This is a genomic window from Serratia symbiotica (genome assembly GCF_000821185.2).
Lineage (GTDB): Bacteria > Pseudomonadota > Gammaproteobacteria > Enterobacterales > Enterobacteriaceae > Serratia > Serratia symbiotica.
In genome coordinates this window covers 3,215,256-3,272,926 of record NZ_CP050855.1, presented here as the reverse complement: position 1 = coordinate 3,272,926, position 57,671 = coordinate 3,215,256, and the positions used below count along the sequence as shown (strand labels likewise).

42 protein-coding genes, 2 tRNA genes, 2 rRNA genes, 5 pseudogenes and 1 other annotated feature (2 of these 52 cut by a window edge) are annotated in these 57,671 nt (G+C 53.4%); of the genes and pseudogenes, 23 read left to right on the top strand and 28 right to left on the bottom strand.

The window, feature by feature from the left end:
- The 5 genes from SYMBAF_RS16150 to murI form a co-directional block, all read right to left on the bottom strand.
- Nucleotides 1-235 (bottom strand): 23S ribosomal RNA (locus SYMBAF_RS16150); it reaches 2,677 nt to the left of the window's first position.
- A 210-nt stretch (nucleotides 236-445) separates the two neighbouring features.
- A tRNA-Ala gene (locus SYMBAF_RS16145) sits at nucleotides 446-521 on the bottom strand.
- Between the two features lie 114 nt (nucleotides 522-635).
- Nucleotides 636-712: transfer RNA gene (locus SYMBAF_RS16140), tRNA-Ile, on the bottom strand.
- Between the two features lie 73 nt (nucleotides 713-785).
- A 16S ribosomal RNA gene (locus tag SYMBAF_RS16135) occupies nucleotides 786-2,327 on the bottom strand.
- Together the 16S and 23S rRNA genes with 2 tRNA genes alongside form the textbook arrangement of a ribosomal RNA operon.
- A gap of 383 nt (nucleotides 2,328-2,710) precedes the next feature.
- Nucleotides 2,711-3,574 carry a glutamate racemase gene (gene murI, locus SYMBAF_RS16130; RefSeq protein ID WP_040263957.1) on the bottom strand — a complete coding sequence of 288 codons (864 nt, stop codon included), beginning with the start codon at nucleotides 3,572-3,574 and terminating at the stop codon, nucleotides 2,711-2,713.
- Between the two features lie 277 nt (nucleotides 3,575-3,851).
- Between murI and trmA the strand changes: the two genes are divergently transcribed.
- Entirely contained in the window at nucleotides 3,852-4,955 is a 1,104-nt protein-coding gene (gene trmA, locus SYMBAF_RS16125; protein WP_040263958.1) for a tRNA (uridine(54)-C5)-methyltransferase TrmA, read from the top strand.
- Nucleotides 4,956-4,990: 35 nt separating this feature from the next.
- Here the strand turns inward: trmA and SYMBAF_RS16120 are convergent, their stop codons facing one another.
- Together SYMBAF_RS16120 and fabR are read right to left on the bottom strand one after the other, a co-directional pair.
- A complete protein-coding gene (locus tag SYMBAF_RS16120; RefSeq protein WP_040263960.1) occupies nucleotides 4,991-5,359 on the bottom strand; it encodes a YijD family membrane protein in 369 nt (122 codons plus the stop codon).
- 17 nt (nucleotides 5,360-5,376) lie between these two features.
- Nucleotides 5,377-6,009 carry an HTH-type transcriptional repressor FabR gene (fabR, locus tag SYMBAF_RS16115; RefSeq protein WP_040263962.1) on the bottom strand — a complete coding sequence of 211 codons (633 nt, stop codon included), beginning with the start codon at nucleotides 6,007-6,009 and terminating at the stop codon, nucleotides 5,377-5,379.
- Between the two features lie 217 nt (nucleotides 6,010-6,226).
- Here fabR and sthA point away from each other — a divergent pair, with 217 nt between their 5' ends.
- On the top strand, nucleotides 6,227-7,624 hold the full coding sequence (gene sthA, locus SYMBAF_RS16110) for a Si-specific NAD(P)(+) transhydrogenase (RefSeq protein ID WP_040263964.1): 1,398 nt from the start codon (nucleotides 6,227-6,229) through the stop codon (nucleotides 7,622-7,624).
- On the opposite strand, the gene oxyR is transcribed toward sthA, so the two are convergent.
- From oxyR to argC, 6 genes and pseudogenes are all read right to left on the bottom strand, one after another.
- Nucleotides 7,607-8,524, bottom strand: coding sequence for a DNA-binding transcriptional regulator OxyR (oxyR, locus tag SYMBAF_RS16105; RefSeq protein ID WP_006708269.1), 918 nt, complete (start codon nucleotides 8,522-8,524; stop codon nucleotides 7,607-7,609). The genes sthA and oxyR overlap by 18 nt on opposite strands.
- Before the next feature lie 301 nt (nucleotides 8,525-8,825).
- A pseudogene (locus SYMBAF_RS18570) lies at nucleotides 8,826-8,968 on the bottom strand (hypothetical protein); the annotation flags it as partial.
- A 531-nt stretch (nucleotides 8,969-9,499) separates the two neighbouring features.
- Nucleotides 9,500-10,873, bottom strand: coding sequence for an argininosuccinate lyase (gene argH / locus SYMBAF_RS16100; RefSeq protein ID WP_040263967.1), 1,374 nt, complete (start codon nucleotides 10,871-10,873; stop codon nucleotides 9,500-9,502).
- 160 nt (nucleotides 10,874-11,033) lie between these two features.
- A complete protein-coding gene (locus SYMBAF_RS16095) occupies nucleotides 11,034-12,254 on the bottom strand; it encodes an argininosuccinate synthase (RefSeq protein WP_006708271.1) in 1,221 nt (406 codons plus the stop codon).
- Nucleotides 12,255-12,279: 25 nt separating this feature from the next.
- Nucleotides 12,280-13,053: an acetylglutamate kinase gene (gene argB / locus SYMBAF_RS16090; RefSeq protein ID WP_040264069.1), complete on the bottom strand. Its 774-nt coding sequence runs from the start codon at nucleotides 13,051-13,053 to the stop codon at nucleotides 12,280-12,282.
- 18 nt (nucleotides 13,054-13,071) lie between these two features.
- Entirely contained in the window at nucleotides 13,072-14,076 is a 1,005-nt protein-coding gene (argC, locus tag SYMBAF_RS16085; RefSeq protein ID WP_040263969.1) for an N-acetyl-gamma-glutamyl-phosphate reductase, read from the bottom strand.
- A 208-nt stretch (nucleotides 14,077-14,284) separates the two neighbouring features.
- Here argC and argE point away from each other — a divergent pair, with 208 nt between their 5' ends.
- Together argE and ppc are read left to right on the top strand one after the other, a co-directional pair.
- Nucleotides 14,285-15,430: an acetylornithine deacetylase gene (gene argE, locus SYMBAF_RS16080; protein WP_040263971.1), complete on the top strand. Its 1,146-nt coding sequence runs from the start codon at nucleotides 14,285-14,287 to the stop codon at nucleotides 15,428-15,430.
- Nucleotides 15,431-15,896: 466 nt separating this feature from the next.
- Entirely contained in the window at nucleotides 15,897-18,533 is a 2,637-nt protein-coding gene (gene ppc, locus SYMBAF_RS16075) for a phosphoenolpyruvate carboxylase (protein ID WP_040263975.1), read from the top strand.
- Nucleotides 18,534-18,632: 99 nt separating this feature from the next.
- Here the strand turns inward: ppc and metF are convergent, their stop codons facing one another.
- From metF to metB, 3 genes are all read right to left on the bottom strand, one after another.
- Nucleotides 18,633-19,532, bottom strand: coding sequence for a methylenetetrahydrofolate reductase (gene metF, locus SYMBAF_RS16070; RefSeq protein WP_040263977.1), 900 nt, complete (start codon nucleotides 19,530-19,532; stop codon nucleotides 18,633-18,635).
- Nucleotides 19,533-19,754: 222 nt separating this feature from the next.
- Nucleotides 19,755-22,190 carry a bifunctional aspartate kinase/homoserine dehydrogenase II gene (locus tag SYMBAF_RS16065; protein ID WP_040263979.1) on the bottom strand — a complete coding sequence of 812 codons (2,436 nt, stop codon included), beginning with the start codon at nucleotides 22,188-22,190 and terminating at the stop codon, nucleotides 19,755-19,757.
- 2 nt (nucleotides 22,191-22,192) lie between these two features.
- A complete protein-coding gene (gene metB / locus SYMBAF_RS16060) occupies nucleotides 22,193-23,353 on the bottom strand; it encodes a cystathionine gamma-synthase (RefSeq protein WP_040263981.1) in 1,161 nt (386 codons plus the stop codon).
- Nucleotides 23,354-23,663: 310 nt separating this feature from the next.
- On the opposite strand from metB, the gene metJ reads away from it, so the two are divergent.
- Nucleotides 23,664-23,981 carry a met regulon transcriptional regulator MetJ gene (metJ, locus tag SYMBAF_RS16055; protein WP_006708712.1) on the top strand — a complete coding sequence of 106 codons (318 nt, stop codon included), beginning with the start codon at nucleotides 23,664-23,666 and terminating at the stop codon, nucleotides 23,979-23,981.
- Nucleotides 23,982-24,010: 29 nt separating this feature from the next.
- Here the strand turns inward: metJ and SYMBAF_RS16050 are convergent, their stop codons facing one another.
- Nucleotides 24,011-25,330 (bottom strand): IS4 family transposase, encoded by a 1,320-nt coding sequence (locus SYMBAF_RS16050; RefSeq protein ID WP_040263633.1) that lies wholly within the window; start codon nucleotides 25,328-25,330, stop codon nucleotides 24,011-24,013.
- A gap of 121 nt (nucleotides 25,331-25,451) precedes the next feature.
- Nucleotides 25,452-25,667, bottom strand: a complete 216-nt coding sequence (gene rpmE / locus SYMBAF_RS16045; protein ID WP_006708713.1) for a 50S ribosomal protein L31 — start codon at nucleotides 25,665-25,667, stop codon at nucleotides 25,452-25,454.
- Between the two features lie 199 nt (nucleotides 25,668-25,866).
- On the opposite strand from rpmE, the gene priA reads away from it, so the two are divergent.
- The 8 genes from priA to SYMBAF_RS16005 all read left to right on the top strand — a co-directional run bounded on the left by priA (nucleotide 25,867) and on the right by SYMBAF_RS16005 (nucleotide 35,202).
- Complete coding sequence (priA, locus tag SYMBAF_RS16040; protein ID WP_040263983.1) at nucleotides 25,867-28,062, top strand: primosomal protein N'; 2,196 nt, start codon at nucleotides 25,867-25,869, stop codon at nucleotides 28,060-28,062.
- 251 nt (nucleotides 28,063-28,313) lie between these two features.
- Nucleotides 28,314-29,342, top strand: a complete 1,029-nt coding sequence (gene cytR, locus SYMBAF_RS16035) for a DNA-binding transcriptional regulator CytR (protein WP_040263985.1) — start codon at nucleotides 28,314-28,316, stop codon at nucleotides 29,340-29,342.
- Nucleotides 29,343-29,407: 65 nt separating this feature from the next.
- The gene (ftsN, locus tag SYMBAF_RS16030) at nucleotides 29,408-30,226 is read left to right on the top strand and encodes a cell division protein FtsN (RefSeq protein ID WP_040263987.1); all 819 of its coding nucleotides are present in this window, start codon (nucleotides 29,408-29,410) and stop codon (nucleotides 30,224-30,226) included.
- A gap of 103 nt (nucleotides 30,227-30,329) precedes the next feature.
- Entirely contained in the window at nucleotides 30,330-30,860 is a 531-nt protein-coding gene (hslV, locus tag SYMBAF_RS16025) for an ATP-dependent protease subunit HslV (RefSeq protein ID WP_040263989.1), read from the top strand.
- Nucleotides 30,861-30,872: 12 nt separating this feature from the next.
- On the top strand, nucleotides 30,873-32,207 hold the full coding sequence (hslU, locus tag SYMBAF_RS16020; protein WP_040263991.1) for an HslU--HslV peptidase ATPase subunit: 1,335 nt from the start codon (nucleotides 30,873-30,875) through the stop codon (nucleotides 32,205-32,207).
- Between the two features lie 95 nt (nucleotides 32,208-32,302).
- Entirely contained in the window at nucleotides 32,303-33,208 is a 906-nt protein-coding gene (locus SYMBAF_RS16015; RefSeq protein ID WP_040263993.1) for a 1,4-dihydroxy-2-naphthoate polyprenyltransferase, read from the top strand.
- Nucleotides 33,209-33,283: 75 nt separating this feature from the next.
- Entirely contained in the window at nucleotides 33,284-33,769 is a 486-nt protein-coding gene (gene rraA, locus SYMBAF_RS16010; protein WP_040263995.1) for a ribonuclease E activity regulator RraA, read from the top strand.
- Between the two features lie 113 nt (nucleotides 33,770-33,882).
- Complete coding sequence (locus tag SYMBAF_RS16005; protein ID WP_040263997.1) at nucleotides 33,883-35,202, top strand: IS4 family transposase; 1,320 nt, start codon at nucleotides 33,883-33,885, stop codon at nucleotides 35,200-35,202.
- A gap of 50 nt (nucleotides 35,203-35,252) precedes the next feature.
- Here the strand turns inward: SYMBAF_RS16005 and zapB are convergent, their stop codons facing one another.
- Nucleotides 35,253-35,492 carry a cell division protein ZapB gene (gene zapB, locus SYMBAF_RS16000; RefSeq protein WP_040263999.1) on the bottom strand — a complete coding sequence of 80 codons (240 nt, stop codon included), beginning with the start codon at nucleotides 35,490-35,492 and terminating at the stop codon, nucleotides 35,253-35,255.
- Nucleotides 35,493-35,989: 497 nt separating this feature from the next.
- On the opposite strand from zapB, the gene SYMBAF_RS15995 reads away from it, so the two are divergent.
- Together SYMBAF_RS15995 and glpK are read left to right on the top strand one after the other, a co-directional pair.
- Complete coding sequence (locus SYMBAF_RS15995; protein ID WP_040264001.1) at nucleotides 35,990-36,811, top strand: MIP/aquaporin family protein; 822 nt, start codon at nucleotides 35,990-35,992, stop codon at nucleotides 36,809-36,811.
- 38 nt (nucleotides 36,812-36,849) lie between these two features.
- Nucleotides 36,850-38,358 (top strand): glycerol kinase GlpK, encoded by a 1,509-nt coding sequence (glpK, locus tag SYMBAF_RS15990; RefSeq protein ID WP_040264004.1) that lies wholly within the window; start codon nucleotides 36,850-36,852, stop codon nucleotides 38,356-38,358.
- 234 nt (nucleotides 38,359-38,592) lie between these two features.
- Here glpK and emrD read toward each other — a convergent pair whose 3' ends face one another.
- Nucleotides 38,593-39,777, bottom strand: coding sequence for a multidrug efflux MFS transporter EmrD (gene emrD, locus SYMBAF_RS15985; protein WP_040264005.1), 1,185 nt, complete (start codon nucleotides 39,775-39,777; stop codon nucleotides 38,593-38,595).
- A gap of 376 nt (nucleotides 39,778-40,153) precedes the next feature.
- Between emrD and fpr the strand changes: the two genes are divergently transcribed.
- The gene (fpr, locus tag SYMBAF_RS15980; RefSeq protein ID WP_040264007.1) at nucleotides 40,154-40,900 is read left to right on the top strand and encodes a ferredoxin--NADP(+) reductase; all 747 of its coding nucleotides are present in this window, start codon (nucleotides 40,154-40,156) and stop codon (nucleotides 40,898-40,900) included.
- A gap of 328 nt (nucleotides 40,901-41,228) precedes the next feature.
- Here the strand turns inward: fpr and tldD are convergent, their stop codons facing one another.
- From tldD to SYMBAF_RS15940, 8 genes and pseudogenes are all read right to left on the bottom strand, one after another.
- Nucleotides 41,229-42,674 carry a metalloprotease TldD gene (gene tldD / locus SYMBAF_RS15975; protein WP_040264009.1) on the bottom strand — a complete coding sequence of 482 codons (1,446 nt, stop codon included), beginning with the start codon at nucleotides 42,672-42,674 and terminating at the stop codon, nucleotides 41,229-41,231.
- A gap of 109 nt (nucleotides 42,675-42,783) precedes the next feature.
- A complete protein-coding gene (yhdP, locus tag SYMBAF_RS15970; RefSeq protein ID WP_040264012.1) occupies nucleotides 42,784-46,572 on the bottom strand; it encodes an AsmA2 domain-containing protein YhdP in 3,789 nt (1,262 codons plus the stop codon).
- Nucleotides 46,573-46,647: 75 nt separating this feature from the next.
- The gene (rng, locus tag SYMBAF_RS15965) at nucleotides 46,648-48,117 is read right to left on the bottom strand and encodes a ribonuclease G (RefSeq protein ID WP_040264014.1); all 1,470 of its coding nucleotides are present in this window, start codon (nucleotides 48,115-48,117) and stop codon (nucleotides 46,648-46,650) included.
- Nucleotides 48,118-48,152: 35 nt separating this feature from the next.
- A complete protein-coding gene (locus SYMBAF_RS15960) occupies nucleotides 48,153-48,737 on the bottom strand; it encodes a Maf family protein (protein ID WP_040264016.1) in 585 nt (194 codons plus the stop codon).
- Nucleotides 48,738-48,747: 10 nt separating this feature from the next.
- Nucleotides 48,748-49,236, bottom strand: a complete 489-nt coding sequence (gene mreD, locus SYMBAF_RS15955) for a rod shape-determining protein MreD (RefSeq protein ID WP_040264018.1) — start codon at nucleotides 49,234-49,236, stop codon at nucleotides 48,748-48,750.
- On the bottom strand, nucleotides 49,236-50,195 hold the full coding sequence (gene mreC, locus SYMBAF_RS15950) for a rod shape-determining protein MreC (RefSeq protein ID WP_040264019.1): 960 nt from the start codon (nucleotides 50,193-50,195) through the stop codon (nucleotides 49,236-49,238). The genes mreD and mreC overlap by 1 nt, the downstream gene beginning before the upstream one ends.
- Nucleotides 50,196-50,288: 93 nt before the next feature.
- Nucleotides 50,289-51,332: a rod shape-determining protein MreB gene (mreB, locus tag SYMBAF_RS15945; RefSeq protein WP_040264021.1), complete on the bottom strand. Its 1,044-nt coding sequence runs from the start codon at nucleotides 51,330-51,332 to the stop codon at nucleotides 50,289-50,291.
- Nucleotides 51,333-51,909: 577 nt separating this feature from the next.
- Nucleotides 51,910-52,252 (bottom strand): annotated as a pseudogene (locus SYMBAF_RS15940) (RNase E specificity factor CsrD); the annotation flags it as partial.
- 636 nt (nucleotides 52,253-52,888) lie between these two features.
- On the opposite strand from SYMBAF_RS15940, the pseudogene SYMBAF_RS15935 reads away from it, so the two are divergent.
- From SYMBAF_RS15935 to SYMBAF_RS15905, 7 genes and pseudogenes are all read left to right on the top strand, one after another.
- Nucleotides 52,889-53,164: pseudogene (locus SYMBAF_RS15935) on the top strand (oxidoreductase); the annotation flags it as partial.
- A gap of 351 nt (nucleotides 53,165-53,515) precedes the next feature.
- Nucleotides 53,516-53,968, top strand: a complete 453-nt coding sequence (gene aroQ, locus SYMBAF_RS15930) for a type II 3-dehydroquinate dehydratase (RefSeq protein ID WP_040264024.1) — start codon at nucleotides 53,516-53,518, stop codon at nucleotides 53,966-53,968.
- 32 nt (nucleotides 53,969-54,000) lie between these two features.
- A complete protein-coding gene (accB, locus tag SYMBAF_RS15925; RefSeq protein WP_040264026.1) occupies nucleotides 54,001-54,459 on the top strand; it encodes an acetyl-CoA carboxylase biotin carboxyl carrier protein in 459 nt (152 codons plus the stop codon).
- An 11-nt stretch (nucleotides 54,460-54,470) separates the two neighbouring features.
- A complete protein-coding gene (gene accC / locus SYMBAF_RS15920) occupies nucleotides 54,471-55,811 on the top strand; it encodes an acetyl-CoA carboxylase biotin carboxylase subunit (RefSeq protein ID WP_040264028.1) in 1,341 nt (446 codons plus the stop codon).
- A 123-nt stretch (nucleotides 55,812-55,934) separates the two neighbouring features.
- A pseudogene (locus SYMBAF_RS15915) lies at nucleotides 55,935-56,368 on the top strand (transposase); the annotation flags it as partial.
- Nucleotides 56,369-56,377: 9 nt separating this feature from the next.
- Nucleotides 56,378-56,830 carry an MFS transporter gene (locus SYMBAF_RS15910; RefSeq protein ID WP_226020452.1) on the top strand — a complete coding sequence of 151 codons (453 nt, stop codon included), beginning with the start codon at nucleotides 56,378-56,380 and terminating at the stop codon, nucleotides 56,828-56,830.
- A gap of 95 nt (nucleotides 56,831-56,925) precedes the next feature.
- A pseudogene (locus tag SYMBAF_RS15905) lies at nucleotides 56,926-57,671 on the top strand (IS3 family transposase) (its annotated part continues 231 nt past the right edge of the window); the annotation flags it as partial.
- Nucleotides 57,208-57,324, top strand: a sequence feature (AL1L pseudoknot). Its footprint overlaps the pseudogene before it by 117 nt.

Genomic DNA, 57,671 nt, shown 5'->3' with positions numbered 1-57,671 from the left:
GATCTCGGTTGATTTCTTTTCCTCGGGGTACTTAGATGTTTCAGTTCCCCCGGTTCGCTTCGTCAAGCTATGTATTCACTTAACGATAGTGTGACGTATCACACTGGGTTTCCCCATTCGGGTATCGCCGGCTATAACGGTTCATATCACCTTACCGGCGCTTTTCGCAGATTAGCACGCCCTTCATCGCCTCTGACTGCCTAGGCATCCACCGTGTACGCTTAGTCACTTAACCTTACAACCCGAAGGTGTCTCACTTCGCATTGCAAACAGGTGAGTGTCACCATGACAGCTTGACCCTTACCCCAATACCTCTACGCAGGGATAAGCTTCAGCCGCCATTTTTCAATTTTCAGCTTGTTCCAGATTGTTAAAGAGCAAAATACTTCACAGCATACTGCTGCCAGTACACTCTGAAGTAGTGAAACACCGCACTCGGACTTTATGGTGGAGCTAAGCGGGATCGAACCGCTGACCTCCTGCGTGCAAGGCAGGCGCTCTCCCAGCTGAGCTATAGCCCCATACTGTCACTTGCAGAGACCTTTGAGATCACAACTTCTTTTCTAGGCAAGGCATGGTGTTGCGACGCATATTTCAATATGCGAGCGGTACTATGACGCAGCATAGAAGAGAAGTGGTAGGCCTGAGTGGACTTGAACCACCGACCTCACCCTTATCAGGGGTGCGCTCTAACCACCTGAGCTACAAGCCTATTAAGGTATTTCTGCTCGCTACTTTCATCAGACAATCTGTGTGAGCACGCCACACAAATCAATATCTTTCGGTAAGGAGGTGATCCAACCGCAGGTTCCCCTACGGTTACCTTGTTACGACTTCACCCCAGTCATGAATCACAAAGTGGTAAGCGCCCTCCCGAAGGTTAAGCTACCTACTTCTTTTGCAACCCACTCCCATGGTGTGACGGGCGGTGTGTACAAGGCCCGGGAACGTATTCACCGCAGCATTCTGATCTACGATTACTAGCGATTCCGACTTCATGGAGTCGAGTTGCAGACTCCAATCCGGACTACGACGTACTTTGTGAGGTCCGCTTGCTCTCGCGAGGTCGCTTCTCTTTGTATACGCCATTGTAGCACGTGTGTAGCCCTACTCGTAAGGGCCATGATGACTTGACGTCATCCCCACCTTCCTCCGGTTTATCACCGGCAGTCTCCTTTGAGTTCCCGACTTTATCGCTGGCAACAAAGGATAAGGGTTGCGCTCGTTGCGGGACTTAACCCAACATTTCACAACACGAGCTGACGACAGCCATGCAGCACCTGTCTCAGAGCTCCCGAAGGCACCCCTCCATCTCTGGAAAGTTCTCTGGATGTCAAGAGTAGGTAAGGTTCTTCGCGTTGCATCGAATTAAACCACATGCTCCACCGCTTGTGCGGGCCCCCGTCAATTCATTTGAGTTTTAACCTTGCGGCCGTACTCCCCAGGCGGTCGATTTAACGCGTTAGCTACGGAAGCCACCCCTCAAGGGCGCAACCTCCAAATCGACATCGTTTACAGCGTGGACTACCAGGGTATCTAATCCTGTTTGCTCCCCACGCTTTCGCACCTGAGCGTCAGTCTTTGTCCAGGGGGCCGCCTTCGCCACCGGTATTCCTCCAGATCTCTACGCATTTCACCGCTACACCTGGAATTCTACCCCCCTCTACAAGACTCTAGCTTGCCAGTCTCAAATGCCGTTCCCACGTTGAGCGCGGGGATTTCACATCTGACTTAACAAACCGCCTGCGTGCGCTTTACGCCCAGTAATTCCGATTAACGCTTGCACCCTCCGTATTACCGCGGCTGCTGGCACGGAGTTAGCCGGTGCTTCTTCTGCGAGTAACGTCAATGCAATGTCTTATTAACACATTACCCTTCCTCCTCGCTGAAAGTGCTTTACAACCCGAAGGCCTTCTTCACACACGCGGCATGGCTGCATCAGGCTTGCGCCCATTGTGCAATATTCCCCACTGCTGCCTCCCGTAGGAGTCTGGACCGTGTCTCAGTTCCAGTGTGGCTGGTCATCCTCTCAGACCAGCTAGGGATCGTCGCCTAGGTGAGCCGTTACCCCACCTACCAGCTAATCCCACCTGGGCACATCTGATGGCGTGAGGCCCGAAGGTCCCCCACTTTGGTCTTGCGACGTTATGCGGTATTAGCTACCGTTTCCACTAGTTATCCCCCGCCATCAGGCAGTTTCCCAGACATTACTCACCCGTCCGCCGCTCGTCACCCAGAGAGCAAGCTCTCTTGTGCTACCGCTCGACTTGCATGTGTTAGGCCTGCCGCCAGCGTTCAATCTGAGCCATGATCAAACTCTTCAATTCAAAGCTTGATATGCTTCAACTTGTGAAGCGCTGCTCAAAGATTTACTGCATGAATGTTACTTCAGGTAGTCACTCTTCAAGACTTGATATTTTTTCGTCCCAACAGGGACGGGATATCGTCTTGTGGAGTGCCCACACAGATTGTCTGATAAATTGTTAAAGAGCGGTAAGTCAGCCGCAGCACGGCGGCAAACTTGAGGTGGCGTATACTACGCTTTCCCTCTGAAGAGTCAAGCCATTATTTTGACTTTTCCCTTGCTGATCCGGCAGCGTATCTGCCGAAATACCGGGCCAGTGGGGGCGCATTATAGGGCGTTCTCGGCAGCCCGCAACAGGTATTTTTTAAAATTTCATCAACCGTTTAATGTTTAACCAAAAACCTGCTAAAGCGGCAGTGCCTCCAATGTTTTGAAACCATATCTCTGTAAAATGGGCAATAAAGCATCCGTATTTTCATCTAGTGCCATGCAATACGCCAGATTGTCTTCTTGAGTCGATAATAAATTTTCCTGCGTCGAAATAAGCCAGGCGGTGCGACGGGCAATAGCGGCACCGGAATCCACCAGCCGGGTACCTTCAGGCAGTACAAGTGTCAGTTCTTCTGCTAATAATGGGAAATGGGTACAACCCAGCACTACGGTATCCGGCGGCTCGCTCATCTTCAGCCACGGATGCAGGATCTTCTTCAACGTTACCAGCGGTACGGTTTCACCATGCAGCTTAGCTTCCGCCAATTCCACCAATTCAGAAGAACCCAGCAGTTCGATTTTGCAGTCAGTAGCGAAGCGGGCGATCAATTCGTGGGTATAACTGCGTTGAACAGTGCCTCGCGTGGCCAGCAAGCCAACGATACCGTTGGCGGTAAGACGGGCGGCGGGTTTGATGGCAGGCACAACACCCACAACCGGGAAACTGAAGCGTTTGCGCAATGCCGATAGGGAAATGGTACTGGCGGTATTACAGGCGATAATCACCATTACCATAGGATGGCGTTGTTGCACCGCGCTGGTAATCTCCAGCACACGTTCAACAATAAACTCTTCAGATTTCTCGCCATAAGGGAACGCCACGTTATCAAAGGTATATATATAGTGGAGATCAGGCAGCAGTTGCCGAACCTCCTGATACACCGACAACCCACCAACGCCAGAGTCAAATACCAGCACAGTCGGGCGGGGAGTTGTGGTACTGCTAGAAAGTATCGCTTCCTGTGAGGTAGTATTCCCTGCCTGGCGTAACGTAGCCATAAGCCGTCTCATGATTTTTATCAAACAGGTTGGCAATTCTACCACGAACTATCAGATGAGATGTGACCAGATACCAAACTGCGACATCCTATAGGCTAACGCCGCCGAGTTCTCAATCGTTACGAGTGACGCCGGAAGTTGGTGCCAGCAAGGAAGCAACCGGCCCGGGGCGATGACTCCACACAGTCTCATACAGAATAAACGCAACAAAACTGGACTTCATTGGTTGATTCCCTACAATCCCCGCTGATCAACTTTGCTCGACGAGAAGAAAATCATGACGCCCGATAATTTGCCGATTGAACGTTACGATGATCAACTGGCGGAGAAAACCACCCGGCTAAAGACATTGCTGGCACCGTTCATGGCACCCGAACCGGAGGTGTTCCACTCACCAGTGAACCATTACCGCATGCGCGCCGAATTCCGTATCTGGCATGATGCAGATGAGATGTACCACATCATGTTCGATCAGCAGACTAAGCAGCGCTTGCGCGTCGATCAGTTCCCCGCTGCCAGCAAGTTGATCAACCGCCTGATGGGCGCGCTGATTGCTGCCATCAAGCCGAACCCGGTGCTGCGCCATAAGCTGTTCCAGATCGATTATCTGTCGACGCAAAGCGGCAAAATCATCGCTTCGCTGTTGTATCACCGCAAGCTGGACGAAGCCTGGCAGCGAAACGCCGAACAGCTGCGCGACGATCTGCGCGCCCAGGGTTTTGACCTGCAACTGATTGGCCGCGCATCGAAGATGAAAATCATGCTCGATCAAGACTTTGTGGACGAAGTTCTGCCAATCGCTGGCCGCGATATAATCTACCGCCAGGTGGAAAATAGCTTCACCCAGCCCAATGCGGCGATAAACGTACAAATGCTGGAGTGGGCGTTGAAGGTAACCGCAGATTCAAAAGGCGATCTGCTGGAACTGTACTGCGGCAACGGTAACTTCTCGCTGGCGTTGGCACGCAACTTCGAACGGGTATTGGCTACCGAGATAGCCAAGCCTTCCGTTGCAGCGGCGCAGTACAACATCTCGGCTAACCACATTGACAACGTGCAAATTATCCGTATGGCGGCGGAAGACTTTACGCAGGCGATGAATGGAGTGCGCGAGTTTAACCGGCTAAAGGGCATCGATCTGAGCGGCTACAACTGCGAGACGATTTTTGTCGATCCGCCGCGCAGCGGGCTGGATGACGATACGATAAAAATGGTGCAGGCTTATCCGCACATTTTGTATATCTCATGCAATCCGAAAACACTGTGCGCCAATCTGGCAACGTTGCAGGAAACACACCAGATCAGCCGCCTGGCGCTGTTCGACCAATTCCCGTATACCCACCATATGGAATGCGGCGTACTGCTGGAAAAACGCAGCTAATATAACCGAGGTGCCAATGCGGCACCCCTGATTTATCACTCTTGGGCATTTTCATTCAGCGCCTTGCGCGCCTTAAGTTTGAACCCTATCCAAAACACCAGCGCCACGCAGAGGATAGACGGCAAGAAATTGGAGCCAATTTGCGGGTGCTCCACACGCATGATGACACTGTACAGCAGCAACCCCAGCAGGAAACAAGCAGCGGCCAGCTTCGGCGTGCCATCTAGCATGGCGCGATTCAGATAAAGTTGATGCAGGCAGTAAACTGCCAGCAACAGTGCAATTATCGGGAAGACTGAAAACGGCACCACCGAGCTGAACAAGGCGGCGAACGAACCGTTGATCGAAAAGCCGACAATCAACGTTAGCAGTAAGGTGCCATTCTCACGGTCGGGTTTTTCCATCACTTTTACCTTTTTATTTACACGTGGAACACAGGAGCTTTTTCTTGCTCACGGCGATACCAGTAATAAGCACCTTTGGAAATCATCCGCAATTGCAGCACTAACCGTTCTTCCAACTGTCGCCGTTGTTCAAGATCAATATCCAGCGCTTCTGCGCCCGCGCTGAACACGATAGTCACCATGGCTTCCGCCTGCGCTTCGGTAAAGCTGCGCGGCATGTGGTTTTCCAGCTCAAGATAATCCGCCAGTTCGGCGATAAAATGCTGGATCTCTCGCGCTACCGCCGCACGAAATGCAGAGGAGGTGCCAGAACGTTCACGCAGCAGCAAGCGAAATGCATTAGGGTTGTCGCCGATAAACTCCATAAAGGTGGAGACGGAAGTACGGATCACGCTGCCGCCCTTGGCGATGCGCTGGCGCGCCTGACGCATCAACTGACGCAACATCAGGCCACTCTCATCGACCATGGTCAGTCCTAACTCATCCACATCACGGAAGTGGCGATAGAACGAGGTAGGCGCGATCCCCGCTTCGCGTGAAACTTCCCGCAGGCTTAGGCTGGCAAAGCTACGTTCGGCGCTCAATTGACTGAATGCGGCTTCGATCAGAGATCGACGCGTCCGCTCTTTTTGTTGTGCTCTGACGCCCATATGCATATCCAGAGTAAGTTACATTCCATCAGTCTAACGCCTTAAACTCGGCAATAAAGCAAATTTTATTGCAACAGCATTAGACTAATGCGCTCAATCACAGTTCCGGCCTAAACCGACTATGTTCTGCCCCAAAAAGCCTGATGGTGATTGGGTCATATAACGCTATGATGTTAGGATACCGTTATGATTTTGTATAAAAATAGGGCTTTCCTGCATGCAACAACACTATCAATTTGATGCCATTGTAATTGGTTCTGGCCCTGGTGGTGAAGGTGCCGCTATGGGGCTAGTGAAACAGGGCACCCGTGTAGCTGTTATCGAACGCTACAATAACGTCGGCGGTGGATGTACCCATTGGGGCACTATCCCATCCAAAGCCCTCCGCCACGCCGTCAGCCGCATTATCGAGTTCAACCAGAACCCGCTTTACAACAACTCACGCACGCTCAGCGTGACATTCCCTGACATTCTACGCCACGCCGACAACGTCATTAATCAGCAAACCCTTATGCGCCAGAGCTTCTATGACCGCAATCAATGTAAGCTGTTCGTCGGCGAGGCACGCTTTATCGATGCTAACACTGTCAGCGTCAGTTATATAGACGGCACCCAAGACACCATCCGTGCCGACCATATCGTGCTCGCCTGCGGCTCGCGCCCTTACCATCCGGCGAACGTCAATTTTAACCACCCGCGTATTTACGACAGCGACTCGATCCTTGAGCTGCACCACGAACCGCGCCATGTGATTATTTACGGTGCCGGGGTCATCGGCTGCGAGTACGCTTCGATTTTCCGGGGCTTGAATGTCAAGGTGGATCTGATCAACACCCGTGATCGCCTGCTGGCGTTCCTCGATCAGGAAATGTCGGATTCCCTGTCTTATCATCTCTGGAACAACGGTGTCGTTATCCGCCACAACGAAGAGTTCGAGCAGATCGAAGGCACTGAAGACGGCGTGATTATTCACCTGAAATCAGGCAAGAAAGTGAAGGCGGACTGCTTGCTTTACGCCAATGGCCGTACTGGAAATACCGATTCATTAGGGTTGGAAAACATCGGTTTGGAGCCTGACAGCCGCAGCCTGCTGAAAGTGAACAGCATATACCAAACCACACTGCCGCATGTTTATGCGGTAGGTGATGTGATCGGCTACCCAAGTCTGGCATCAGCCGCCTACGATCAGGGTCGCATTGCCGCGCGGGCCATCACTGCCAGCGAAACCAAAGGCCATTTGATCGAAGACATTCCAACCGGTATCTATACCATTCCGGAAATTAGCTCCGTCGGCAAAACAGAGCAAGAACTGACGGCAATGAAGGTGCCATACGAAGTGGGCCGTGCCCAGTTCAAACATCTGGCACGCGCACAAATCGCCGGGATGAACGTTGGCTGCCTGAAGATCCTGTTCCATCGTGACACCCTGGAAATCCTTGGTATCCACTGCTTTGGCGAACGTGCGGCAGAGATCATCCACATCGGCCAAGCGATCATGGAACAGAAAGGTGAAGGCAATACTCTCGAATATTTCGTTAATACTACCTTCAACTATCCAACCATGGCCGAAGCCTACCGAGTCGCCGCGCTAAACGGCTTAAACCGCCTGTTTTGACCCGTTGCTGATGTAGTTCTGCATGTGTTCGCGGATCGCCTCAGCCAATTGTTCATAACGGCTGCGCAACGGGGAACCGGGGCGGTACACCAAGGCAATGGTGCGCTTCGGTTCAGGTTTGTAGCAGTCCAGATAGCAGATACCATCACGCTCCCGCTGCGGCGGCACGGCCAGCAAAGGCAGCAATGTGATGCCGCTGCCAGCCGCGACCATATTGCGCAGCGTTTCCAGGCTGGTGGCACGAAAGTGGGTATCCTCGTCCGCACCTGCCTGAAAACAAAAGCCCATTGCCTGATCGCGTAGACAGTGGCCATCTTCTAACATCAGTAATTTCTCTCCCGCCAAATCTGGCATCGCCACACGCTCACGCTGCGACCAGGGGTGGTCAGAATATATCGCCAGCTTCATCGGTTCATCAAACAGCGGTACTTCGATAAAGGCTTCCGTTTCCTTCACCTGCGCCAGAATGGCACAGTCCAGCTTGCCGCTATCGAGTTGAGCCAGCAGCGACTGAGTTTGTGCTTCGTGCAGATACATTTCCAGCTTGGGAAAAGTGTTATGTAACATTGGGATGATTTGTGGCAGCAGATAAGGCCCCACAGTCGGGATCAGGCCGATATGCAGCGGCCCAGACATAGCTTCGCCTTGCTGGCTGGCCATCTCTTTCAAGACTTTGACTTCACGTAGCACGGTACGCGCCTGTTCCACTAGCAACAAGCCTGCTTGGGTAAACAACACTTTGCGGCTGGTACGTTCGAGCAGCATCACGCCCAGCTCGTCTTCAAGTTTGCGGGTTTGTCCGCTGAGCGTGGGCTGGCTGACATGGCATGAATCGGCGGCACGGCGGAAGTGCCGATGCTCAGCCAAAGCGACCAAGTACTCTAAATCACGAATATTCATTGTATCCCTCCAATCCATGATAATTGATGGCAATAAATAAGATATCAATGAGTGATTAGAACTATCAAGCACTAGTCTTAATAAATTGATACAGTGCTAAAAGATAAAAAATTATTTTGATAATCATAAGATTAGTTAATGTTCCACACGTTATTTTCCATACCATAATCATTACTGCCGATTACGGTGACATAATCTCCTGAGCTATCGCAGTAAAAGACAATACCAGCACTGTGATCGCATCGATATTCGCAACGGATTAAAAAGTGACGCCAAAGCCCCTGCAACACATTTAAGGGACTCACCCCGTATGGCTGTTATAAATCGTTTTGATTTCCCCCTTTAACTTTCGCCACGATACACCATCGACGTGTCGCACCGTTGATACTTCTCTTCTCGCGTGGCACTGACCCCGTTAAATGACCCCACGCATAGTAGACCTTCAGTAAGCGCCAGGCGAACTCACATTGTTAACAAAACTCCGCTATCGCATTCTCACCTCATTCAATAAAACGCCCCTGAGGTGAAAGAGGGTAAAACGGTATTCTCACAGTGAACAGCAACAATTACATTATTTTAATCACACAACGCGGATTCACCGTTCGGTTACGAAACGCCTTCAGGCGACCACAAAGAAAGTTGTCGCCACCTGAAAGACAACGCTGAATAAGCGGTATACCCGCTCACCTTTGAAAGCAGGTATCGCGCATCTGGAACGTGACGATGAAGGTTCCTTAAACCAAGAGACGGCTAATACTCCCCAATGAAAAGGGTGTTCCGAAGCCTGAAAAGTGAATGGATACCGGGCGTGGGATATAGCGCTCTCCATCACGCCTCACAGGATATCCGGTGCTGGCTGCACAGTGGATACAACCAGGTGCATCTACACAAGCACAACGGCGAGTTATCGCCGCGAGTATGAAAATCAATGGAAAGAGACTACGCAGGAGTCCTGATTTTGTGATCCACTACAGTTTAAACCAAACGCTGCTTCGTTGCGGCAATCGCTGCGGCAACCTGCTGTGGAGCAACTCCACCTTTGGCGGCACGCTTGTCCAGACAGGATTGTAACGCCAGGATCGGGTATACGTCGTCGCCGATTACCATGCTGAACTTTTGCAAATCGGCCAGCGGCAATGCTTCCAACGCCTTGCCCTGACGGATCGCTTCCATTACCGCCTCACCAACAATATGGTGCGCCTCACGGAACGGCACACCCTTGGCGACCAAATAGTCCGCCAGTTCAGTCGCGTTGGCGTAACCCTGCTCCGCCGCTTCTTTACAACGCAGTCGCTTCACCTGAATACCATCCAGCACCAACGCTGCCATTTGTAGGCAGTCCATCCAGGTGTCAAGCGCATCAAATAGCCCCTCTTTGTCTTCCTGCATATCTTTGTTATACGCCAGCGGCAAGCCTTTCAGCGTCATCATCATGCCGGTCAACGCACCCTGTACCCGGCCACATTTGCCACGGATCAATTCCAGCGCATCCGGGTTTTTCTTCTGCGGCATCAGCGAAGAGCCGGATGTCACGCGGTCAGACAGCTCCACAAAAGCCGCTTCGCCACTGTTGAAAAAGATAAGATCTTCGGCAAAGCGCGACAGGTGTACCATGCTGATAGCAGCGTTAGACAGCAGCTCTAGCACGTGGTCGCGATCGGAAACACTGTCCAGGCTGTTACTGGTCGCCGAGGCGAAGCCTAACCACCCAGCAAGCTGCTCACGATCAATCGGGTAGGCGGTTCCAGCCAGTGCACCGCTGCCCAGCGGGCTAACGTCCAAGCGTTTTAAGGTGTCTTGTAGGCGGCTTGCGTCACGTGCAAGCATCTCCACATAGGCCAGGCACCAGTGGGCAAAAGTCACCGGCTGCGCGCGTTGCAAATGGGTGTAACCCGGCATCACCGCGTCCTGATGGGCTTCGGCTGTTTCCACCAGCACCTGTTGCAGGTGCACGATGCCATGATGCAGTTGGCTGACCTGTTGTTTGCACCATAGTTTTAGATCGGTCGCTACCTGATCATTACGGCTACGGCCAGTATGCAGTTTTTTACCCAAATCGCCGACTTTGTCGATCAGCTTTTGCTCCAACCAACTGTGAATGTCTTCCGCATCGCTGTTGACGATCGCCGACGGATCAGCCTGCACCTCTGCCATTAGCACGCCTAGCGCCTGCTCTAGCCGCTGTTGCTCCGCCTCTGTCAACACCTTGACCGTCACCAGCGCTTTTGACCAGGCCACAGAACTCATAATGTCCTGCTCCGCCAGGCGATAATCGAAACGCAGAGAATCGTTTAATTGTTTGAACCGTTGATCCGCCGCCTGTGTGAACCGTCCACCCCAAAGTGCCATACTTTTATTCCTGAATTTTATGCGTGTAAAAGCGCAGCATGCTGCGCCCTTACCTATAAGTTGCAGCGTTGTTGGCTGCGTCGCTTACCCCATGCATTCACTTACTTAAGTAAACTCCTGAGGCTTCCCACATTTGCCGCCTAGCGGCAACGCTAAAAAGTTATTTGTTCTTTTTCTCGTTCAACGCACGGATGCGGGAAGACAACGAGAATAGGCGGATAAAGCCACCAGCGTGGCGATGATCGTAAACCTCATCTTCACCGAAGGTGGCGAACTCTTCAGAGTACAGGCTGTTGGTGGATTTCTTTTGGATCACCGTCACTTGGCCTTTGTATAATTGCAACACTACTTCGCCGTTGACCTCTTTGGCCAGCGCCTCGGCAGAAGCCTGCAATGAACGGCGCAACGGGGCGAACCAGCGGCCGTCATACACCACATAAGACATTTCCAGCCCCAGTTGCTCGCGCCATTTGAAACTATCACGATCCAGCACCAGTTGCTCAACGCCGCGCAGCGCCGCTACCATGATGGTGCCGCCTGGGGTTTCGTAGCAGCCACGGGATTTGATGCCCACCAGACGGTTTTCCACGATGTCGATGCGGCCCACGCCATGTTTAGCGCCCAGTAGGTTCAGGGTTTCCAGACACTTGTACGGGGATTGATGCTCGCCATTCACTGCTACTACGCGGCCTTTTTCCACGGTGACGGTCACCTGCTCCGGCTGATCCGGTGCTTCCTGCGGGTCTACGGTCCACACCCAGCAGTCTTTATTCGGCGCGTTCCACGGGCTTTCCAATACGCCGCCTTCCGTCGAGATATGCCAGGCGTTTTCATCACGGCTGTAGATTTTCTCCAGCGATGCTGTGGTTGGAATGCGGCGCTCTTTCAGGTAATTCAGCAACGCCTCGCGAGAACGCAGGTTCCACTCACGCCAAGGTGCGACTACTTTCAACTGCGGTGCCAGCGCGGTGTAGGTGGTTTCGAAACGCACTTGGTCGTTGCCTTTACCCGTCGCGCCGTGGCACAGCGCATCGGCACCGACTTTCAGCGCTAATTCAACTTGGGCTTTGGCGATGATTGGGCGCGCCATCGAGGTACCCAGCAGGTAGCTACCTTCATATAACGCGCCGGTCTGCAACACGGGGTAAACGTAATCTCGGATAAACTCTTCTCTTAGATCAACCACATAGCACTCTGAGGCACCGGATTGCAGGGCTTTTTGCTCTATGCCTTCCAGATCGCTGCGCTCCTGGCCGATGTCTGCGACAAACGCCACCACTTCACAACCACCATGATTTTCTTTCAGCCATGGAATGATGGCCGAGGTATCTAAGCCGCCAGAGTACGCCAGAACGATTTTTTTGATGCCTTGATTTTGCATGATCTATTCCTTTTTAATTCTAAATTTAAGCGAGGATCCGGGTGCCAATGGGCACGCCGTTAAACAGAGCAGGAAGCTGATCGGCATGACGCCAACTGGCAATATCCACTGACCGATCCAGGGTGCGGGCAGCATCAAGCGCCGCATTCACCTTCACCACCATACCATCGGTGATAATGCCCTGGGCAATCAGTTGTTCCGCTTTCTGCGTGGTTATTTGCGTGATGCGCTGCCCTTTGCCATCAAGGATGCCGCTGACATCCGACAGCAGGATCAAATCCGCGTCCAACGTGGCGGCCAGGGCCGTTGCCGCTTGATCAGCGTTTATATTCATTAACTGCCCATCGGCGGTAATGCCGATGGAGCTGATTACTGGAAAATAGCCAGCATCCAGCAGGGTATTGAGCAATGCTGGCGAACCCGGCTGCACATTGCCGACATGGCCCAGTGCCGCATCAAGTTGGGTCACTGTGACGCTGCCGCCATCTGCTAGGCTTAGACCAACCGCATTAATCCGCTGTTTTATCGCCCACGCCAACAGTGTTTTGTTGGCGGTGCCAGCCAACGCGCCGGTAATAATGTCGATCTGATCGGCAGGGGTCACCCGCAGGCCATTTTTCTTCACCACGGGCAGGGAAAGCTGTTTCATCAGATCATCCACTACGCAGCCACCACCGTGCACGATAATCAGTGGGCGTTGATGCTGCTGAAGGTAGCTATCCAACGCGGTAAACAGGCGATCCAGTGCTTCTTCACTGCCTAATAACATGCCACCTAATTTGATAATTAACGGGTTCATCGTTTTACTCATACTGGTTTAAAAGAGTGACTGGGTTTCCGGGAAGCCGAAACGGATATTCAGGCATTGCACCGCCTGAGCGGCTGCGCCTTTCAGCAGGTTGTCTTCTGCCACTGCGGCGATCAGGTGCTCGCCCTGCACTGCAAAGCCGATGTCGCAAAACGGCAGGCCGATCACCGCTTTTAACGCTGGCATGCCTTGGTCGTACAGCCGCACCAGCGGTTTGCCATCATAGGCAGCGTGATAGACGCGGGCCACATCCTGCACAGCCACGCCAGACTTCAAACGGCAGGTAATGGTTTCGAGAATACCGCGCGGGAAGTGAGCCAAATGTGGCGTGAAGATCACCGGTACACCCAGGTGCGCGACGATTTCTGGGTGGTGACGATGGGTGAAAACGCCATACGGTTGTAGGCTTATCTCGCAGAAGCTGGTGGTGATGTTGGCTTTGCGACCAGCACCGCTGACACCACTGGTGGCGTTGATCACCGGCCATTGGTCAAGGTTTAGCAGCGCTTGATCAATGAGCGGTTTTAGCGCCAACTGAGCCGCCGTTGGGTAACAACCCGGCACGGCGATCAACTGCGCCTGTTTGATCTGTTCACTCTGCCATTCCGCCAGACCGTACACCGCCTGATCCAGCAGATCGTCGTGCTGATGTTCGAAACCGTAATACTGGCGGTAAAAACTGGCGTTGCGCACACGGAAGGCAGCGGAAAGATCGAAGACCACGCAGCCTGCCGCCAGAAACACTGGCGCGATATCGTGACTGACTTCATGGGCGGTGGCGAGGAACACCACGTCGATACCTTTGGCCGCTTGCACAACATCAACCAATGGCTGCAGTGGGAGATCGACAATGCCTTTCAACTGAGGATGCAGATCGGAGAGCAACTTTCCTGCATCTGCACTTTGCGCTGAAACCGCTAAAGCGGTTATGTTCATGCATGGGTGGCGATTGAGGTAAGCCGTCAGCTCTGCTCCGGCATAACCACTGGCACCAACAATCAGCGTATTCAACATGGGGCTGTTCACCTTTTTGGCTAATGTCTTGTTGTATTCAAGGGGGCACCCGCGATGTTGCGCAGTTCACCCACAGAGTAGTCGAGCATTGATGTTTTTATAACCATCTGAGTGCCGGGTTTCCTTATGCCCTAATTTAATGTATTTTTATTCATTAAAATTGCATGAATATTGATACTACCCTCACCAAAGGCTGTCAACAGTGAAGATGAAATTACCGCCATTTATTGAGCTGTACCGGGCATTAATCGCCACTCCTTCGATCAGCGCCATCGACAGCGCCCTCGATCAAAGTAATGAAGCATTAATCAACTTACTGGCTGGATGGTTTGCCGATTTGGGTTTTCACGTCAACGTACAACCAGTGCCGGACTCCCGCAATAAATTCAATCTGCTGGCCAGCTACGGCGAAGGCCACGGTGGCCTGCTGTTAGCCGGCCACACCGATACGGTGCCTTATGATGCAGGCCGTTGGACGCGCGATCCTTTTACCCTGACAGAACACGATAACAAGCTGTATGGCCTAGGTACCGCCGACATGAAAGGCTTCTTCGCTTTTATTCTGGATGCGGTGCGCGATATCAACGCCGCCAAGCTGACCAAGCCGCTGTACATTTTGGCCACCGCAGATGAAGAAACGACGATGGCTGGTGCACGCTATTTCGCCGCTTCTACTGCCATTCGCCCAGATTTTGCCATTATCGGCGAGCCGACCTCACTACAACCAGTGCACGCGCACAAAGGCCATATCGCCAATGCCATTCGCATCGTCGGCCAGTCTGGCCACTCCAGCGATCCGGCGCGCGGTGTCAACGCGATCGATCTGATGCACGGATCCATTGGTCAACTGATAGCGCTGCGCAACACGCTGCAACAACGTTACAACAATCCAGCCTTTGCGGTGCCTTATCCCACCATGAACTTTGGCTATATCAATGGCGGTGATGCAGCCAATCGTATCTGCGCTTGCTGTGAGCTGCATCTGGACATCCGCCCACTGCCGGGCATGACACTCGACAATATCAACCAGTTGGTGCATCAGGCACTAGAGCCGATCAGCCAGCGTTGGCCAGGCCGCCTCACCATCGAGGAACTGCACGCCTCAATTCCCGGCTACGAATGCCCGACCGATCACCCCATGGTGGCAGTGATTGAGCAGTTGTTAGGCACCCATATTCAGGCCATTAACTACTGCACTGAAGCGCCGTTCATTCAGCAATTGTGCCCAACATTGGTACTTGGCCCTGGTTCCATCAATCAGGCACATCAACCGGACGAATATCTTGATATAGGGTTTATCGAGCCAACCCGTACATTGCTGGGGCAGTTGATAGATCATTTTTGCTATCAGTAAATTTAGGGTAAGTAGGGGAATCATCGTATGATCCCCCTATCGCCAAATAAGCATAAAAAGGCTGAAATAAGCCTGGCTGATCACCGGAACACCGTAATTGAATTTCAGAAAATATGCCGATTTTGATGTTTTTTTGCTAAAAATAGTGTCAATTGACCATGGGGCAAACATGTGGTGCGCCGGAAACAGGCGCTCTTTGTCTAATGCGTGAAATTGACTTACCAGACAAAAAGTCATCGACCCCATTGATTTCAAATTGCAGCCAGGCGGTAAGCACATGCCTCCTTGGACGCTTGACTCCAACAAGTGACCAGAGTGATAAATCAGCCGGGACAAATCGGTCGGGAACCGATTCAAATGCCGCAAAGCAGCAGCCCGAAGGGGCGTGGGCCATTTAACTCAGTGAAGCCAACGCCACTGCGGTTTGAAAGATGAAGGGTAAATACAGAACTGGGCCAGGGGTTATATGAACGAACAATATTCGGCAATGCGCAGTAATGTCAGTATGCTCGGCAAATTGCTCGGCGATACTATTAAAGAAGCGTTGGGTGAGCCTATTCTCGACCGCGTTGAAACTATCCGTATGCTTTCCAAATCTTCACGCGCCGGTAACGAAGCGCACCGTCAGGAACTGCTCTCCACATTGCAAAACTTGTCCAACGACGAGCTGCTGCCAGTGGCGCGTGCCTTCAGTCAGTTTCTCAACCTGACCAACGTTGCCGAGCAGTACCACAGCATTTCGCCCAACGGCGAAGCCGCCAGCAATCCAGAAGCGCTGACTCAGTTGTTCACCCGGCTGAAGGATAAAAAACTCAGCACCAAAGAGTTGCAAGACGCCGTGTCCCAACTTTCCATTGAGCTGGTGCTGACTGCGCACCCAACGGAAATTACCCGCCGTACCTTGATCCACAAACTGGTTGAGGTCAACACCTGCCTCAGCCAACTCGACCATAACGATTTGGCTGACTACCCGCGTAACAAGATCATGCGCCGCCTGCGTCAGTTGGTGGCCCAGTGTTGGCACACCGACGAGATACGCAGACATCGTCCTTCGCCTATCGACGAAGCCAAGTGGGGCTTTACGGTAGTGGAAAACAGCCTGTGGGATGGCGTGCCGGCCTTCCTGCGCGAATTCAACGAACAGCTAGAAAACTCTATCGCTTACAGCTTGCCAGCGGAAGCGGTGCCGGTACGCTTCACTTCCTGGATGGGCGGCGACCGCGATGGCAACCCAAACGTGACCGCCGAGATCACCCGCCACGTTCTGCTGCTCAGCCGTTGGAAAGCCTGCGATCTGTTTATCCGCGATATTCAGGTGCTGGTGTCCGAACTGTCGATAACCGAATGTACGCCAGAATTGCTCGCCCTCGCTGGCAACGGCGAAAAGCAGGAGCCGTACCGAGAAATAATGAAACGGTTGCGCAGCCAATTGATGAGCACCCAAGCCTATCTGGCGGGTCAACTGAAGGGCGAGCGGGTATTGAAGCCACGCGATCTACTGGTAAATAACGACCAGTTGTGGGCCCCCCTGTACGCCTGCTATCGGTCGCTACAGGCCAGCGGCATGAGCATCATCGCCAATGGCCAGTTACTGGATACCCTGCGCCGCGTGCGCTGTTTTGGCGTGTCGCTGGTGCGCATCGATGTGCGCCAGGAAAGCACCCGCCATACCGAAGCCATTGCTGAGTTGACCCGCTATCTGGGCTTGGGTGACTATGAAAGCTGGTCGGAAGCCGATAAACAAGCGTTCTTGATCCGTGAGCTGAACTCCAAACGCCCACTGGTGCCACTGAGGTGGGAGCCAAGTGCTGACACTCAGGAAGTGTTGGAAACCTGCCGGGTGATCGCCGAAGCACCTCAGGACTCAATCGCCGCCTATGTGATTTCGATGGCACGTACCCCTTCCGATGTGCTGGCAGTGCATCTGCTGTTGAAAGAAGCCGATTGCCCATTCGCGCTACCGGTCGTGCCGCTGTTTGAAACCCTTGACGATTTGAACAATGCCGACGATGTCATGACCCAACTGCTGAATATCGACTGGTATCGTGGCTTTATTCAGGGCAAACAGATGGTGATGATCGGCTATTCCGACTCGGCGAAAGATGCCGGCGTGATGGCGGCATCTTGGGCGCAGTATCGTGCGCAGGATGCGCTGATCAAAATCTGTGACAAAGCCGGAGTGGCGTTGACGCTGTTCCACGGGCGCGGCGGCTCCATCGGCCGGGGTGGGGCACCTGCGCATGCGGCGCTGCTGTCACAACCGCCAGGCAGCCTGAAAGGGGGCCTGCGCGTTACTGAGCAAGGTGAAATGATCCGCTTTAAATTTGGTCTACCAGAAGTCACCATCAGCAGTCTGGCACTGTATGCTGCCGCCATTCTGGAAGCCAACCTGCTGCCGCCTCCGGAACCGAAGAAAGAATGGCGCACGCTGATGGACGAGCTATCCGAAACCTCGTGCAACATGTACCGCAACTATGTGCGTGAAAATCCTGGCTTCGTGCCGTACTTCCGCGCCGCGACGCCGGAGCTAGAGCTGGGCAAACTACCGTTAGGTTCGCGCCCGGCCAAACGCCGACCAAATGGCGGTGTAGAGAGCTTGCGCGCTATACCGTGGATCTTCGCCTGGACGCAAAACCGCCTGATGCTGCCAGCCTGGTTGGGTGCCGGTGCCGGTTTGCAGGAAGCCGTGAAAGCCGGCAAGCAAAACCATCTGGAAACCATGTGCCGCGACTGGCCATTCTTCTCTACCCGTATTGGCATGCTGGAAATGGTGTTCGCCAAGGCCGACCTGTGGCTGGCGGAATACTACGATCAGCGCCTGGTGGGCAAAGCGCTATGGCCGTTGGGCCAGCAGTTGCGCCACCAACTGGAAAGCGACATCAAGGTGGTGTTGACCATCGCCAACGACGCGCACCTGATGGAAGACCTGCCGTGGATCGCCGAATCCATTGCGCTACGCAATGTGTATACCGATCCGCTGAATGTCCTACAGGCCGAACTGCTGCACCGCTCACGCCAACAAGAGCACCCCGATGCACGGGTTGAGCAGGCGCTGATGGTCACCATCGCTGGCATCGCCGCCGGAATGCGCAACACCGGCTAGAGGGTATGCTGCAACACAGCTCCTGTTCGCTGGGGGGTTGGCAATCAAACCCAAAAGGGCGTTGCTTTTACACAACGCCCTGCTCGCATAATCAGTGGATCAGGCGGCAGCCATTGGCCGCACGCCCAAAGTATGGCAGATCGCATAACTCATTTCGGCGCGGTTCAGCGTATAGAAGTGAAAATCTTTCACCCCTTCGCGGCTGAGGATCTTCACCATATCCATGGCGATATTGGCACCAACCATTTTGCGAGTTTCCGCATCATCGTCCAGCCCAGCAAACATGCTGGTCATCCAGCTTGGCACACGCACGTTGGTCAAGCTGGCGAAGCGTTGCAGTTGCTTGAAGTTCGATACCGGCAGCATGCCCGGTATGATTTCCACATCAATGCCTGCGGTGACACAACGGTCACGGAAACGCAGGTAACTTTCCACGTCAAAAAAGAACTGGGTGATGGCGCGGTTGGCACCAGCATCAACTTTACGTTTCAGGTTGATCAGATCTGCCTGAGCACTTTTCGCTTCCGGGTGCACTTCCGGGTAAGCAGCGACGGAGATATCAAAGTCACCAATGTCTTTTAGCAGCGTCACCAGATCGGTGGCGTACATTTCAGGCCTGCCACCGTCCGTCGGCGGCAGATCGCCGCGCAGCGCCACGATGTGGCGGATGCCGCTGCTCCAGTAATCGCTAGCGATATCGCGCAATTGAGCCGGGCTGGCGTCGATGCAGGTTAGGTGCGGGGCAGCATCCAAGCCGGTGCGATCCTTGATCCCCTTAATGATGCTGTGGGTGCGTTCCCGCTCGCCGGAGTTAGCACCGTAGGTCACCGAAACGAATTTAGGTTTGAGGCTGCTTAGACGATGGATCGATTGCCATAGGGTGTCTTCCATCTCGCTGGTACGCGGTGGGAAGAACTCGAATGATACGTTAATCTGACCGTTTAACTCCGCCAGACTCTGATTCAGCGCTTCCCGCTGGTTTGCGTGATAAAAACTCATACCCTGTCCGCCTCTTATCGATCATTGCATTGCCACAATAAACATCTATACGTTTAGACGTCTATATAGAAATTGCCGCAGGTCGGCTAAAGAGTCAACAGGAAAGTGGGAGTAGTAAGATGATTAATCTTCACCCACTAAGCGAAAGAATTTCATGATGAAAACAGCTGTCATTAATTTGGCAGGAAAAGTGCGGGGGCGCGGTGAAGCGCCCCTAGAGAATTACAGTAGTTGCGTCAGACGGTTTAGGTCTGACTGGATCGCGCCCGCAGTCACATCGCGGCCAGCGCCCGGCCCACGGATCACCAACGGATTGTCGCGATACCAGCGGCTTTCGATAGCGAACACGTTGTCGCACGGCAGCAGCGAAGCCAGTGGGTGTTCAGGACGCACTGCTTCCACACCGACCCGCGCCTTACCGCTAGCGTCAAAACGTGCTACATGACGCAATACTAGCCCCATTTCTCTGGCAGCGTCAAAACGCCGCTGCATATGCTGGTTCAGTGCATCGCCGTTCTCAAAAAACTGGTCAATGGAACCCTGCTCACAGCCCGCTGGCACCAGCGACTCGACCCGTACCTGATTAGGCTCAATGCCATAGCCGGCTTCGCGCGCCAAGATCACCAATTTGCGCATTACGTCCTGACCGGATAGATCGACCCGTGGGTCTGGTTCAGTCAGCCCTTGCTGCCAAGCTTGATCGACTAATTCGGTGAACGGCACGGTGCCATCGTACTGTAGGAATAGCCAAGACAGAGTGCCGGAAAAAATGCCGCTGATCGCCAGAATGCTGTCGCCGCTGTCGCGCAGATCGCGCACTGTATGGTTGACCGGCAGGCCAGCCCCCACGGTAGCGTTATACAACCAATGGCGACCAGTCTTGGCGAAAGCATCGCGGATTTGGCGATAAGTGCCACCGTCCGACGCCCCGGCCAGCTTGTTGGCGCTAATCACATGAAAGCCATAGCTGGCGAAATCCAGATATTGCTCAACCAGGTGCTCACTGGCGGTGAGGTCAAGCACCACCAGATCATCAAACGGGTGCGCGCGCATCCACAAGAACAGCGACTCTTCGTCCAGCGCCTGCGCTTCTTCTTCGAAGAACGCCAGCACGCGGCTAGCGCCTAGCCCACTGTAGTTCAGTAGGCTACGGTGGCTATCCACCACCCCCGCTAGACTGAACTCAAAGCCGCTGCGGGCGGAAATGTTCTTCTGTTCACGGGCAAACAGTTCTAACCAGCGTGAACCGATATTGCCTTTGCCGAACAACACCAAACCGATACGTTTTTCAGCGCGGAACAAACTCTGGTGCAAGCCCTGAATCAGTAGTCCGGTCGGCCCCTGGCGTAACACTGCCACCAGGCTGATGCCGTCTTCCGCTTGCCAGAAAAACTCGACTGGCTGGTCTTTCAACTGCTGATAGAAGCGATGGCTGTGCAGTGGGTTTTTACTCACGCCCGCACCTACCATCGCCACCAGTGCCAAACCTTCGCGCAATTGCCGCTTGCCCGGCAGCGCAGCGTCCTGCAAAATGCGCAGGATGCTGCTGGCTACTTCAGAGGTGTAACATAACTGCACCAGATTGCGGTCTGGATGGATACCTATCGCCAGCGGTTTGATCTGCGAGCGCTTAAACACCAAATCCAGCTCTTGTTGCGCCAGCTTGAAATCATGTTGGCTGGCAACACACAGCTCGATCAGGCAGACATCATCGTGACTGGTAATAATCTTGGCACCCGTGCCAGAAGCCAGCACGCGCTCAATACGCGTCGAACCTTGCTCAGGTTGATAGCTGCAACGCAGTTGGAGATCGATATTACTGCCAGAAACCGGCTGCAAGGTGCGGGTGTGCAGCACCGGCGCTGCCAGACGCGCCAACTCGCTGGCCTCGTCCAACCGCAACAATGGCAGCAGGCAGGCATCTTTCACCTTACGTGGATCGGCGCTGTATACCCCGGCCACATCGCTCCAGATGGTCACACGCACCACACCCGCCAATGCACCAATTTGGGTCGCGGAATAGTCACTGCCGTTACGCCCCAATAACACGGTTTCACCGGCGTGGTTACGTGAAATAAAGCCAGTCACTACCAGACGTTTGCCCGGATGCTGCGCCAATAACTGTTGCAGCAATGGATAAGAACGGCCCTTATCCACCTGCGGTTGTGCAGCGCGCTCCGCACACAGGAATTCACGCGCATCGAGCCATACTGCCTGCATGTCCCGCTTATTGAGCACTGCCGCCATCAGACGCGCTGACCAAATTTCACCGTGGCCAACCACTTCAGCATAGCAGGCGTCAGTGATTTTACCGTCCAGCAACGCCGCCAGACGTTCCAAATCCTGAGTAAATTCAGTGATCAACGGCTCTGCGTTCTCCGGCGGCAACAAACCACTGATCAACTCGCTGTGATAACGGCGCAGCGCTTGCTGTATCTGATGCGCAGAGAGGCGATCACTTTGGCTAAATTTTAGCCAATCAATCAATTGGTTGGTGGTGCTGCCAGCGGCCGACACCACCATCATGTCGTCCGGTTGACTATATTCGGCCATGATGCCAGCCACACGCAGATAACACTTCACATCCACCAAGCTGCTGCCGCCAAACTTGTGCAATTGACGCCCATTCACTGGCTCTGCTACCTCGATTGCATTCATGCTTACCTCGTTGCCGCCGTCTGGAAAGCACGTTCCAAATCGGCAATCAAGTCTTTACTGTCTTCAATACCCACTGAAATGCGCAGCAGGCTATCGGAGATGCCTGCCGCCGCCCGTGCTTCCGACGTCATACCGGCGTGGGTCATGGTTGCTGCATGCGAGATCAGGCTTTCTACGCCACCCAACGATTCTGCCAACGTAAACAGCGTTAGGGCAGAGAGAAAGCGACGCAGTAGTGCTTCGTCACCGTCCAGTTCAAAGCTCAACATCGCACCAAAACCGCGTTGCTGGCGACGGGCAATTTCATGCCCTGGGGTTTCAGGCAGAGAGGGATGATACAGCTTTTTCACCAGTGGTTGTTGCTGTAAATAGCTGACAATTGCTTCGGCGTTTTTTTGCGCCGCCTTGATGCGTAGCGACAATGTGCGCATGCCGCGTAGTAGCAGATAGCTATCGAAGACGCCGCCGGTCACCCCGATATTATTGGCCCACCAGGCCAGTTCATCCGCCAGATCCGGGTCTTTGGCGATCACCGCACCGGCCACCACGTCAGAGTGGCCGTTGAGGTATTTGGTGCAGGAATGAACCACTAGATCAGCACCCAGTTTGATCGGCTGCTGCAACGCCGGGCTGAGAAAAGTGTTATCCACCATCACCTGCGCACCCACCGCATGCGCAGCGTCACAAATCGCCGCAATATCTACCACCCGCAGCAACGGGTTGCTGGGGCTTTCGATCAGCACCAACTTCGGCTTTTGCGCTAACGCCTGCTGTAGCGCTTTTTCATTCCCCTGATCGACAAACAGCACCCGGTAGGCATCGCGTTTGTTCAGGCTATCGAACAAACGGTAGCTGCCGCCATAGCAGTCATGCGGTGCCACTAGCAGTTCACCAGGCTTCAGCAACAAGGTCGTCACCAGGTGGAGCGCCGACATCCCGCTAGCGGTCATCACCGCACCGCTTCCACCTTCTAGCACCGCCAACGCGCGTTGTACCACGTCACGCGTGGGGTTGCTGCGGCGCGAATAGTCATGAGCGCGTGGTTGGTTGAAACCAATAAAGTTATAAGTGCTAGACAGATGGATCGGTGGAACAACGCAGCCGTGCTGTTTGTCGTCATTCAGGCCGCTGCGCACGGCAATGGTGGCTAGTTTACACGTCATACTCAGCTCTCTGGATACGGGTAAAGAAGCCTCAAAGATTAGTCGCAATAAATATGGACGTCAACACATCTAGCCGTCTAAACACCTTTGCGTGTAGATTGAGAAACCCCCTAATACCCGCTAAAATTAAGTCAGTTTGATATGACGATAGAATGTTAATTGGAATTCATAGATAGGGTCTATTGAGCGTCAGTACTCAATAAATTGAGTCGCACCAGAAGGGACATTTATTTAGTGAGAACAGTGAAAATCGGGCATAATTGGCCAATTTTAGAATTTTGTAATTTTTCTGATAAATCTAAGGTGCCCTATGGCTGAGTGGAACGGCGAGTATGTCAGCCCTTACGCTGAACACGGTAAAAAAAGCGAGCAAGTAAAAAAAATCACGGTATCCATTCCACTGAAGGTGCTGAAAATTCTCACCGACGAACGAACCCGTCGCCAAGTGAACAACCTGCGCCACGCTACCAACAGCGAATTGCTGTGCGAAGCGTTTCTGCATGCCTTTACCGGCCAACCGCTACCGAATGATGAAGACCTGTGCAAAGAACGCAGCGATGAGATACCAGAAGCCGCAAAAGTGCTGATGCGTGAACTGGGTGTCGATCCCGATGCCTGGGAATATTAACGAAAAGGGCACCTTCGGCGTAATGCTTGTCAGTTAAGCTTTTGAGGACGCCGCAACGGGTAACGTTGCGGCTTCTTTTTTACCGCTCTTGGATAATGTCTTTGCCGTCGGGCTGGCAGGACGAAGCTTTCAGCCATCGCCAGGATTTCATTCATCACTTTCGGCACCTTTCCCGGAGCCACCGCTGGCAGTATGCTCAGTTGCGCTGTTAGATACAGTGCAGCCTGTTTAAACCCTATCTGGTAAGGCTCCACGTTTTTCAGGCTGTAAGCCATCTGTGCCATCATGAACCTCAGCAGGTTATAAGCCAGCACTACACCCCAGAGTTCCTGTCTTATTAGCTCTGGCTTTCTGCTTCTCAGCGTCAGTTCATTTTGCAACAGATGCTGTTTCATTTCTCTGAAGCCCTGCTCGATTTCCCAACGCTGCCCGTAAAGGTCAACGATATCAGCTTTAGGGTAACGTAACGGATCGCACATTGACGTCAGGATCTGTATTGTTTTTCCGTTGATTTCTTTACTTATCAACCTCGCCGTCAGTGTTTGAGGCGCATCTTTCCATTTCTTACGGGCCTGAGGGGGTAAGCTGAGTTCGACCAGTTCATGTCCTGCACCCAGCTTCTCGCGCACCTGATACTGCGCGCCTTTGCGCAGTGGGATCATCCAGTGTTTTTCTGTTCCTGATGACCACCAGTGGTGAAGCAACCCGAGTGCATAGAAGCCTTTATCCAGTATCGTCAGTGAGTGGTCCTGCGTCTGCCCGGCCAATTGAGCGGCAAGGTCAACTTCGCTGGTTTCTGACACGCTGCCAAAGCTCACACCGGATAACAGATGACTGGTCACTTCCATCTGACAGACCATACGCAGCTGTGGCCAGTCGGACTGGGCATACTCATTAGCTGTTCGTCCAAAAGCAGCATCATTTTCCGGCGTGTCCGGTGTTCTCCACAGAGTGCCGTCTACAGCCATCAATGTCAGACCGTTCCAGTGGGATAACGGTGTTTTCTCGAACCAGAGTTGGCGTGTTTTCTCGAAAACCAGTCTAACCACATCTTCCCCGAGCCGCTGACGGGCTTGTACCACGGCGCTGGGTGCGACAAAAGGACGCTTACCCGGCAGCATAATATCGAGATGTGAAACCAACTGATTCATGGAAAATGAGCGGAACAAGGACATACCGGCGACAGCCCAGACCATCATCTCCATGGGGAGACGGCGCTTGCGAAGCGTCACGACCCCGGTATCAGCCAGGCACTCATCGATAAGCTCAGGTGAGAGCAAATCAGACAGTGCAGCAAACTCTTTAGGAGAGAATTTAAGAACGGCATCAAGCGCCTGACTCAGTAACATAAAAAAATCCGTAATCTCAGGGAGATTACGGATTTTCACACAGAGGTAGGATCGTTCAAGTGATCCTTAACTGATCGGCATTACACCTTCGGCGCCCTTTTCATCTGACAGTAGGATAATCTTATTTCTTAGCGCCGAGTACGCTGAAACGCTTGTTGAAGCGGTCTACACGGCCACCGGTAGCAACATCACGCTGCTTGCCAGTGTAGAACGGATGGCATGCGCCACAAACGTCCAGGTTCAGATCGTGCCCCACAGTAGAGCGAATTTTGATCACGTTACCGCAAGAGCAGTTAGCAGTAACTTCTTCGTATTTTGGGTGGATACTTTGCTGCATGGGAAACCTCAGTTAAGGCCGTGTCGCTATCCAGCCCTGTTTCGCCAGACACCACACGAGGTTGATAATAGAATTTGGTATCGAATTATACCAAAGGCGCTAAATTATACAGAATTAAAAGTACTACGCAATCGGAACCGCGCATTTGCCCGTGCGCCGTGTAAACTGACAGACTGTTTTGTTCACTCTGGATCACCCCATGCCCGTTGTGCGCGTTGCTTTGCCCGTTCCCCTCGCCCGCACCTTTGACTATCTGTTGCCGCCAGGTTCACAGCCGCTGGCAGGCGCGCGCGTTTGTGTGCCTTGGGGCAAGCAGCAGGCGATAGGCATTGTCACTGATTACAGCGAAACCAGCGAGCTGCCGCTAGAGAAGCTGAAACTGATCGACAGCACGCTCGACAATGCCTCGCTATTCTCCCCTTGTCTGTGGCGCATCCTGCGCTGGGCTAGCGATTACTATCATTATCCGATCGGTGAGGTGTTGTTCCACGCGCTGCCTATTTTGCTGCGGCAAGGCAAACCAGCCGAAGCCACGCCGCTGGAGCAATGGTTTGCCACTGATCTAGGGCATGCCACCCTGCTGGATAGCTTGAAACGCGCGCCCAAGCAGCAACAAGCGCTGGCGCTGCTCAAGCATCGCCCGGTCTATCGCCACCAGGTCAGCCTGCTGGAACTGACGGAAAGCGCTTTACAGGCGCTACGTAACAAGGGGCTGATCGATCTGCGTTACCAACTCGCCACTCCACAGGACTGGCGTCCCAGCTTTGCCGTGCTGGGCGAACGGCTGTCACTGAACACCGAACAAACCACCGCAGTGGGGGCGATCCGCAGTGAAGACGAACAGTTCGCCGCTTGGCTACTGGCCGGGGTCACTGGCTCCGGTAAGACCGAGGTCTATCTTAGCGTGCTGGAGAATATCCTAGCCAAGGGTAGGCAGGCGCTGGTGCTGGTGCCGGAAATCGGCCTGACGCCGCAAACTATCGCCCGCTTCCGCGAGCGTTTCAACGCGCCGGTAGATGTGCTGCACTCTGGGCTGAACGACAGCGAGCGGCTGGCAGTATGGCTGCGCGCCCGCAGCGGCGAAGTGGCTATTATTATCGGCACCCGTTCGGCGCTATTCAGCCCATTCCAGCGGCTGGGGCTGATCATTATCGATGAAGAACACGATAGCTCATATAAACAACAGGAAGGCTGGCGCTACCATGCCCGTGACCTGGCGGTATTGCGCGCCAAGGAGGAAAACATCCCGATAGTGATGGGTTCCGCCACCCCGGCACTGGAAACACTGCACAATGTGCAACGGGGCAAATACCGCCAGTTGACACTCAGCCTGCGTGCAGGCAACGCCAAACCGGCAGCGCAGCATCTGATCGATCTCAAGGGTCTGCCGCTTAAGGTTGGCCTGTCGCCACCGCTGCTGAAAAGCATGCAACACCATCTTAAGGCTGGCAATCAGGTGATGCTGTTCCTGAACCGCCGTGGTTACGCCCCAGCGCTACTGTGCCATGAATGTGGTTGGATCGCCGAATGCCAGCGCTGTGACTACTACTACACTTTCCATCAGAATCAGCACCAGTTGCGTTGCCACCACTGCGACAGCCAGCGGCCAGTGCCGCACCAATGCCCGCAATGCGGTTCTACCCACTTGGTGTCAGTCGGCATCGGCACCGAACAACTGGAAAACGGGCTGGCACCGCTGTTCCCCGACACGCCCATCACCCGCATCGATCGCGACACCACCAGCCGCAAAGGTTCGTTGGAACAGTATTTGGCGGATATTCACCGTGGTGAATCGCGCATTCTGATCGGCACCCAGATGTTGGCAAAAGGGCATCACTTCCCCAATGTCACCCTGGTGGCGTTGCTGGATGTCGATGGCGCGCTGTTTTCCGCCGATTTCCGCTCCGCTGAACATTTTGCCCAACTGTATACCCAAGTTTCGGGGCGCGCCGGCCGAGCAGGTAAGCAGGGGGAAGTGCTGTTGCAAACTCACCATCCAGACCACCCGTTGCTGCAAATTTTGCTGCAACAGGGTTACGACGCCTTCGCCAAACAGGCGTTGGCGGAACGCAACAGTGTGTTCCTACCGCCGTATACCCATCATATTATCGTGCGCGCAGAAGACCACGATAATCAGCAGGCTCCGCACTTTCTCCAGCAACTGCGCAATTGGCTAGAGACCAGCCCGCTAAAGGATGATTCGCTATGGGTATTAGGCCCAGTGCCAGCACTGCATGCCAAACGCGGCGGCCGCTTCCGCTGGCAACTGCTGTTGCAGCATCCATCACGGCAGGTATTACAACAATTGATGAAGAACTTGCTGCCACTGGTCAGCACCCTGCCACAAGCCCGCAAGGTGAAATGGACGCTGGACGTCGATCCAATAGATAGCTGATGCCAATCAAAGTCTGATTCAGTGGTTCTAATACCAACGTTTACCCTCGAAATTGCGGACGAACGCTAAAAAGCGTTTTCTATTCACACTTTTTATGCAAATTAGGTAACAAATTTAGGACATATTCTGTTTAGAATGTCTGCTCGCGGCGTACAGAATATTAAAGCGCAAATGACGCTAGACAATAACTCTACCGCCCGACAGCAACTCAGTAGTCGCTTAGACGTGGGGCTGACGCAAGGAGATAATCTTTGAAAAATAAGAAAAAATTACCGATGGCGACGATGAAAGACGTTGCTAAAATGGCAGGCGTTTCAACAGCGACCGTATCGCGCGCGCTAATGAATCCGGAAAAAGTGTCAACACCGACGCGTCAGAAAGTGGAACAGGCCGTGCTGGCCTTGCGCTATTCCTTTCGTGGCCTGTCACGCACTATCAAACGCCAGGAATCCCGCACTATTTTAGTGATCACCCCCGACATCTGCGATCCATTTTTCGCCGACGTGATCCAGGGGATCGAGCACACTGCTACGCAACAGGGCTATCTGGTGTTGATCGGCGACTGCGCGCACCAACATCAACAGGAACACACCTTCTTCAACCTCATCATTACCAAACAGATAGGCGGCATGCTGTTGCTAGGCTCCAACCTGCCTATTGACGTTAGCAAGGAAGAGCAGCGCCATCTACCACCGATGGTGATGGCCAACGAATTTTCCCCCGCGTTGGAATTGCCAACAGTACATATCGATAACCTGACCGCCGCCTTCGAGGCCGTGCATTATTTATACCAGTTAGGCCACCGGCAGATCGCCTGTATCGCCGGGCCGGAACAGATTTCACTAAGCCACTATCGGCTACAAGGTTACATTCAAGCGCTACGTCGCAATGGCATTAGCGTCGAAAGCAGCTATATTACCCGAAGTGACTTTACCTACGAAGCAGGCGCTCAGGCGCTGGCGGCGTTGATGGTTCAGCCTAAACCGCCTACGGCGGTCTTCTGCCATAGTGATGTAATGGCGATAGGCGTACTGTCACAAGCGAAAAAAATGAGCTTGCGGGTGCCGCAAGATCTGTCAATCGTCGGCTTTGACGACATCAAACTGGCACAATATTGCGATCCACCGTTAACCACAGTGGCACAGCCACGCTACCAGATCGGCAGACAGGCGATGTTGCTACTGTTGGAGCAACTACATGGGCAAAAGGTAGCGAGTGGCTCGCGGCTATTGGACAGCGAGTTGATTATCCGGGGCAGCACCGCTGCCCCTAAACGCTAGTCAAATATCTTATGATTCAGTAACATGGTAGACTTACCCTCTAATCATGACACAGCGGAATAATAGTGGCACAAAAAGACTATGTAAGCCGTGGACACGTGGCAGGAGCTAGGCACAAACCCTCTAGCCGTAAAAAACGTGGCTCTACCAAGGTCTCCAAAACCGTACTGGCACTGGCCGCCGCCCTGCTGGTGATCTTTATTGGTGGCCTCTATTTCATCACGCACAACAAGCCGAACAGCGTGCCATTGCTGCCAACGCCCAACAACCGCCCAAGCAATAACCTGCCACCAAAACCTGAAGAGCGTTGGAGATACATCAAGGAGTTGGAAAACCGCCAGATTGGCGTGCAAACCCCAACCGAACCTACAGCCGGCGGTGAAGTGAACGCCAAAACCCCGCTGACCGCCGAGCAGCGCAAACTGCTGGAACAAATGCAGGCCGATATGCAACAGCCTCCAACACAACTCAATGAGGTGCCGTACAACGCCCCTTCACAAGCCACTGCGCGTGGTAATAGCCATCAGCAACAGCAGGTCGCCCCACCACGCAATCTATTTAACAAAGGAGCGACCAGCGCACCGGTTCAGCCTCCGATTGAACCGAAGCCGGCAGTGAAACAGGACAGATTTAAGCAGGAAGCCAAGACGGGATCCAAACAAAAATGGACGGTGCAGTGCGGCTCCTTCCGCGCTACCGATCAGGCTGAATCCGTCCGCGCACGCTTGGCGTTTGAAGGTATCGAAAGCCACATCACCACGGGTGATGGCTGGAATCGTGTCATACTCGGCCCCTACAGCAGCCGCGAAACGGTAGACAAGACCCTCGCTCGCCTGCACGGTGTTGGCATGTCAAGTTGTATTACCCGCGCCGTGGGGGGTTGAAAAGCGCCAATTCTCCCCCATCTATGCTCTCAATATGCCTCATAGTCTCTGCATATGCAGAGACTATGAGGGCTTTCTTTCTGTCTTCAACCAGGATCTGCTCGTGACAACAATAGTAAGCGTTCGCCGCCACGGCCAGGTAGTGATCGGCGGTGATGGCCAGGCTACCTTGGGTAATACAGTGATGAAGGGCAACGTCAAAAAAGTACGTCGCCTGTACAATGACAAAGTGATTGCTGGTTTCGCTGGCGGCACCGCTGACGCTTTCACACTCTTTGAATTGTTTGAACAAAAATTAGAAATGCATCAGGGCCACCTGGTGAAAGCCGCTGTTGAACTGGCGAAAGATTGGCGCACTGATCGTATGTTGCGCAAACTTGAGGCACTGCTAGCCGTTGCCGATGAACACGCCTCGCTGATTATCACGGGCAACGGCGATGTCATCCAGCCTGAGAACGATTTGATTGCCATCGGCTCCGGTGGCCCATATGCCCAAGCTGCGGCGCGAGCGCTGTTGGAAAATACCGAATTGAACGCCTGCGAAATCGTTGATAAATCTCTCGGCATTGCTGGCGATATCTGTATTTACACCAACCATTTCCACACTATTGAAGAATTGCCTTCCAAAGCGTAAGGATCAAATACCATGTCTGAAATGACCCCGCGCGAGATCGTCAGCGAGTTGGACAGCCACATCATTGGCCAACACAAGGCCAAACGTGCTGTCGCCATTGCCCTGCGCAACCGCTGGCGTCGGATGCAGCTCAATGAGATGCTGCGTCATGAAGTGACACCAAAAAACATTTTGATGATCGGCCCGACGGGTGTCGGTAAAACCGAAATCGCCCGCCGTCTGGCGAAGCTGGCCAACGCACCGTTCATCAAGGTTGAAGCGACCAAATTTACCGAAGTGGGCTACGTGGGTAAAGAAGTGGACTCCATCATCCGCGATCTGACCGACGCTGCAATCAAAATGGTACGCATACAGTCGATCGAGAAGAACCATGCCCATGCCGAAGAACTGGCCGAAGAACGCATTCTCGATGTGCTGATCCCACCAGCCAAGAACAACTGGGGCCAGTTGGAAGAGCATAAGGAACCGTCAGCCGCCCGTCAGGCATTTCGTAAGAAACTGCGTGAAGGTCAACTGGACGACAAAGAGATCGAACTCGATTTGGCAGCCACCCCGATAAACGTGGAAATCATGGCACCTCCGGGCATGGAAGAAATGACCAACCAGTTGCAGTCGATGTTCCAGAACCTGGGTAGCCAAAAGCAGAAGCCGCGCAAACTGAAGATCAAAGAAGCTTTCAAGCTGCTGGTGGAAGAAGAAGCCGGCAAGTTGGTTAATCCAGAAGAGCTGAAAGAGCAGGCGATCGAGGCAGTCGAGCAGCACGGTATCGTGTTTATTGATGAGATCGACAAAATCTGCAAGCGTGGTAACCAAAGTTCCGGCCCGGACGTATCGCGCGAAGGCGTGCAGCGCGACCTGTTGCCGTTGGTGGAAGGCTGCACCGTTTCCACCAAGCACGGTATGGTGAAAACCGATCATATCCTCTTCATCGCCTCCGGCGCATTCCAGACCGCCAACCCGTCAGATCTGATCCCAGAATTGCAAGGTCGCCTGCCCATCCGCGTTGAGTTGCAGGCGCTGACCACTGAAGATTTCGAGCGTATCCTGACCGAACCCAGCGCCTCACTGTCCGAGCAGTATAAAGCGCTGCTGGGTACCGAAGGCGTCAACATCGAGTTCACCACCGATGGCATCCGACACATCGCTGAAGCTGCATGGCAGGTTAACGAAAACACCGAAAACATCGGCGCGCGCCGTCTGCACACCGTGCTGGAACGTCTGATGGAAGATATTTCCTACGATGCGAGTGAAATTAACGGTCAAACTATTACAATCGATGCGGATTATGTGCGTAGTCATCTGGATGAACTGGTTGCGGATGAAGATTTGAGTCGTTTTATCCTATAATCGCTCAATCATTGTCCTGTCAGTTATTTATGTGGGAGACATACCTCCCACAACTATTTCTAACAGACACAGCAATTTACTGATAGAAGCGAAACATGAACGCATCAGTCCCCACTCCGATCACCGCTTGGTTGGAAAGTTTACGCCCCCGCACCCTACCGCTGACTTTCGCCTCTATTGTCGTTGGTTCTGCGATCGCCGCCTGGCATAACAGCTTGAAGCCCGGCGTAGCATTGCTGGTGCTGCTGACCGCTGGCCTGCTGCAAATTCTCTCCAACCTGGCTAATGACTATGGCGATGCAGCAAAAGGCAGTGACAAAGAAGATCGTATCGGGCCGTTACGCGGCATGCAGAAAGGTATGATCACCCAGGCGCAGATGAAACAGGCACTGGTGATAACAGTGATGTTGAACGCCATCGCCGGCGGTTCACTGATCGCCGTGGCCTGCGAGCAGCCCAGCGACATTATCGGCTTCCTTATGTTGGGTGTGCTTTCGATCATTGCCGCCATCACTTATACCGTTGGCACCAAACCTTACGGCTACCTAGGGCTAGGAGACGTCTCGGTACTGGTGTTCTTCGGCTGGCTGAGCGTGGCGGGCACCTACTACCTACAGACGCATAGCTTTAACAACATGGTGATGCTGCCGGCCACCGCCTGTGGTCTGCTGGCAACAGCGGTGCTCAACATCAACAACCTGCGCGATATCGACAGCGATCGCGCGAACGGCAAAAACACTTTGGCGGTGCAGTTGGGGCCACAGAGGGCGCGCGTCTACCATGTGCTGCTGCTGAGCAGTGCTGTGCTGTGCTTTGCCCTGTGCAATCTGCACAGTCCGTGGGGCTGGCTGTTCTTGCTGGCGATCCCGCTGCTGGTTTGTCATGCCCTGCGTGTACTACGCAACCCAACGCCAGTCGGTATGAGACCGATGCTGGAGCACATGGTCAAGGCGGCGCTGCTAACCAACTTGCTGTTCGCCATCGGCGTGGCACTCAGTTAAAAACTGATGATTTTGCCAACAGGGCGAATAAAGGAATATAATGGACATTCCAGCGGCAAACCGATGCAAATTCCTATGAAATACGATACTTCCGAACTTTGCGACATCTATCATGAAGAGGTGAATGTTGTTGAACCTCTTTTCTCCAATTTTGGCGGGCGTACTTCATTTGGAGGGCAGATCACCACGGTGAAATGCTTTGAGGATAACGGCCTGTTGTTTGACCTGCTTGAAGAAAACGGCCGGGGCCGGGTGCTATTGATAGACGGTGGTGGTTCCGTGCGTTGTGCGCTGATCAACGCCGAACTGGCGCGCCTAGCCACCCTGAACGAATGGGAAGGCATAGTGGTTTATGGTGCAGTGCGCCAGGTGGATGATTTGGAAGAGCTGGACATCGGCATTCAGGCAATGGCGGCAATCCCGGTAGGCGCAGTTAGCGGGGGCGTAGGTGAAAGCGATATCCGCGTTAACTTCGGTGGCGTCACTTTCTTCTCCGGTGACCATCTGTACGCCGACAACACCGGTATTATCCTTTCCGAAGATCCCCTTGATATTGAGTAAGCCACAGCAATGAAAAAGGCGCTTAGTGCATAATGCCGATCAGTTAAGGATCACTTGAACGATCCTACCTCTGTGTGAAAATCCGTAATCTCCCTGAGATTACGGATTTTTTTATGTTACTGAGTCAGGCGCTTGATGCCGTTCTTAAATTCTCTCCTAAAGAGTTTGCTGCACTGTCTGATTTGCTCTCACCTGAGCTTATCGATGAGTGCCTGGCTGATACCGGGGTCGTGACGCTTCGCAAGCGCCGTCTCCCCATGGAGATGATGGTCTGGGCTGTCGCCGGTATGTCCTTGTTCCGCTCATTTTCCATGAATCAGTTGGTTTCACATCTCGATATTATGCTGCCGGGTAAGCGTCCTTTTGTCGCACCCAGCGCCGTGGTACAAGCCCGTCAGCGGCTCGGGGAAGATGTGGTTAGACTGGTTTTCGAGAAAACACGCCAACTCTGGTTCGAGAAAACACCGTTATCCCACTGGAACGGTCTGACATTGATGGCTGTAGACGGCACTCTGTGGAGAACACCGGACACGCCGGAAAATGATGCTGCTTTTGGACGAACAGCTAATGAGTATGCCCAGTCCGACTGGCCACAGCTGCGTATGGTCTGTCAGATGGAAGTGACCAGTCATCTGTTATCCGGTGTGAGCTTTGGCAGCGTGTCAGAAACCAGCAAAGTTGACCTTGCCGCTCAATTGGCCGGGCAGACGCAGGACCACTCACTGACGATACTGGATAAAGGCTTCTATGCACTCGGGTTGCTTCACCACTGGTGGTCATCAGGAACAGAAAAACACTGGATGATCCCACTGCGCAAAGGCGCGCAGTATCAGGTGCGCGAGAAGCTGGGTGCAGGACATGAACTGGTCGAACTCAGCTTAACCCCTCAGGCCCGTAAGAAATGGAAAGATGCGCCTCAAACACTGACGGCGAGGTTGATAAGTAAAGAAATCAACGGAAAAACAATACAGATCCTGACGTCAATGTGCGATCCGTTACGTTACCCTAAAGCTGATATCGTTGACCTTTACGGGCAGCGTTGGGAAATCGAGCAGGGCTTCAGAGAAATGAAACAGCATCTGTTGCAAAATGAACTGACGCTGAGAAGCAGAAAGCCAGAGCTAATAAGACAGGAACTCTGGGGTGTAGTGCTGGCTTATAACCTGCTGAGGTTCATGATGGCACAGATGGCTTACAGCCTGAAAAACGTGGAGCCTTACCAGATAGGGTTTAAACAGGCTGCACTGTATCTAACAGCGCAACTGAGCATACTGCCAGCGGTGGCTCCGGGAAAGGTGCCGAAAGTGATGAATGAAATCCTGGCGATGGCTGAAAGCTTCGTCCTGCCAGCCCGACGGCAAAGACATTATCCAAGAGCGGTAAAAAAGAAGCCGCAACGTTACCCGTTGCGGCGTCCTCAAAAGCTTAACTGACAAGCATTACGCTTAGTGCGCCCTTTTCGTTTTTGTGTGACCACCAAGGATCAAACTTCTTCCATTTTCCCCAGCAGGGTGCGTAGGCGATCTTGCCATACAAGCTGCTCTTCTTTCAGTTGTTGGTTCTCGCGCAGCAAAGATTCATGGTTACCGGAGGCTGCTTGAACTTCCTGCGTCAGAGCGATATTTTTTTCTTTCAGCTCTTCAATTTCCATCTGCAACAAGGTGATAGTATCAATCGCCTGCTGAACTTTTGCTTCCAATTTCTCAAATACTTCAAATGACATTCTTCAGTCCCCTCATGATAGCAAGGCGTACATCTATAGGTAGCGGCTGCAAATACGCATCGCGCCAAGTGACACACACATTGTTATTAAACATAATGCGCACGTCTCGATAAAAACGATTGTAAGTAGCCTGCCTACAACTGTCTAGCATCATACCGACTCATCACGCAGTCTGTTGCAATTTTCCTGCCGCCACCATCAGCAAAAATCGAAAATACCTTCTCCCCAACCGCCGCCACACGATTAACCACTGCCGGATAACCATTGGCCTAATCACTGCTTTATCGCTCAAAAAGAACACAAAATGACACAAACTCGCTCATATTTATGACGAATCACACACATTTTTATTTCGCTATTTCTCGTTTATTTTCATTAACGATAAATTAATCACCTCCCTTGATCTAATAATTGGACGAGATGAAAAAATTGTACCCACAGGCTGGGTGATACCGAACCCTAACCCCATACCCCTCGTTTTGCAGGACGACAACATTATGACGAACCAAACTACCAAGCCAACATTAAAAGGCCAGTGTATCGCGGAGTTTCTTGGCACCAGTCTGTTGATCTTCTTTGGTGCAGGCTGCGTTGCCGCGCTGAAACTGGCGGATGCCAGCTTCAGCCAATGGGAAATCAGCGTCATTTGGGGCTTGGGCGTTGCCATGGCCATTTATCTGACCGCTGCAATCTCCGGCGCACACCTCAACCCGGCTGTTACCATTGCCCTGTGGCGGTTCGCCTGCTTTGATGGATGCAAAGTACTGCCTTATATCCTGGCGCAAATCGCTGGTGCCTTCTGCGCGGCAGCCCTGATCTACGGGCTGTATTACAACTTGTTCTTCGATTTCGAAGTGGCGCACCACATGGTGCGTGGCAGCGATGAAAGCCTGGCTCTCGCTGGCATCTTCTCCACTTACCCTAACCCGCATCTCTCCGTTGGCCAGGCTTTCTTGGTAGAAACGGTGATCACCGCCATCCTGATGTGTTTGATCCTGGCGTTGACCGATGACGGTAATGGCATCCCGCGTGGCCCGCTGGCTCCCCTGCTGATCGGTGCCCTGATTGCCATCATCGGTGCCTCAATGGGGCCATTGACGGGATTTGCGTTGAACCCAGCGCGTGATTTCGGCCCGAAGCTGCTCGCTTATCTAGCTGGCTGGGGCAAAGTGGCTTTCACCGGCGCTCGTGACATCCCGTACTTCCTGGTGCCGATCTTTGGCCCAATCATCGGCGCAAGTCTGGGCACCTTCGGCTACCGTGCGCTGATTGGCCGCCACCTGCCTTGCGATATCGGCACCACGAAAGAAACAGATTGATATAGCTTTAAACAGTGACCAACAGCAGGATGACTATCATGACAGTAGAAAAAAAATACATTGTCGCACTCGATCAGGGAACCACCAGTTCACGCGCTATTGTGCTCGATCACGATGCCAACATCGTCGCGGTGTCACAGCGTGAATTCGTGCAAATTTACCCGAAAGCCGGTTGGGTTGAACACGATCCGCTGGAAATCTGGGCGTCACAAAGTTCCACGATGGTAGAAGTGCTGGCGAAGGCCGATATCAACACCGATCAGATCGCCGGTATCGGCATCGCCAATCAACGTGAGACGACCATTGTCTGGGAAAAAGAAACCGGCAAGCCGATCTACAATGCCATCGTCTGGCAATGCCGTCGCACCGCCAGTATCTGCGAGAAACTCAAGCGCGATGGCCTGGAAACATACATCCATCACACCACCGGCTTGGTGGTTGACCCCTATTTCTCCGGCACCAAAGTCAAGTGGATCCTGGACAATGTGGCAGGCGCACGCGAGCGTGCTAAACGCGGCGAACTGCTGTTCGGCACCGTTGACACCTGGCTGGTGTGGAAGATGACCGAGGGGCAGGTGCATGTGTCTGATTACACCAACGCATCGCGCACCATGATGTTCAACATCCACGAGTTGGACTGGGATGAACGCATGCTGGAGGTGCTGGATATTCCCCACGCCATGTTGCCGAAAGTCCGCCCGTCTTCTGAGGTGTACGGCCATACCAACATTGGTGGCAAAGGCGGCACCCGTATTCCTATCGCTGGTATCGCCGGGGATCAACAGGCGGCGCTATATGGCCAGCTATGCGTCCAATCGGGCATGGCGAAAAACACTTACGGCACTGGCTGCTTCCTGCTGATGAACACCGGCAAGAAAGCGGTGCGATCCCACCACGGTTTGCTGACCACCATCGCCTGCGGCCCACGCGGTGAAGTGAACTACGCGCTGGAAGGCGCAGTATTTATCGGCGGTGCGTCAATCCAGTGGCTGCGCGATGAGCTGAAACTGTTCAGCGACGCTGCCGACTCTGAATATTTCGCCACCAAGGTGAAAGACAGCAATGGCATCTACATCGTGCCGGCCTTCACCGGCCTGGGCGCACCTTATTGGGACCCGTATGCACGCGGCGCGATCTTCGGCCTGACTCGCGGCGTCAACAGCAACCACATCATCCGTGCCACACTGGAGTCCATCGCCTATCAGACCCGCGACGTGCTGGACGCCATGCAGGCCGATGCCAACACTCGCCTACGATCGCTGTGCGTGGATGGTGGCGCGGTCACCAACAACTTCCTGATGCAATTCCAGGCTGACATCCTCGGCATCCGCATAAAGCGCCATGAAGTGCGCGAATCGACGGCACTCGGTGCAGCTTTCCTGGCAGGTCTGGCTATCGGCTACTGGAACGATCTGAATGAGGTGAAGAGCAAAGCGGTTATCGAGCGTGAATTCCAGCCCAGCATCGAAACCACCGAGCGCAACTACCGCTATAGCGGCTGGAAAAAAGCGGTGGCGCGCGCTCAAGCATGGGAAGAGCACGACTAATCGCCTATCCCTGTAAGCGCACATCGTTGCAGCCAGTTTGCCCACAGACAGCGCGCAACTACAGGAGTGCGTGGGGATTCTGCTCAGGGCCAAAATGGCAAATAAAATAGCCTAATGGGATAGGTTCTAAACCTGGCTTGCGGTTTGTGGTGTGGGCGGCATTTTTTTAACTGGCAGGCGACAAATGGCTGGAGCGCGGCGAGCCGACTAACACCGCGACCATAACCTATGGTTTTATCTGGTATTATCCTGATGCTGTACCCGATTGGATAACGGCCACCAGCACAGCAATATCAACAGCGCCATGGCGAACATCAACAGCCCCAGGCTGAACTGCCCAGTCTGCGGCAACGTAGCGGAAAACCAGGCCGCCAGGCCTGAACCCAGGTTCTGCATACCACCAACCAATGCGCCCGCCGCACCCGCCAGATAAGGGAAAGGCTCCATCGCGCCAGTAGTAGCCAATGGGAACATCATACCAGCACCGAAGAAAAACAGCGTGGCTGGGACGATCAATGTCCAGATATTCATCACCCCAAACCAGCTTGGAGTCCACATCATCAACCCTGCCAGCAGGCAACTGAGTACCGCGTGCCACATCAAGCTGTGGAAAGTTTTTCCATCACGTCCGGCGTACCAGGCACCGAAGAACGCCGCAGGGATCGGCAAGATAAACAAGATGCTAACGGTTACGCCGCTCAGGCCCAGTATGCCCCCCATCAATACGCCACAACTGGCTTCAAACACCACAATCCCCGCCAATGCGCCGATCAGCATCACCAAATAACAGGTAAAGGTGCCATCTGCCAGCAGTTGGCGGAAGCTGGCCAACATGCGGCGCTTTTCCGTCAGCGCTGGCCGGGTTTCTGGTAGCCAGCGGAACATGGCGTAGGTGACCCCAATGCCCAACGCTAGCAGGAAAGCATAGTTAGCACGCCAGCCAAATAGCATCGCCAATGCCCCACCGATCAGCGGTGCAAGCAGTGGGCTGATCAGGATACCCATATTCAGCAGGCTATTGGCATAACGTAGTGCAATGCTAGCGTACAGGTCACGCGGCAAGGTACGCGCCATTACCCCCGCTACGCCGGTACCCATGCCCTGAATGGCGCTGGTAACCACCAGCATGGATAATCCGTTGGATAGCAAAGCCCCCAGCGAGCCGATCAGGAAGATCATCATCCCGGCCAAGATCACCGGCCGACGACCTATGCTATCTGACAGCGGGCCGTAAATCAGTTGAGAAAAGCCGTAGGTCATCAGATATGCTGCCATCACATGCTGCACGGTGCCGGGGAGAACCGACAGATCATGCGCGATATCAGCAATAACGGGAACATAGATAGTTTGCGCCATTTGCCCAACGGCCACCAACAGGATAAGCATCACCAACAGGTGAAGATTTTCAATTTTTTTCATTAATCTTTTTCTTCATCTTTGCCCAGGTATTAACGGGTCCATAGCCCGTTGCAGCAGCCAAAATGGCGAGCAGCCCTCTCTAGGCGGCATAAGCTAACAAATCTAATTTTTTTAGCGAGTTTCAGGAAAAGATTGATCTAAGTTACACTGGCAGCAAACGCAACCAGATCCGTAAATTAATTGGTACATCTAACGCTTAGAGAGTAAAAAAGCCGAATGAACCGTGGCGTTGTTAGGTTATGCCCATCAGCGCCGCTGGCGGGCATAACCTAACATTTAATCGATAATTACTTCCAGCAAATTAAAATAACATTATAGGAATGAGATTTATGAAAACACCAACGCTGATTTTATTCGACCACGGGAGTCGTTGATTATGGCTGAATGGGTTAACGGCAAGGTTGTAAAGGTAGAACAATGGACTAGCGGGCTGTTTAGCATCACCATTAACGCGCCGATCGCTCCTTTTATCGCAGGACAATTTACCAAACTGGCACTGGAAATCGATGGCATAAGTGTGCAACGTGCCTATTCCTACGTCAACGCTCCCAGCAGCCCAAACTTGGAGTTTTACCTGGTTACCGTACCGGAGGGCAAGTTGAGTCCAAGGCTCGCTCAATTGCGCCCTGGCTCGGAGGTGATGCTCACCAAGGAAGCAGCCGGGTTCTTCGTGCTAGATGAAGTCCCTGAGTGTGAAACGCTGTGGATGTTGGCGACCGGCACTGCCATCGGCCCTTACCTGTCAATTTTACAGGAAGGCACCGGGCTGGAGCGAATCAAACAAGTGGTGCTGGTGCATGCCGCTCGTTTTGCACACGATCTGAGCTACCTGCCGCTGATGCAGCAATTGCAGCAGCACTACAACGGCAAGATGCGCATTCAGACTATTGTCAGCCGCGAAGCAACAGCTAATGCCCTGACCGGGCGCATACCCGCACTGATCGAGGATGGCTGTCTGGAAGCTGTAGTAGGATTAACTATCGACGCCGACACCAGCCATGTGATGCTGTGTGGCAACCCACAGATGGTGCGCGATACCCAGAAAATCCTGCAAGAGCAACGCCAGATGCGCAAACACCTGCGCCGCAAGCCGGGGCATATCACCAGCGAACACTACTGGTGATGCCACCTGCTTATCATTTATCTACACTTCCAATACCTCAGGTGATTTTGTAAGTAATGAAATGGCGGTTACACGTGGAAATCTTAATATGTCGTTTCTGCCACCTCTTTCGTTATCCAGGCTGAGGGGGTTACTGATATCGCCTTCGGCTGCAAGCTGTAATCGTGGTGACCCTATCCCCCCACTCTATCTACGCTTTTTTTGCGCATTTTTGAGGATAACGCCCAACTAAACTGACAGCAAACATTCATAATCTGAATGTTTGCAATGGCGAGTTATGCAGCAAAACAGGGCATTTAGGGGCCAATGGCTTTGGCCCCTGGAGAAGCTACGCTGTGCCGCCGACCGTCAGGCTGTCCAGCTTCAAGGTAGGTTGGCCGATACCCACCGGCACACTTTGCCCTTCTTTGCCGCAGACGCCGACACCTTTATCCAACGCCAGATCATTGCCAACCATTGAAATCTGTTGCATCGCCTCAATACCGGAGCCGATCAGCGTGGCACCCTTCACTGGTTTGGTGATGCGGCCTTTCTCGATCAGGTAAGCTTCGGTGGTGGAGAATACAAATTTGCCGGAGGTGATATCCACTTGACCACCGCCAAAGTTCGGCGCATACAGGCCGTACTCAACGCTGGCGATGATCTCTTCAGGTATTGACTTGCCCGCCAGCATGTAGGTATTGGTCATACGCGGCATCGGCAGATGTGCGTAGGACTCACGGCGTCCATTGCCAGTTGGTGCCATGCCCATCAAGCGCGCATTGAGTTTATCTTGCATGTAGCCTTTCAGAATGCCGTTCTCGATCAACACGTTGTACTGACCCGGCACACCTTCATCATCAATGGCCAACGAACCACGGTACCCCTGTAGGGTGCCATCATCCACCACAGTGCACAATTCGGAAGCCACCCGTTGGCCCATCTGGCCACTGAATACTGAGGTGCCGCGCCGGTTGAAATCGCCTTCCAGGCCATGGCCTACCGCTTCGTGCAACAGTACTCCCGGCCAGCCAGCTCCCAGTACCACCGGCATATTGCCTGCAGGGGCTGCCACAGCGATAAGGTTCACCAGCGCCATGCGCACCGCCTCTTTGGCGTAGGTGTCGGCGCGCGTTTCGCCGTCAATGTTTTCTAAGAAGTAGTCATAACCGAAACGGCCACCGCCACCGCTGGAACCGCGTTCACGCTTGCCGTCTTGTTCCACCAGCACATTGACGGAAAGGCGCACCAGTGGGCGCACATCCGCCGCCAAGGTGCCGTCGGTAGCCGCTACCAGCATCTGCTCGTAGATGCCGGTTATGTTGGCGCTCACTTCTTGCACGCGTGGGTCGGTGTTACGCGCTACTTTGTCAACGCGGTGCAACAGGGCAATTTTCTCTTCGCGCGACAGGCTCTGCAACGGATCGAGCAACGGATACCGCGCCTGATGGCTGATTTCACCCAGGGTGTGTGCCCTGCCATTGCCGCTGTCGCGCACGATGCTGCGCGCTGCCTGGGCGCTTTGCTGCAACGCATTTAGGGTGATCTGGTCAGCATAGGCAAAACCGGTTTTCTCGCCGCTAACGGCGCGAATCCCGACACCCTGATCGATATTGTAAGACCCATCCTTGATGATGCCGTCTTCAATCATCCAAGCTTCGTGATAGCTGGACTGAAAATAAAGGTCAGCGTAATCGAGGCGGCGTTCTGCCAGTTGGCCCAGTACCTGGTATAGGTCTTGATGGCTCAGCTTATTCGCCGCAAGTAACTGCTCACTGACAAATGTCAGACTCATAATTTTTTCACTCTTGAAAGGAAGATATTGCCTCAAACGGTGCTGTCAGCGGCCTCTGCTCGCGCAGGGGGTGCAAGCCAGTGGGTCAGTGTTTTCCAGTTAGTATTCCTCATGGCGCTTTATCCTTCTTTGGCTTACGCAATACTTCGTTGATTTTCGGCTGTTCCAGATCGCCGCTAATGTGGTAACGAATCAAGGAAATCTTGCTCCATAATGGCCCCAACACCTGCGAAGCAGCAAACACCGCTGCACCGACGATGGGGTTGACGACAAACGCCGTTGCTACGCCAACGGTGGCTGAAATCGCCGGTGCCACCACCGCTTCCATATCGATCCGGTTGCGCGACAGGTCAATCTGACCGCTCATGGCGATATCCGCCGCCAATCCGTCAACCAATAAGTCATCGGTATGCATTATGCCATCTTTCAGCGATGCGGTACTGCGGATGGAATCAAAGTAAAAACCTTTGCCGAAGGTGTCGCTGAAATCGAACTGCAACTTGCGCAACAACGCGTCAAAACTCACCAGGCGCAGCAGTTGCCCAGCGCGACCACCGCCGATGCTGTCAATCTCGCCCTTGCCTATCTTGACCTGCAATGTACCGCTGAGGGTATCCACCTGTGGCTGCCAGGGCTGCCCATGCCAGTACAGATCAAAATCCACATTATATGGCCCGCATTTCAGCGGCGTGGTAATGCCAAGGAAGGCGGTGGTTTCGTCGAACTTGCTGCCCAGTAGCTTGCCTTTCAGTGAGCTGCGCGCTCCCTGTATACCTTGCTTCCACTGGCCGCTGGCGGTCATACGCCCCTTGCCAGTGTCGATCAGCCCGTGCTCCAGCATCAGGCTATCTCCCTGATGAGTCAGATCGGCCTCAACCTTGCCGAGGTTTTGCCCCAGCAACCAGCATGACTTGCAGCGCAGCATCAGCGCAGGCCAGTTGCGCAAGGAGATCCTCTCAGCCTTAGGGTCAACCGCCGCCAGCGGGCTTTTGCCGTTCGCAAACTGTGGGTTGTAATAGAGATAGGTGATATTGGCACGCCACGGCCCGCGATCCACCATCTGTAGGCTGCCGTCCACTTCGTTGCCCTTGGCGCTCACCTGCACTCTACCGTGCTGCTGCTCGGCCGATAGTGTTAGCTTGTGCCAAACCTGGCCGCCCAGCAGCAACTGTGGCGTTTTAAGCACCACAGTGTTTGGGAAACTGAAGCCGCCCAAGCCGCCACCCTGTTTCAGCACTGGCGCTAATAACGCCAGCCATTGCCCGCCGTCTAGTGGCGGTAGGCTGAGGGTCAGCGACTTGCTGGTCGGTAGCGGCGGTGCGCCGCTACCGGCGTTTTGCCATGCGGCGCGTGCCAGCGTCACCTGCTTTTTGGCAAAAAGCCATTCACTATTGAAATGACTCTGTTTACCCGTGCTGCCAGTCAGCGTAAAGCCGTTCAACCCACCGCTGACCTTCACCCTCAATGGCAGTGCTTCACCCGCTGGTTTGCCTAACGGAGAAGGTAAGTGACTGCTTACTTTTGTGAGATCCGCATCTACGCCGATGTCATAACTGACCCTACCCTGATGCGGTAGCACAATAGCAATCCGACTCTGCCAAGACGCGCTGCCGCCAAGCTTGTCGGCCAGGTCCTGCGGCAGGCCGAGAAACTTGGCTGGCTGCCAGTCGGCCTTCAAACTAACGTCAACTTTGTAATCGCGTTCGCCTTCTTGAGTATTGAAGTCCACGACCATCGGCTGCCCAAACCAGTTGGCCGACAGGGTGTCGCTTTGTAGGTTGCCATTGTCAAAGCGAAATTTGCCGCTCAGTTGATGCAGTTCGCTTCCCAGCGGCTTCACCCGCAGCGAGTTGTTGTGTAAAGCCACTTCCCCCGTGGCTCTCACCTGTTCGCCATCCAGCGGGATATCAAGATGTAAACGCCCGCTGACATTGCCGCCAAGTTGCAATTCATCTAGCGCTGCGCCAAGCGAATCTTGCAGCGGGGTCTGTTTGAAATAGTCGTGAACGTCAGTACCAGCTCCCACCAGCTCGGCGTCAATCAGCAACCGTTCCTTAAGGTAGTCTGGGATCACCGCACTGACATTTTTGCCGTCAACCTTACCCAGCTTGGTGTGCGCCGCTTGCATCCACAGCCCGTCGTTGATGAAATCGAGGTCGATCGCCAGATCGGTCAGCACCGGCCAGCCCGGCTGGAACTGGAAGGTCGAATGACGCAAAGGAACCAACACCTCAAACAGGCCTTCGTTTTTGTGATACGGGAAGTGCTGTGGATCGCCTGCGTAGATCAGTGTGGCGTTATCTACTTGCCCGCCCTGAATGGCTCTACTGAGGTAATCCACCAGTGGTTTGCCCATCAGCGGTTCCGGGAAGTAACGCCAAGCGTCCGCGCCGTTATACAGGCGGATGCCCGCTAGGATACTTAGCCAAGGGGTGCCCTTGGCTGGCTGCTGGTAGCGAAAATCGCCGTTGACCCACAGTGATTTGGCTTTGACCTCTAGCCCCTCGCTCGCCAATTCCCAGCCTTGATCGTGGTAACGCCAGGTCAGCGCACCATGTGCGCTGCTAATTTCCAACGGGGCGCGGAACATGTCGCCGTAGGGCAACGTGCTGTCGTTAAGACTTAGCGTCAGGTGCCCCTCTGCCACCCCGCCGCTCAACACACCGGAGAAGTGATCGATGCCGGGCAATAGTTTCCAAGGCTGCCAACTGACATCCTGCCAAAGAGCCTGAAAGCGGGTCTGTTCCGGCTGTTTCACTGGGATGTCCAGCGCCAGCGCCGTAAGCTTGCCCTGCGGCTGTACATCATTCCAGCGCTCCAGCAACTCCGGGCTAAGGAACGAGAAGGTCGGCAACAATGCCGACAGGCGCTCTAGCTGAATGTCCGTCGCACGTATACGCAATTCTGCGTTCTGGCTCGACGCGGTGCTTTCCGGTAGCCACAGTGCGTAAAGCGCACCCTGCGGCCAAGCCTGCCCATCGGTGCTCAGCCGCCACTGAGGCACATCGATCTGCCACCCCGTACTCTGACGGCGCATCGACAGCACCAAATTATCCACGTCCAACTGGTGTTGTTTGGTGCCTGTACCCCAGTTAGCCGTTCCTTGCTTCAGTAGCGCATTGCCGCCAGCGATTTCGCCATTCTGGATCTGCAACCAAGCCGCCAGGCTAAAATCTGCATTTTCCAGTCCGGTGTTGGCATGCAGCCAGCGGGTAAACCAGGGCTTGATGTCGATATTGTCGGCTTGAAGATAAATTGTACCGGTATTCAATAATCCTTGGTTATCACGTAGATCCATGCGCAATTGTACCACGCCATGCTGACCGTTCAGCGTCGATAGGCTAATCTGCCCTTCAGCGCGATGGCGGTTGCGGCTGTTGAGCCAGGTGAGCTGCGGAATGTCTAATTCGGCGCGTGCGCCAGCGGGCGTTAGGAAAGAGATGCGGCTGTCGCGCAGGTCAAAATGATCGAGCTGGCGCAGCACCAGATCGCTGATTTCCCCCGGTTCAATAGGGTTAGCTTGATGGTCGTCACCGCCCAGTGTGACGTTCAGATCAAGCTGGAATTGGTGGAATGTGAGGTCGCGAAACTGCCAACGCCAGTGCAACAGCGATTGCCACACGTCCAGCGCTAGTGTAAGGCGTTCAATACGCAGGTTGCCTTTGGGCAGAGTGGCACCTATGTTGCGCATTTCCAGCCGTGGGCCGTAGGCTTGCCAACTACCTTGCATAAAATCAACCTGCACGGGTACGCCGGAGAGACTGGCTACTTTCGCCAGCAACTGCGGGCGATAGTGGTTCAGTTCGGGCAGCACCAAGCGCAGCCCGCTGATCAGCAACGCCACAATAACAATCACCGTGGTGCCTGTTGCTAACAAAATCCCAGGCAGTCGCCTCACGCAGTTCTCCTTGCTTCCGTTGCCTGGCAACGGAAATATCTATGTATTAACAGGCTCAGCGCCTGGCCGGACGGGTTACATCATGACAACGTCGAACTGCTCTTGGCTGTAAAGCGGTTCGATCTGCACCTTCACCTGCTTACCGACAAAAATCTCCACTTCGGCCATCGCGTGAGACTCTTCACTCTTCAGCGCTTCGCCGACCGCCGCCGAGGCATATACCAGGAAACGATCAGAATCGTAAGCGTGATGTACACGTACAATCTCACGCAGGATCTCGTAACATACGGTTTCCACCGTTTTCACTGTGCCGCGCCCGTTACAGGCAGAGCAACTGTGGCATAACACATGTTCAATGCTTTCACGCGTCCGTTTGCGCGTCATTTCAACTAAGCCTAGCTGAGAGAAACCGTTGACCGTGGTTTTTACCCGATCTTTATTCAACGCCTGCTCCAGCGAATGCAGCACCCGGCGGCGATGTTCTTCATTATGCATATCGATAAAATCAATGATGATAATGCCGCCTAAATTGCGCAAGCGTAGTTGACGGGCGATGGCTTGAGTGGCCTCGATATTGGTGTTGAATATGGTCTCGTCGAGATTGCGGTGACCGACGAAAGCGCCAGTGTTGATGTCGACGGTGGTCATCGCTTCGGTTTGATCGATGATTAGGTAGCCACCCGATTTTAGCGCTACCTTGCGCTCAAGCGCCCGCTGGATCTCGTTTTCCACGTCGTACAGGTCAAAGATCGGCGGGTTGCCAGTGTACAGCTCCAGCTTACTGGTGATATCCGGGATGTATTCATCGGTAAATTCCACTAGCAGATCGTACGTCAGCCGTGAATCAACGCGGATACGTTCTAGCGCTGCGCCAGCAAAATCGCGCAAAATACGCTGCGCCAGCGCCAGCTCGCCATACAACTTGTACTTGGTTCGGTGGCGTTTTTTACGCTCCAGCACTTTGGCCCACAGGCGCTTAAGGAAGTCGGCATCCTGCGCTAGCTCTTCTTCGCCGATACCCTCTGCTGCGGTACGAATAATAAACCCACCCAGTTCGTCGCAGTAAGCAGCAACGGCGTTCTTCAAGCGTTCACGCTCGGCTTCGCTGTCAATGCGCTGCGATACCCCAACGTGTGCTGCCCCCGGCATAAACACCAGGTAACGCGAAGGCAGAGTGATGTCGGTGGTCAGGCGCGCGCCCTTAGTGCCGAGCGGATCTTTCACCACCTGCACCACCAGATCCTGCCCCTGGCGCACCAGTTCAGCAATATCGCGCACATGGAAATTCTTTTGCTCATCGCCGGCGACGCATTCAGTATGCGGCATGATATCGGAAGCGTGCAGGAAGGCAGCCTTATCCAGACCGATATCGACGAACGCCGCTTGCATCCCCGGTAAGACACGGCTAACGCGACCTTTGTAAATATTGCCGACGATGCCGCGTTTGGATCCGCGCTCAATATGGATCTCTTGCAGAATGCCGTCATCGATATAGGCAACCCGTGTTTCAGACGGTGTGATATTAACCAGTAGCTCAGTTGTCATGCCTTTTCCTCAGAGCCGATTGATAGTCGCGTCCATCAATTGGCTCTCACATCACCTAATGCGACAAAATTACTGAGTAGCTCATGGGTTTCAACCAGCGGCAGACCCATCACAGCGTGATAACTCCCGGTTATCGTTCTGACGAAACAACCGCCTTTTCCTTGAATTCCGTAGGCTCCCGCTTTATCCATAGGCTCACCTGTTGCAATATAGTCGCGTATGTCTCGCGGCGACAGATTGCGGAATGTTACGTCGGTCACCACCCGTTGGCACAGCACTTTATGGCGATCGGCGATAGCCACCGCCGTCATTACCTGATGCTGTTTACCCGACAGCGCCGCCAGCATTTTCGCGGCATGCGTTTCATCCTGCGGTTTCTCTAGTACCCACCCGTTGAGCACCACTAGGGTATCCGCCCCCAGCACCGGAAGATCCTGCGGTGCCAGCATCACGCCCGCTTTGGCCTTATCCTGCGCCAGGCGACACACGTAGGCGGCGGCGGCTTCACCTTCCTGACGCTGCTCTGTAGTATGCGTCAGCAAAATGTCAAACGGCACACCCAGCAGCGTCAGTAATTCGTGTCGGCGTGGAGAGCCGGAAGCCAAATAAAGCGCAATCATTGATATACCCTTACTGTACCGCGAACTGACGGCGAATTTTGCGCATCAGTAGGAATAACCATGGCCACAGAATGCCGTTTACCACACTGTTCCAGAACACCTCTGGGCGGAAAGAGAGGTTGATCACTAAAAATTCTGCCCATAACACCACTACATCCATCACCAGTGACAGCAACACCACGATCAATGCTTGTTGCCACAGCGCTATGTTGCGGAAAAGCTGACATTTGAATGCCACCAGATAGGCGATGATACCCAGCGCCAACGCACGTACGCCAAGCGTGGAGCCGAGGATCAGATCGATAATCAGTCCGAGCAGAAAGCCGGTGCCGACATTGACCCGGTGCGGCAACGCCATCACCCAGTAAATCAGCACCAACTCCAGCCAGGACGGGCGAAACATATAGATTTGTTCCGGCCACGGCATGACTTGCAACACTAACGCCACCAAGAATGACAACCAGATGATCCAACGCCCGTGGATGCAGTAGCTATTCATTAGTGGGTTCCTGCGGCCAGCAGCGGTGATGGTGGCCCAACAGCTTCAACTGGCGGCAGCACCTGCGGCATCATCTGCATTAAGCGCTCATTAGCCACCCGGTGTACTTCGCCCGGCGGCAGCGGCATATCGCCGTTGCGATCTGTACCCCACAGCAGCAGCAGGTAACGCAGGCGTTGTAGCCCAGCGGTGGGCCGAGCCTGAATCACAGTATAGGCGCGCTGGTTATCCACCTTGACGGACGAAACCACCGCCACCGGATAACCTTCCGGGAAGCGGCCACCCAGACCAGAGGTGACCAGAACATCACCCACCCGGACATCGGCACTGCTCGGCAAATGTTCCAATTGTAAATCGTCGGCGCAGCCGCTACCTGCGGCTATCACCCGTATATCGTTGCGCAGCACTTGGATTGGCAGCGCGTGTGCAACGTCGCAAATCAGCAGCACGCGGCTGGTAACCTTGGCCACCGCCACCACTTGACCAACCACCCCCTTGTCGCTGATCACCGGCTGGCCTTCATATACGCCGTTGTCCGATCCCTTGTCGATCACCACCTGATCGCTGTACGGATCAGCACTGGTGGAGATCACCTGGGTGACCATCATGTGCTCGTCCTGGCGCAACGGCGACCCCAACAGCTCGCGCAATCGGGTATTCTCCTGCTTAAATTGGTCAAGAAGAAGAAGGTCGCTGTTTTTCAGCAGCAGTTCCTGGCGCAGAGCGCGGTTTTCCAGTTTTAATTGTTGGCGGGTGGCCAGCGTTTCTGACAGGCTGTCTAAAGCTTTGCGCGGCCCATTGGCGAGAAAATAGAAAGGACTGACGGCGGTGTCCATGTAGTTGCGTATCTGCACGAATGCATCGAGCCGTCTGTCAGCAACGATCAGGCTAATGGCTACAATCACCGCCAAAAAGAGCCGTAATTGTAGGGAAGTCCCTCTGCTGAAAATTGGCTTCATAAATTATGCGAGTTCCTCGACAACAGAAAGAGAAATCGTACCCAATTCTCGCGGTGCACAATCATCCGATACGATCCCTCCTCACAGGGCAGGCTAATCTTCGCTGAACAAATCACCGCCATGCATGTCGATCATTTCCAACGCCTTGCCTCCGCCGCGAGCCACGCAGGTTAGCGGATCTTCTGCTACAACGACCGGAATGCCGGTTTCTTCCATCAGTAGGCGATCGAGGTTGCGCAGCAACGCACCGCCACCGGTCAATACCATGCCGCGCTCGGAAATATCGGAAGCCAGCTCCGGTGGGCACTGTTCCAACGCCACCATCACCGCGCTGACAATGCCGGTCAACGGTTCCTGCAAGGCTTCAAGGATTTCATTGGAGTTCAGGGTAAAGCCGCGCGGCACGCCTTCGGCCAGGTTACGACCGCGAACTTCGATTTCTCGCACTTCGTCGCCAGGGTAAGCCGAACCGATTTCATGCTTAATGCGCTCGGCGGTGGCTTCACCGATCAGTGAACCGTAGTTACGGCGCACATAATTAATGATGGCCTCATCAAAGCGATCACCGCCGATGCGTACCGAAGAGGAGTAGACCACGCCGTTCAACGAAATCACCGCCACTTCAGTAGTACCGCCACCGATGTCCACCACCATGGAACCAGTGGCTTCTGATACCGGCAAACCTGCGCCGATCGCCGCAGCCATCGGTTCTTCAATCAAAAACACTTCACGCGCGCCAGCTCCCTGGGCAGATTCGCGGATAGCGCGGCGTTCAACCTGGGTTGCACCGACAGGCACACAGACCAACACGCGCGGGCTTGGGCGCATAAAGTTGTTGCTATGAACCTGTTTTATAAAGTGTTGCAGCATTTTTTCGGTCACGAAGAAGTCAGCGATAACGCCATCTTTCATCGGGCGAATTGCCGCGATATTACCAGGGGTGCGCCCCAACATCTGTTTGGCGTCATGGCCTACAGCCGCAACGCTCTTCGGAGAACCGGCACGATCTTGGCGGATGGCAACCACCGACGGTTCATTCAATACAATACCTTGTCCCTTAACATAAATCAGGGTATTAGCAGTACCCAAGTCGATGGACAAGTCATTGGAAAACATGCCACGGAATTTCTTAAACATAACTAAAGGATAATCCTGCAAGCTAGGGGCAGAAAATAAAATCCGCCTACTTTACCAACCACACGAAGTAGCGACAAGGCGCAAAAACGTTCTACTTCGGTGAAAAATAGTCTGTATTGTTGCTGTTCGAATGCAGGAAAATGGGATGAGCACTGAATTCCCTAAACAAAGGTTCAGCTTGCCCCCTTTTCCGCGCCCAAAACGGCGTTACACAGCGCATATACCCGTCATACTTCAAGTTGCCTGTGCGTTAGCTTCCCTCGCTCACCCCAGTCACTGACTGGGGATCAATGAACCTCATCCCCGAAGTTCAGCCCGCAGCCCAGAGCAAGCGCTGTTCAAATCAGTTCCCGACCGATTTGTCGCTACATTGCCACCTTCCAGCAACTCGAATTATTTAGGGTATAAAATCTAACATACTTCCTAATTGTCGCCAGTGGTAAGCGCCGACCTACGTTCGGCCAGAAAAAGGCTGATAAATAGCCTATCTCAATTAGACATCATTGTCGCAGGCCGTTGACGATTAAAATAGCTCAGATGAATTGGCGCTCATTCTACGTCAATTTTTGCCCGGCATTCAGGTTAAACACGATAATCGTGAATATTTTTTACACCCAACATCTATCGGCTGTGGTGGTGTGAAAAAGTTTCCCTGCCCGCCGCAGAACCCACGATCTTTCAGCGTTTGCCATTCGTTGCACGTGCGCACGCTGATGGCGAAAACTTGGGTGCAGATCAGGCTTTGTACAAACAACTGATCCTCATCCCGCTTGGGAAACGGCAAAACGACAGCCCAGCGCTGACAGCAATCTCAGCACTGGGCGCAAACGGTCAATATGTTGACAGACATCTGCTTCTTCAAGTTCAATCATAATCCGCCACCGATGACTTTTTGCACGCTGTAACAGGGTATCGCGCAGGCGCACCTTCATTACGATGCCGTGCGAACCCTTTTCTTCCAACTGGGTGATCCGTTGGTTATCGAAGAACAACCGGTTATTCAAGCCAGTTTTGACATCCTGCGTGCGAAGGCGCGGATCACCAGCGAATCAAAGCGACGTTCTAACCCGATCTTGGGTGACGTAAAAGAAACGGTAGCAGCACGCCAGTAGCATCAAAAACATCGCCAACCCGAGCAACAAAGTGATCAATACTGAGAGTTTGGTGGTAAATCGCATCCCTGTGCCTCATCCGCTATGATTAAATGAGTATTCGCCCGTTGATAAATAAAGGTGCCAATCCTGCTCAATAAATGTAACTTAATGCCTTGATATTTAATTTAAACTGACTTTTATCTCAGGTTAGGTAAAGGCCCCGATAAAGAAGACCTGAAAGCATCATTTTTCCCCAATCAGGCTCCAGGTTGCTTATGCTCAGAGCCTATCCCAGTAGGCGTTCATGAAGTACGTGAGGATTATAAACACTGTCCAGGGCCAAAATGGCAAATAAAATAGCCTAATGGGATAGGTTCTTATTATGCAAATAGTCAAATAAATCTAATTCAACCACTTTATAGTTTTAGAAAAATGTAAAGAGATGAAAAGTGACATGCGAGCACTGTTGCCGCCTGCGGGCTGGCCGGCGGCTACCAACTGCTCACCCCCGTGATGCCGTTTATCCTGCGCAACGTGCGCCTACAGGGGATAAATTCAGCATATACGCCGCAGCGCTGCCGTCAAACCACTTGGGAGCGACTAGCTATCACCCTGCCAGACAGCTTCTATCAGCAGGCCACCGACGAAATATCCCTGGAAGAAGTGCCGGCTACCACTGCGGCACAGCTGGGCAATGACTATAAGGCCACCGATCGCACGCTGGTGAAGATCCGCTGACGTGCATGAGATGCTAGCAACGGTTCTAAGCGATTTATCGGTTCCCGTGATGTCACCCTGTGGCCGATGAAAACCTGCTCAGCTCGGCGCGCGTTATTGACGCGTGCCGTAGGCGAGAACTTTTCTCTGTGTTCCCCTTCACATTCCCACAATGATTATCTGGACTGACTAATTAGGTTTTAAATATCTTCGCTGCTAAGATCAGTATTCAGCTGCTAATTGCTACGATATCGTTATAATACCCTACCTTGATCCTGTTCTAAGGGAAAATTCCCCCCTTAACAGGTGACAAATCGGTGACATCGGGTTATTTTCTACGATGTTGGTTTTATTGCCGGAGATACCAGCACAATGTCGGATAAATTTCACATTTTGCTTCTAAACGGCCCCAATCTGAATCTGTTGGGGACGCGTGAGCCAGAGAAGTACGGCAGCACAACACTAGCAGAGATTGTTAATGAATTAGAAAACCAGGCGTCCGCACTGGATATAACACTGAGTCATCTGCAATCCAACGCCGAGTCTCTGCTGATCGATCGCGTTCATCAGGCACGCGGCAACACGGATTTCATTTTGATCAACCCGGCTGCGTTCACGCACACCAGTGTGGCGCTACGCGATGCATTGCTGGCGGTGCAGATCCCCTTTATCGAGATCCATCTGTCCAACGTGCACGCTCGTGAGCCTTTCCGCCATCACTCTTACCTCTCTGACGTAGCGGTAGGCGTGATCTGCGGGCTGGGTGCAAATGGCTACACTTTTGCTTTACAGGCAGCGGTTAACCGTCTGTCAAATACCTACTAATTGCTACACAAAAAGAGTACGGAATCACACTCATGGATATTCGTAAAATCAAGAAACTGATCGAACTGGTTGAAGAATCAGGTATTTCTGAACTGGAAATCTCTGAAGGCGAAGAATCAGTTCGCATCAGCCGTGCCGCACCGGCGCAGGCTTACCCAATGATGCAGCAGGCATACGCACTACCGGCACAGCAACAGCCAGCCCTGGCTGCAACAATAGGCAGCGTGTCAGGTGCAGAACCCCCTGCAGCGATGAGTGGCCATGTCGTTCGCTCCCCAATGGTCGGTACCTTCTACCGCACGCCAAGCCCCGACGCGAAAGCCTTTGTGGAAGTTGGCCAGAGCGTGAATGTCGGCGACACGCTGTGCATCGTTGAAGCAATGAAAATGATGAACCAGATCGAGGCAGATAAATCCGGTGTTGTTAAAGCTATTCTGGTGGAAAGCGGCCAGCCGGTTGAATATGACGAGCCACTGGTCGTCATCGAATAACGAGGCGTCTCATGCTTGATAAAATTGTTATCGCCAACCGTGGCGAGATAGCGCTACGTATTTTGCGTGCCTGCAAAGAGCTGGGCATCAAGACCGTGGCGGTTCACTCCATAGCCGACCGTGATCTGAAACACGTACTGCTGGCTGATGAGACCGTGTGTATCGGCCCGGCACCATCGGTAAGAAGTTACTTAAACATCCCGGCTATCATCTCTGCGGCGGAAATCACCGGTGCAGTGGCGATCCACCCTGGCTATGGCTTCCTGTCCGAGAATGCCGACTTTGCCGAGCAGGTTGAACGCTCAGGCTTTATCTTTATTGGCCCAAAAGCGGAAACTATCCGCCTGATGGGCGATAAGGTTTCTGCGATCAATGCCATGAAGAAAGCCGGGGTACCTTGTGTGCCTGGCTCCGATGGCCCGCTGACCGACGATATGGATAAAAACCACGCCTTTGCCAAACGTATTGGTTACCCGGTGATCATCAAGGCATCCGGCGGTGGTGGCGGCCGTGGCATGCGCGTTGTGCACAGCGATAAAGATCTTGAGCAGTCCATTAACATGACGAAAGCGGAAGCCAAAGCGGCTTTCAACAACGACATGGTTTATATGGAAAAATACCTGGAGAACCCACGCCATATTGAAATTCAGGTATTGGCTGACGGCCAGGGCAACGCCATCTATCTGGCTGAGCGTGATTGTTCCATGCAGCGCCGCCACCAGAAAGTGGTAGAAGAGGCACCAGCACCAGGTATCACCAGCGACATGCGCCGCTATATCGGCGAACGCTGCTCGAAAGCCTGCGTGGAAATCGGCTACCGGGGTGCAGGTACTTTTGAGTTTCTGTATGAAAACGGCGAGTTCTATTTCATCGAAATGAACACCCGTATTCAGGTTGAACATCCGGTTACTGAGATGATCACCGGTGTGGATCTGATCAAAGAGCAGTTACGCATTGCTGCCGGTCTGCCGCTATCGATCAAACAACACGAGGTGAAGATCCACGGCCACGCGGTGGAATGCCGTATCAACGCCGAAGATCCAAACACTTTCCTGCCAAGCCCAGGTAAGATCTCTCGTTTCCATGCGCCAGGTGGTTTCGGCGTGCGTTGGGAGTCTCATATCTACGCTGGCTATACGGTACCGCCGTACTATGACTCCATGATCGGTAAGCTGATCACTTACGGTGAAAACCGAGATGTGGCAATTGCCCGCATGAAGAATGCGCTGGCTGAGTTGATCATTGATGGCATCAAAACCAACATTAAGTTGCAGCAAAAGATCATGAACGACGAAAACTTCCAGCATGGTGGCACCAACATCCACTATTTGGAGAAAAAGTTAAACCTATAGGAAACTGAAGACAGAAGGTCGGTTGATTGTATCCCCCAAAGTTAGATGGGGGAACGTTAAACGGTGGGAGTGTTAGAAATTCTGTGTCATTCAAGTCAATATATAATCAAAAAGGAATGACACATATCCCAACCCTTCGATTTCGATAAAGCCCTGAAAGCATGTCAGGATGACCAGGCCTTGACGGGCAAAGCTGGTATTTTAACTCCGTTAATCAAGCCTTTGACGGAAGCTGCTTTGGCCGCTGAACTTGACTCCCATCTGGCTCAAGACCTTGAAGCCAACCGTAAAAACGGCTCGACCCCAAAAACAGTCAAAACACCCACAGGCGCTTTTGAACTGGCCACGCCTCGGGAGCGCAACGGCTCTTTTGAACCTCAACGGGTGAAAAAGCATCAGACCACGCTGTCCGATGAGATCGAACGCAAGATCATACGGATGTTTGCCCTCGGCATGAGTGACAAAGCTATCAGTCAGGAAATCGCGCTTTTAGCGTGTCCAGTGCCACGATCAGCGCCGTCATCGATAAGGTGATACCTGAGTTAAAACAGTGGCAATAGCGCCCACTGGAGGCGGTATATCCCTTTGTCTGGTATGCACTAGGTTCAATGATTTCGGGCCTGACGTTTGGCGCATTAAGGGTTTCCTTACCCATTGAAAAGCAGTTCTTCGTTGGGGTACTGGTAACTTCAGTCACAGCTGTATTGCCTATGTTCTCACCGGACGTCTATATCCTTTCCGTGATGCTCTTTGTGGCAGGTATGTCATTTGCACCAACGATGGTCATTGTTATGAATCTTGGTACGATCATTGTTCCGCCATCCAGACTCACCGAAGGTCTCATCTGGATGACGACTGGCATCAACATCGGTGTAGCGCTCGGTAGTGTACTCGCAGGCATGGTCATCGACGTCTTTGGCGCACGGGCAGGGTTCAGCGTAGCCATCATAGCGGGGTTGGTCATGGTGGTTATCGTGCTCTTGGGGCTGCGAACACTTCGTGCCACATCAGCGGTTTGAACCGCCCTGATTTTCTTGGAGAGAGATAAGTCAGGAAGCTCTGAACCGCACCGGTAATCCTGGAGACTAAACTTTCTGAGAGAGAGGTAAACAGGATGACTAAAAATACCCGCTTTTCCCCCGAAGTCCGTCAGCGGGCCGTTCGTTTGGTTCTGGAAAGCCAGGACGAATATGGTTCGCAATGGGCCGCTCTCAGCTCCATCGCCCCCAAGATAGGCTGCACGCCGGAGATTCTCCGTACCTGGCTTTCGCCAGCATGAACGGGATACCGGTGGCGGTGATGGCGGACTGAGTACCACTGAACGCCAGCGTCTGAAGGAGCTGGAGCGCGAAGTCCGCGAACTGCGTCGCAGTAATGATATCCTGCGCCAGGCTTCCGCGTATTTTGTGAAGGCGGAGTTCGACCGCCTCTGGAAAAAATTACGCCCCTGGTGGATACCTTGCGCAGCAAACACGGGGTCGGATCGGTATGCCACGAGCTGGATATCGCCCCGTCGACGTATTACCGGCATCAGCAACATAAACGCTATCCGGAGCGCGGCATGATGACCTGCTGAAGGTGGAGGTACAGCGCGTGTATGATGAAAACCACTGTGTGTATGGTGTGCGCAAGGTTTGATGCCAGTTGCAAGCGAGAGTGGCCAGATGCACGGTGGCACGTCTGATGAAAGCGGCGGGGCTTACGGGCGTACTGCGGGGTAAAAAAGTGCGAACCACCGTCAGCCGGAAAGAGGCCGCTGCGGGCGATCGGATGAACCGTCAGTTCGTGGCAGAGCAGCCAGACCCGTTGTGGGTGTCAGACTTCACGTATGTGAGCACCTGGCGGGGGTTCGCGTACGTG

Coding starts and splice junctions, on each gene's coding strand:
- hslU (WP_040263991.1), top strand. CDS start 30,873: ATGTCTGAAATGACCCCGCGCGAGATCGTCAGCGAGTTGGACAGCCAC.
- rpmE (WP_006708713.1), bottom strand. CDS start 25,667: ATGCAGCAAAGTATCCACCCAAAATACGAAGAAGTTACTGCTAACTGC.
- SYMBAF_RS16005 (WP_040263997.1), top strand. CDS start 33,883: ATGTTACTGAGTCAGGCGCTTGATGCCGTTCTTAAATTCTCTCCTAAA.
- trmA (WP_040263958.1), top strand. CDS start 3,852: ATGACGCCCGATAATTTGCCGATTGAACGTTACGATGATCAACTGGCG.
- SYMBAF_RS16120 (WP_040263960.1), bottom strand. CDS start 5,359: ATGGAAAAACCCGACCGTGAGAATGGCACCTTACTGCTAACGTTGATT.
- SYMBAF_RS16095 (WP_006708271.1), bottom strand. CDS start 12,254: ATGCAAAATCAAGGCATCAAAAAAATCGTTCTGGCGTACTCTGGCGGC.
- argB (WP_040264069.1), bottom strand. CDS start 13,053: ATGAACCCGTTAATTATCAAATTAGGTGGCATGTTATTAGGCAGTGAA.
- accC (WP_040264028.1), top strand. CDS start 54,471: ATGCTTGATAAAATTGTTATCGCCAACCGTGGCGAGATAGCGCTACGT.
- accB (WP_040264026.1), top strand. CDS start 54,001: ATGGATATTCGTAAAATCAAGAAACTGATCGAACTGGTTGAAGAATCA.
- metJ (WP_006708712.1), top strand. CDS start 23,664: ATGGCTGAGTGGAACGGCGAGTATGTCAGCCCTTACGCTGAACACGGT.
- argH (WP_040263967.1), bottom strand. CDS start 10,873: ATGGCACTTTGGGGTGGACGGTTCACACAGGCGGCGGATCAACGGTTC.
- argE (WP_040263971.1), top strand. CDS start 14,285: ATGAAATTACCGCCATTTATTGAGCTGTACCGGGCATTAATCGCCACT.
- glpK (WP_040264004.1), top strand. CDS start 36,850: ATGACAGTAGAAAAAAAATACATTGTCGCACTCGATCAGGGAACCACC.
- SYMBAF_RS15960 (WP_040264016.1), bottom strand. CDS start 48,737: ATGATTGCGCTTTATTTGGCTTCCGGCTCTCCACGCCGACACGAATTA.
- emrD (WP_040264005.1), bottom strand. CDS start 39,777: ATGAAAAAAATTGAAAATCTTCACCTGTTGGTGATGCTTATCCTGTTG.
- mreB (WP_040264021.1), bottom strand. CDS start 51,332: ATGTTTAAGAAATTCCGTGGCATGTTTTCCAATGACTTGTCCATCGAC.
- rng (WP_040264014.1), bottom strand. CDS start 48,117: ATGACAACTGAGCTACTGGTTAATATCACACCGTCTGAAACACGGGTT.
- tldD (WP_040264009.1), bottom strand. CDS start 42,674: ATGAGTCTGACATTTGTCAGTGAGCAGTTACTTGCGGCGAATAAGCTG.
- argC (WP_040263969.1), bottom strand. CDS start 14,076: ATGTTGAATACGCTGATTGTTGGTGCCAGTGGTTATGCCGGAGCAGAG.
- murI (WP_040263957.1), bottom strand. CDS start 3,574: ATGGCTACGTTACGCCAGGCAGGGAATACTACCTCACAGGAAGCGATA.
- SYMBAF_RS16015 (WP_040263993.1), top strand. CDS start 32,303: ATGAACGCATCAGTCCCCACTCCGATCACCGCTTGGTTGGAAAGTTTA.
- ppc (WP_040263975.1), top strand. CDS start 15,897: ATGAACGAACAATATTCGGCAATGCGCAGTAATGTCAGTATGCTCGGC.
- mreD (WP_040264018.1), bottom strand. CDS start 49,236: ATGAATAGCTACTGCATCCACGGGCGTTGGATCATCTGGTTGTCATTC.
- SYMBAF_RS16050 (WP_040263633.1), bottom strand. CDS start 25,330: ATGTTACTGAGTCAGGCGCTTGATGCCGTTCTTAAATTCTCTCCTAAA.
- priA (WP_040263983.1), top strand. CDS start 25,867: ATGCCCGTTGTGCGCGTTGCTTTGCCCGTTCCCCTCGCCCGCACCTTT.
- SYMBAF_RS16065 (WP_040263979.1), bottom strand. CDS start 22,190: ATGAATGCAATCGAGGTAGCAGAGCCAGTGAATGGGCGTCAATTGCAC.
- fabR (WP_040263962.1), bottom strand. CDS start 6,009: ATGGGCGTCAGAGCACAACAAAAAGAGCGGACGCGTCGATCTCTGATC.
- aroQ (WP_040264024.1), top strand. CDS start 53,516: ATGTCGGATAAATTTCACATTTTGCTTCTAAACGGCCCCAATCTGAAT.
- metF (WP_040263977.1), bottom strand. CDS start 19,532: ATGAGTTTTTATCACGCAAACCAGCGGGAAGCGCTGAATCAGAGTCTG.
- rraA (WP_040263995.1), top strand. CDS start 33,284: ATGAAATACGATACTTCCGAACTTTGCGACATCTATCATGAAGAGGTG.
- fpr (WP_040264007.1), top strand. CDS start 40,154: ATGGCTGAATGGGTTAACGGCAAGGTTGTAAAGGTAGAACAATGGACT.
- zapB (WP_040263999.1), bottom strand. CDS start 35,492: ATGTCATTTGAAGTATTTGAGAAATTGGAAGCAAAAGTTCAGCAGGCG.
- sthA (WP_040263964.1), top strand. CDS start 6,227: ATGCAACAACACTATCAATTTGATGCCATTGTAATTGGTTCTGGCCCT.
- oxyR (WP_006708269.1), bottom strand. CDS start 8,524: ATGAATATTCGTGATTTAGAGTACTTGGTCGCTTTGGCTGAGCATCGG.
- SYMBAF_RS15995 (WP_040264001.1), top strand. CDS start 35,990: ATGACGAACCAAACTACCAAGCCAACATTAAAAGGCCAGTGTATCGCG.
- mreC (WP_040264019.1), bottom strand. CDS start 50,195: ATGAAGCCAATTTTCAGCAGAGGGACTTCCCTACAATTACGGCTCTTT.
- metB (WP_040263981.1), bottom strand. CDS start 23,353: ATGACGTGTAAACTAGCCACCATTGCCGTGCGCAGCGGCCTGAATGAC.